The sequence below is a fragment of the Flavobacterium alvei genome, from assembly GCF_002920895.1.
GTDB classification, from domain to species: Bacteria; Bacteroidota; Bacteroidia; order Flavobacteriales; family Flavobacteriaceae; genus Flavobacterium; species Flavobacterium alvei.
Window position 1 is genome coordinate 1 of record NZ_PQVG01000004.1, and the last position, 57,671, is coordinate 57,671.

Below are 57,671 nucleotides of genomic sequence, written 5' to 3' on the forward strand. Positions count from 1 at the left end.
AACAAAATAAAATATTAATGAAAACCTATAAAACTAAAAACAGCACCAAAAACGTTTTTGATGCTGTTTAATTTATTTAAATTTGTCTAATAATCTGTATCGATTATTTAGGACTAGTCATACCTTTAATTTAGTGGTCAGTGTTCAGTTATTAGTATTCAGTTGCTCTAAATCTACAATCAAAAATCGTTAATCTACAATCATAAATCACCTTGTTTCAATTTAAGCAATTTTCAGTCAAACAAGACCGAACGGCAATGAAAATTGGAACCGATGGTGTTTTGCTTGGCGCTTGGACTCCGATTGAAAATAATCCTTTCAGTATTTTGGACATTGGAACAGGAACCGGAATTATTGCCTTGATGTTGGCGCAAAGAAGTGCTGCCGAACAAATCGATGCTTTGGAAATTGACGAAGACGCTTACGAACAAGCAACAGATAATTTTGAAAACTCCCCTTGGAACGACCGTTTGTTTTGTTTTCACGCTGGCTTGGACGAATTTGTCGAAGAACCCGAAGATGAGTACGATTTAATTGTTTCCAATCCACCTTTTTATAGCGAAGATTACAAATCTAGCAACGACCAACGCGATTTGGCACGTTTTCAAGATGCAATGCCTTTTGAAGATTTGATAGAAGCAGCCGCTTTATTACTTTCCGAAAACGGAATCTTCTCCGTTATTATTCCTTTCAAGGAAGAAGAAAAATTCTTGGCTCTTGCCAATGAATACGAATTATTCCCTCTAAAAATTACCCGCGTAAAAGGAACTCCAACCTCCGAAATTAAACGCAGTCTTTTGGCTTTTAGCCGAAATGAAATTACCAACTTCCCAATTGATGAATTAATCATCGAAACCGCACGACATATTTATACTCCAGAATACATTGCCTTGACGAAAGATTTTTATTTGAAGATGTAATGTTTCTTTTTTTTATAATTTGATTTTAATTAATAGATAATTTCTTAAATTTGGGTAGGAATCGAATTGTGGCAAGCAAAGAGTTTTGTGCCCTTACAGACGAGATCAACAAACAATGAGTGACCAAATTCAAATAATTGAAACTTTGACAAATTACTTCAACAAAAAAGACTTTGTTGGAATGATTAACTACAGTAATTTAAAAATTGAATTAGACGGGTTAAATTATATTCTTTTCGGTGCAAGAGGCAAAGCTTATATTGAATTAGAAGAATTTGATAAAGCAATTATTGATATTACACGAGCATTAGAATTAAATCCAAAATATGCTTTAGGATTTTATAATAGAGGTTTTTGTTATTATTCAAAAGATGAATATGATTTTGCAATTAGCGATTTTGTAAAAGCAAAATTGTTAAATAACGAATTAACTAGTATAGATTTTTATTTAGGAGGTTGCTATTTTTTTAACGGAAATTATGAAAAATCTATTGAATTATTTTCAAATCATTTGTTAGATTATGACGATGAAGTTGCTTTACAATGGAGAGCCGAAATATATAATTTGACAAAACAGTTTAAAAAAGCAAATATTGATATTGCCAAATTACTTTTAAATGAAGTTCAAAATATTGATCGCTTTAAAAAAATTAATGAAATTGAAAAAGTAAAACATACAATTCCAAAAGAAAATAATAAATTATTTTCAATTAGCGATTATGGATTTCATAATTTGAAAGATGAAAAATGCAGTGGTATTTATATACTTGAATTTAGTAATAATGAATATTATATAGGACAAGCAAAAAAAATTCAAGTTCGAATCAAACAGCATTTAAAAAAACATAATGACATTTTAAATATATATTTCAAACAAACAATTGAAGATTTATTACTTTTAGAAGAAAATACAACAATAGCAATTTTTGAAAGTAAAGGATTGAGAATTCGTAATCTTAAACAAATAGATTTTTTGAATGTTTTTAATAATGTCCATCAGGAAAAATGGGTAAGTGATTTAACTTACAATACATTAACAGGAAGCAAATTCAATAATGATGAAGTAAGAAATAAATTTAAAGACAGATATTTAAAACTTAAAGAAAAGTTATATTTTGAGGAGATAATAAATTTATTGAGAAAATATATTAAATCAGCAATCCCAAATTATTTGGCAAGCGAATTCAATTATTGGAATATAACCTGTTTACCTAAATACTTAAAAAAATCTAATTGCATTACAAGAATTAACATTAATTCGGTACCTGTTTTATCTGTGTTTGAAGAACCTGATAATTCTTTAACATTTATGTTGTATGTTTCAAAAGTACCTTATTTGAAGCACCTTAAACAGAATAATGATTCCTTTCAGTTGCTGTCAGAAAATATTCCATCTTTAAGACTTGATTTAAGGATTGAATTTCAAGAGAAAACAGAAGGAGATGAAATTATAGTTTTAACTAATCAAGAAGATTTCAAAAACGCTCTTGAAAATGAATTAATAACTTCCTCGATTCGACTTTTTAATTTACGAATGATGAATAAAACTGGAAAAGAAGAAAAGCATAGACGAGCAGTAAGTCATTGTTTAGACCTTTCAGATAAAATATTAGAAGAATAAACAATGCTCTATAAATAAGTATTCAAACAAACCCTAACCCATCATCAAGACTATGAAAACAAATTTCTCCCTCTTTTTGACCTTGTTTTTAACACTAGGATTGTTGGCTCAATCCCCAGTAATTTCAAATAAGAATTTCTCGTTTGGCACTTATGGCCGCGCTGGGATTGGTTATGGACTAGGAACGACAGCCGAATTTCCGCAATCGCTCAATTTGAACGGAATGGGTTCTATTGGAGGTCGATTCGAAGAAAATGACTACTTAGAATTGGCTACAGCAATGCATTTTAGCCCTACAAATGCTAATAAAGATATCACCAAAATAAATGTTCAGGCGCGATTTGCATTCTACACCACCCAAGGACAATTAATTGGCAATGTATCCAACAAATCTATTGGAGGAATCACGACCGCTATGCCCGAATTATTTGCAGAAGCCAAAAACATTATGGGCAGTGATTGGAGTGTCTGGATAGGAGCTAGACTATTCCGTGGCGACGATATTCATATTATTGACCATTATTATTTTGATGATCATTCTGGTCAAGGCGTGGGAATACAACACAAAAACACCAAGTTTTCGGTTATTTTTACGGGCTCTATCGACACTACTTCGACATTGCCACCTAATTTTTATTTGAACATCGTTAACGGGACGCCTACATTAGGATTGCGTAATAGGTATATTTCGATTTTAGAACACGAAATCCAAGTTAAAAAGGGTTATGTAAAATTAATGGGAGAATTTCAACGTCTTCCGGCAGGTGAAGCCAAAGATGCCAATACAAAATACAACTATCCTGCCGATTATGGATTTGTTCTTGGCGCGAAATACAACAAAAACATTTCGACCAAACTTCCAGGTTCATTCAATGCCGTAAGCGCCCGTTATGGAACAGGAATTGCCAATGGAGGAGATGGAGGAAGCAGCCGAACTTATATGACTTATGGCGCGCCAAACCTCGAAACCAATAGTTTCAAGAAAGCATATTCAATCGCCCTTACCGAAACTTTCTTATTGAATCTCAACGAAAAATATTCGCTCAACGGCTATGCTGTTTATACCAAAAGTAAAGGTGCCAGCGACAGCAAAGACAAAGCACCAGATTATCTAGGAAAACAAATGTTGTTCAACCGGAAACAAGATATTTCTTTTGGAGCAAGAGGAACGTATTATATTAATAATTGGTTGCATTTATTGCACGAACTCGATTTTGCTTGGCGAAAAGACGGCACCCAAGATTTTGCACAAATGACCAAATTTACTATTGCACCTACATTAGTTCCAACCGCCAAACGAGATGTTTGGGAACGACCTCATTTTAGATTTGTGTATAGCGTGGCTCATTACAACAAATTTGCCGCCGAAAACCTCTATTCACCTTATCTTGCCCAAAGCGGCACTAAAAGTTGGGGACAATATGTAGGTATTAAAATGGAATGGTGGATTTGGTAATTCATTATCTGTCTAAACGAAATAATCGAACAAGATTGATTTAAAAACTCATAAATATAACTTTTCATTATTGTTTTGTTATATTTCTTTGTGTAGATTTGTGAAATAAACTTCTCCAACTATGAAACCAGACTTATTTCAAGCTCCAGACTATTACAATCTTGACGAATTATTGACAGAAGAGCATAAATTAGTTCGTGATTCAGCACGCGAATGGGTCAAACGTGAGGTTTCGCCAATCATAGAAGATTTTGCACAAAAAGCAGAATTTCCAAAACAAATCATCAAAGGTTTAGCCGAAATCGGTGCTTTTGGTCCTTATATCCCTGAAAAATATGGCGGAGCTGGTTTAGATCATATTTCGTATGGCTTGATAATGCAAGAAATTGAGCGAGGCGATTCTGGTGTTCGTTCCACAGCTTCGGTTCAGTCTTCGTTAGTAATGTATCCCATTTGGAAATACGGAAATGAGGAACAACGAATGAAATATTTACCCAAACTGGCTTCGGGAGAATTGATGGGTTGCTTTGGCTTGACCGAGCCTAATTATGGTTCCGATCCTGGAAGTATGATTACCAATTTCAAGGATATGGGTGACCACTATCTTTTGAATGGTGCCAAAATGTGGATTTCCAATGCGCCTTTTGCAGATATTGCCATTGTTTGGGCAAAAAATGAAGAAGGAAGAATTCACGGTTTGATTGTAGAACGCGGAATGGAAGGATTTTCGACACCCGAAACTCATAATAAATGGTCGCTTCGAGCCTCAGCAACAGGAGAATTGATTTTTGATAATGTAAAAGTGCCAAAAGAAAATTTATTGCCCAATAAATCAGGATTGGGTGCGCCGTTGGGCTGTTTGGATTCTGCTCGTTTTGGAATTGCTTGGGGAGCGATTGGAGCAGCGATGGACTGTTACGATACGGCTTTGCGTTACGCCAAAGAAAGAATTCAATTTGATAAACCCATTGCTGGAACCCAACTACAACAGAAAAAATTAGCCGAAATGATCACTGAAATCACCAAAGCACAGTTATTGACTTGGCGATTGGGTGTTTTGAGAAACGAAGATAAAGCCACCACGGCACAAATCTCGATGGCGAAAAGAAACAATGTGGATATGGCGATTCATATTGCTCGTGAAGCCAGACAAATGCTAGGCGGAATGGGAATCACTGGCGAATATTCGATTATGCGTCATATGATGAATTTAGAATCGGTGATTACTTATGAAGGAACTCACGACATTCATTTATTGATTACAGGAATGGACATCACGGGAATTTCTGCCTTTAAATAAATTTCAAACTTACAATTACTATAAAAACTTTTCATTTCGAGAAGTTTTTTGCGTTTATATTGATGTCAAAAAACTGTTTTACCTTTACAAATTAGCCATTTACCTCATTCTTTTTTTTGTGATTTCAAAAATTATTTCCTTTGACTATTAAAAAGAAAAATTATGGAAAAACTTCAAAAAATCACATCCCTACTTCTGTTGCTGATAAGCTTAAATTCCTTTGCTCAAACAGGAGTAACGATTACTTATTATAGCGGAACTACTCAAGGCTTTAATATTGCAACCACTGGAAAACTCTATTTTGCTTCGGATAATTTATATGTAAAAATTGACGCAAGCACCACTCCAACAACCATTCCTGTGAGTATTATTAGAAAAATAACTTTCTCGAATTCACTTTCAACAACCACTTTTGGAGAAAATAAAAATAGTTTGGTACTGTATCCAAATCCAAGTTCGAATAGCATTAAAATTAAATCGGATGCTGTCGAAAATTTAGACACCAAAATCTATTCGTTAACGGGTCAATTAGTCTTGGAAGGAGTTTATCAAAACAATCAGGAAATTGATGTGTCTCGTTTATCTTCAGGATTCTACCTTGTTCAAGTAAATGGTTTAACGATTAAATTCAGCAAAAAATGAGAAAAATATATCTTCTTGGATTACTTTTATTATTGACAAACCTTTCTTTTGGACAACAAAAAATAAGAGTTCACAATTCTGGCAACACGATGTATGCCAAGGAATTAACGGCAGTAGATAGCATTAAGCTAGAAAGTACTTATACTAAATTCAAACTTTCTGATGCAACGAATACTTTGAACATTCAAAAAACAATGATTGACAGTTTGACTTTTACAACAAATACGGTCAATCTAGACAAAATTTACATCATCTATAATGGGACAGATGATGCCACGATTATCAATCCGTATGCGACATCTGGCGTAACGATTACGGCAACTGCAGGAACGGTCGTGGTCACAGCAGCTTCGGGAATTACAAATTTAGAATACAATATTTTAGGTTCATCGACCAATGGAAGTCTAACAATAACAACTGATTTGGCAGTCAATTTGGTTTTAAATAATTTGACCTTGACTAACCCTAACGGAGCAGCGTTAACTGTTTCGGGGGCAAAAACCACCAATATTTTGTTGAAATCAGGAACAACCAATACGCTTTCGGACGGTTCGACAAGCACAAAAAACGGTACGATTACAACAAATGGACCTATTGTTATTCAGGATTCGGGAACTTTGGTAATTAACGGAATCAAAAAACACGGTATCAATACCTCTTCGACTATCACGGTTTTGAACGGGACAACTACTATAAATTCAGCTGCTTCGGATGGATTGCATTCCGAAGGATTTGTGATGAGCAACGGAACGGTAAACGTGCTTTCTTCTTTGGGAGACGGGATTGATGCTGGCGATGCTGCCATTGCTATAAGTGGAGGAACAATTAATGTTACTTCAACTGCTGCTGATGTAAAAGCCATTAAAACAGGAACTGGCACTATTGCAATTACGGGTGGTACTATAAATTTGACGGTTTCTGGAGCACAATCTAAAGGGATTAGCGCCAAAGGAAATATTACCATTACTAGCGGAACTTTTGCAATCACAATTTCTGGAGCAACCGTTCTTACGGCATCAGGAAGCGGGTTTGATCCTTCGTATTGTTCGGCAATAAAATCGGATGGAATAATTGCGGTTAACGGTGGAACTTTTACTATAAATTCTTTGGCTGGAGCCAATGGTGGGAAAGTCTTTTCTGCCAATGGAGAAATCAATATTACAGCTGGAAATATTACTACCAATACCGCTGGAAATGGCGGAATTTATACCAATATATTAGGCATTGCCGATAGTTTTTCGACCGCAAGTTTCACATCAGATACTAATATCAACATTTCTGGTGGAATAGTAAATATAACCAATTCTGGAACTGACGGAAAAGGAATTTCTGCCGATTTGAATGTCGCCATTTCAGGAACTGCTCAAATCACAATAACCAATTCTGGCGCCTCTGGAAAAGCCATAAAAGCCGATGGAAACATCAGTGTTGATGGTGGAACAACGACCACAAATCTTTCAGGCGCAACTGTTCTTACGGCTTCGGGTAGCGGTTATGACACTTCTTATCCTTCGGGTTTAAAAGCAACAGGAACAATTACTATCAATTCGGGCTCTGTTACTGTAATTGGAACAACCGCTGCAACAGGAACAAAAGGAATTTCTGCCGATGGAAATATTACTATAAATGGAGGAACAATTAATGTAACTACAACAGGAAATGGTGCCGTTTACACCAATACAACAGGAACTGTCGATTCCTATTCTTCAGCAGCCATTACAACCGATGCCAATTTGGTTATCAATGCTGGAACCATAACCACATCAAGTTCAGGCACTGGTGGAAAAGGCTTGAAAGCCGATGGAACAATGACTATCGGAACAGTAAGTACAAGCCCAACCTTGAATATTACTACAACAGGAGCACGATTTTTAGTTTCGGGAACGGATTATGCACACCCAAAAACTATTGTGGCGACTAGTGCAATCAGTATTTTGAACGGAACAAACACTATAAATTCTACCGATGACGGAATTCATTCTGACGTTTCTGTAACCATTAGTGGTGGAAATACAATTGTCAATGCCATTTCTTCTGTAACCGCAATGGGCGAAGGAGTAGAAGCACCAATAATCAATTTTACAGGTGGAGTTACCAATATTACAGCTTCCAATGACGGAATTAATGCTACTTATGGAACCGTTGCGGGTGGAACTGAAAGTAATGATGGTAGCCAATTGAATATTTCTGGCGGAGTGGTAATTGTTGCTGGAAAAGACGCTATAGATAGTAACGGAAACATAACAATAACTGGTGGAACAACCATTGTTACCGGACCAACTGCATCGCCAGAAGAAGGAATCGATTTTAATGGTACTTTCAATATGAATGGTGGTGTACTTATTTCAGGCGGATCGAATGCTAGTATGACAAAATCAATGAGCACCACTTCTACACAACGTGGAATGTATTTAAAATCGAGTGCCTCATTAGCAGCAACTTCTTTGATTCATATTAGAACAGCATCCGGAACAGAGTTAGCTACTTTCAAACCTAAAAATGCAGTTTACTACTTCCATTTTTCAAGTCCAAGTGTAGCAGCAAGCACTAGTTATCAAATATATTTTGGAGGAACTTACACTGGTGGAAGCTTTGTCGGAAACTCAACTGCTTGGGGTTTATATACTGGTGGAACCTATTCGACTTCTGGTGCAACATTGAAATCTACTTTTACCTCATCGGCTTCTAGCACAGTAAACACCGTTAGCTTTTAATAAAAAATATCTATAAAAACAAAAAAGGATTTTCATCTCTGAAAATCCTTTTTTTATGCATTTTTACAACCTAAAATAATGGTGCTATTTCTATTTCCAATCCATCCAATTCTTTGGTAACTGGGATTTGACAACTCAAACGACTGTTAGATTTTGTATTTGGCAATCTCGAAAGGGTCGCCAATTCAGCTTCTCTTTTTTCAGGCAAAGCGACATCATTTGTTGTGTAACATTGACAGGTGTGACACATGGCCATTCCGCCACACAAACCAATTGTTCCAACAGGTTCAAGCTCATAGGCACGAACAACATGCATTAAGTTCAATGCCATATCTGTTGGGGCTTTAACTTCGTGTATTTGACCTTTTCGATCTTTAATCTTTATTGTTATATCCATAAATCAATTATCCAACATTAACAACCGTTTCGATTTGAGGCGCATATTTTTTGATAGTTGTCTCTACGCCTGCTCTAAGCGTCATGTGATTTACACTGCAATTAGTGCAAGCACCTTGAAGACGAACTTTCACATGTTTTCCATCTTCAACAGAAACAAGTTGTATATCTCCTCCATCAGAATTTAAAAAAGGACGAATTTCTTCGAGCGCTTTCAAAATGTTTGTTGTTAATTCTTCTGTAGTCATTTTATTTAAATTAATTTCCCTTCTAAACGAGTTTTGCTATTATTTTTTGGATGAACAACCTGACATTGTTGTTATTTTCACCACTTCGGTAGCAGGCAAGTTTTCGTTTCTGTTCACTACTTCTTGAACTACATTTCTAGTGATATTCTCAAAAACAGTTTCTATAACTGACCCTGTTTGCAAGGCTGCCGGACGACCAAAATCTCCTGCTTCACGAATAGATTGTACTATTGGAGCTTCTCCCAAAAATGGTATTGCTAAATCCTCAGCAAGATTTTTCGCTCCCTCTTTTCCAAAAATATAATATTTATTATTAGGCAATTCTTCTGGTGTAAAATAAGCCATATTTTCTATAATTCCCAAAACAGGAACATTTATAGCTTCTGACATAAACATGGCAACCCCTTTTTTTGCATCGGCAAGAGCCACGGCTTGTGGTGTACTCACGACAACTGCACCTGTAAGTGGTAAAGCTTGAACTATGGACAAATGAATATCTCCTGTTCCTGGTGGCAAATCAATCAATAAAAAGTCTAATTCGCCCCAATCAGCATCAAAAATCATTTGATTTAAAGCTTTTGCAGCCATTGGCCCACGCCACATTATCGCTTGATTTGCAGGAGTAAAAAATCCTATCGAAAGTATTTTGACATCATAATTTTCGATAGGTTTCATTTTTGATTTACCATCCACTTCGACCGAAAGTGGTTTTGCACTCTCTACATCAAACATTATTGGCATGGATGGGCCGTAAATATCGGCATCGAGAATCCCTACTGAGAATCCCATTTTTGCTAGCGTTACAGCCAAGTTTGCGGTAACAGTAGATTTTCCTACCCCACCTTTTCCTGAAGCAACAGCTACTATATTTTTGATTCCAGGTATTGATTTGTCTGGAGCGATACTTTTTTCTGGAGCCTCAACTTTGACATTAATAATTATTTTAGCCTCTGGTGAAATTTTCTCCAAAATAGTTTTTTTGATATCGTCTTCGGCACGTTTTCTAATATGTAACGCTGGAACGTGCAATACTAAATCAACAATTACTTCATCTCCAAAGGTCACTACGTTTGCAATGGCACCGCTTTCAACCATATTTTTTCCTTCGCCTGCAACCGTGATGGTTTCTAATGCTTTAAGGATTTCTTTTTTATCTAATTTCATATTCTAACTGTGTTTTCAACTGAAATTACTCAACTGAAATATTATATTTATTTAAACTGAATCTATTAAATTCTTGACTACAAATATAGTGAAGAAGTTGTATAGTGACAATGTTTAAGGAGTTCTAATTTTGGAAATAAAGAAACAATAATGAGTTTTAATTTTTAATTAAGCAGAAATTGCTTCGGCAGTAAATGAATGTTTTAATAATTTTTAAAAATAATTAATGCAAACTCATTTCTGGCGTCCAAAAATGTTTTTCTAAATCGACAATTTGATTATCTACAACAATAATTCCTTCACTTTCGAGCAATTGTTGCATTAGATTTGTTCCATCAAAATGGTGTTTTCCGGTCAGAAGTCCTTTTCTATTTACCACACGATGTGCTGGAACATCTTCAAGATTATGTGCAGCATTCATTGCCCAACCCACCATTCTGGCTGACCGAGCTGCGCCCAATGCTTTTGCGATGGCACCATAAGAAGTGACTTTTCCGTATGGGATTTGTCTTGCGACAGCATAGACTTTTTCGAAAAAATTATCGGCTGACTTACCCATTTTACCAATAATATTTTATGATATTAATCAAAGTAATTATTGAAACCAATCCTGTGATACAACCAATAATTGTATTCATATTTTTCATTATGAAATCTCTTTTATTTTCAATTTTGTTAAAAAAAGAAATATACAAATAAAAGACCAGAAAAGAGCCTATTAAAACGCCGTTTACAAATATTAAAATTGTCGTTTTTTCAAATGAAAACAGTTGATAGGATGCTAATGTAATACTCACAAAAACATAATAAGGAATTGGGAAAAAGTTGAGAGAGGAAAGCAACATTCCCTGAAAAAAACGATTGGCTTTACTGTTTTGAGTGTATTTTTTGGTTTTGTCTTTTGGTTTCTTGGCAAGCCATAAAAAATAGACCGTCAAAGTTGAAAATATTCCGAATCCAATTTCGCGCAATAAAGTCACCAAATCTGGTCGTCGATTAATAACTTTTGCAAATAAAATGGAGAAAAAAACTTGAACACAAATGATTAAAACTGCTCCAAACACAAACCATAACGCATTTCGTTTTCCTTCTTTATGGTTTACTTTTGCCGCTGTCATATTGATTAATCCGGGTGGAATAATTCCTATAAAAGCACTAATAAAACCAAAAAATAGGGGCGTTATATAATTCATTTAAGATTTGTCGGAGTTGAAAAGATTATTCTTTAATTTTAAATCGAATATAAGTAATGGCTTTGTTGATTTCTAAATATTGCTTTTCGTAAAAAGTCTGAAAAGCAGTCACTTCTTCGGGACTTCCTTCATTTACATACACATTATGATTGGCATACAACACCTCGTGACCTTCGCCGTGCAGCAACCCAAGAGTATATCCGTGCATAAATTCGCTATCGGTTTTCAGGTTGACAACTCCATCTTTTTTGAGGATTTTTTTATACAATTGCAGAAAATCTGAATTGGTCATTCTATGTTTGGTACGCTTGTATTTGATTTGAGGATCGGGAAAAGTAATCCAAATTTCATCGACTTCATTTTCGGCAAAAATATGGTTGATTAATTCGATTTGGGTACGAATGAAAGCTACATTATGCAAACCGGTTTCTACTGCAGTCTTGGCACCTCGCCAAAAACGCGCTCCTTTGATATCGATGCCAACAAAGTTTTTATTGGGATATTTTTCAGCAAGTCCAACAGAATATTCTCCTTTTCCGCAACCTAATTCAATAACTATTGGATTGTCGTTTTTGAAAAAATCGGCATTCCATTTGCCTCTAAGCGGAAACAAATTGCCTACTACTTCTTCTCTTGAAGGTTGAAAAACATTGTTGAATGTTTCGTTTTCCTTGAATCTTTTTAATTTATTTTTACTTCCCACTTTTTTATAAAATATTTTTACTTCTTACAATTCGACCTAAAGGTTTTGGCTGGCAAAATTAGGGAAATATAATAAGACGGAATCCAAATCCTATTTCTTTTTAGCCTTTTGGGTTTCTTTTGGAGTTTCTTCAGCTATTTTGCCTAATTTAATTTTAGTTTCACCATTTTTACCGTCAACTACGAGTACGCTTACAACAATTCCTTTGTATCGAGCCGTTTCTCTTGCTTTTGGGTCGGTAATTTTATAATCCTCTTTTGGATTTCTCAACGGAATTCTCACCCCTAGATTAGTCCCAGAATGCGACAAAGAATAATCGCCTTTTACATCTATATTCAAAACATTCGATGTGATTTTCAACTCATTAACCTTTATTTGTTCACCTTTTATGGTCGTGATTCCGTATAAATCGCTAAAAGCAATGTGGCTTACATCTCTATTAGAAAAAACAATTTTTCCTATTTTTTGAATGGGTTGAAAATTAATTAATGCCCCATCTTTAACTTGAAAATTGACGTTTCCTATAATAGATTTTTTGTTTAACTCATTATTTGCATTAAGGACTCCTAAAAGTGATGCAGAAAGTGAAAGTTTCCCTTTTATATTGTTTGGACCAAAAGATTTTATGCCAAAATTATTGAACGAGGCTAAAAAATTAGAAATATTACCCTCATTTAATTTTAGATTGGATTTGAAATGCATTAGTCCATTTTTTGGAATCAATTGGGCATCAAATCTTAACGAGCTTCCGTTTCTGCCTTGAATCAATCCGTTTTTGACATATAATCCGCCGTTAATCATTTTGATATTAATCTTAAAATTATTGGCCAACATTTTGTTGAACGCCATTTTATCGACCGCCAAATCAAGATTTACTTGCGATTTACTAAATACATTTTGAAATTGATCGGATGATTGAGAATGGGATTGGGTTTTCCTCTTTGTGGGAGTTGATTTATCGTGATAGGACAAAACATTCACTATTTGTTTAACATCTAAATAAGGACTGTAGATTTTCCAATTAACAATCATTTTTTCGGGCGCATCATAATATAAATTGAGAAAATTATCCACTCTTCCTTCTAAAAAAACAATATTCTGTTTTCTTTGGTATTTGATTTGTTTTATCAACAAAGCCTCTTGGGTAAATTGTAAGTCTATGTTTGTCTTTTGAAAAGTAACATTTTTGGGTCTATAATAAAAACTGGCGTCTTTAATAGCAATAGCTCCAGTAAAACGAGGCTTATTCAGCCTCAAATCGACAATATCAACTTTAAAATCGAGGTTTACTTTGGCTGTTCCTGCTGAAAATTTGATGAAATTTTCATTAATCAAATTTTTCAATTTAACTACGTCATATTCTGAATTAAATTTTCCAGTTGCCACAGGTTTTTCAAGATTATTGATAATAGCTGAAGGAATTTCTAATGGAATTTCTTTGTATTCGCCCTTGAAATCAGTGATAATTATAGCTGAATTAGCATCGTTACAACCCAAACCATTTTTGTAATTATTAGTGAATTTTCCATTAAAACTACAATTTTTTACCGCGCCATATGAGGTTTTAAGTTCATCGTCTTTTATAACAGCATTAACCACAATTTCGGGATCACCCACAACACTCATATCACCTTTTATGACACAAGATGCTGCAAGTGGAACTTTTAAAGCAAATTTGTTAAGCTTTGAACTAATATTATTGGCCAATAAATTAGAGGCATTATTCCATAAAATCTTAGTTCTAATATCAATATCAAATAAAGAATTGCCTTTCCCGATATTAAAATGAGCTTTGATAGTAAAAGGATCTCTTCCTATTTCAAAATCTTCAGTAACTACCGAAATGAGATTTTTTTCACTCGAAAAATCAACCGCCAGTTTGCCTTCTATTGACTTGTCTTTCACAAAACTCCCTCTCAAAACATTAAATGCAAGACTTTTGGCAAAGGTTTTCAGATTGACTTTGGTTTTCCAACCTTCGTCAGTGTACTCAATTTTACTTTTTAAAGATTCTATCTGAAAATGAAATAGTTTGTTCCCTTTTTGGTTTTCAGAAATAAAAGTAACATTTTTCAAAACCACCTCATCAATAGAAGTTGTGGTGCTGCTTTCCTTTTTGGGTTCTTTTTTTTTAGGCTTAAAAATAGTAGAATTGCTAACTCCGTTTTTGTCTTTAAACAAGTCAATAGTTGCGTTGTGAATGACAATTTTGTGAATGTTGACTTCTTTTTTCAATAAACTTAAAACATTCAAACGCACTTCAATTTCACCCGCTTTCAGAACAGGACGTTTGTGAATGGCAAACAAACTATCTTTCAACTCTACATCTTTCAAAACCACAGTGAAATTCGGGAATCCTACTAAGAATTTGTATCCAATGTCTCCAATTTTGGCTTCTCCCAGAATATTATCATTAATTTGAGTATTGATTTTTTTTACTATTTCGGTTTTATTTTTTTCGAAATAAATACGTAAGCCAATCGCACTTACCAGCATTAAAGCAAATAAACTCAGAAAGAATATACCAATTATTTTGAAGGTTTTTCTAATAACTTTGGCTTTATCGGCTAACTTTTTCATACTCCAATACCTTTAATTTAAATAAAGATAATATATGTTTTATTAAATAAAATATTTTTTGAATTTTTCACTAAGAATCAAACACTTAGTTCATTACTATCTAGAATAAAGCATACCAAAAAGAATTCAGAATTATCCATAAAAAAAGCAGTCTAAAAAACTTTTTTTTAGACTGCTTAAAAACGAATTTATTAAAATTCCTTTAAAAAAAACTTAGCGTACTGCTTGTTTGTCAAAAGTAGTATTTAAAACTTTCTTTATTTTTTCTGTTGCCTGAAAAAAGGCTTTTTCTATCGAATCGGCGTGAGCAGTTACAGCAATAGGTTGCATTTTGGCTGGGCGAGCTTCTATCATACAACGTTTATCGTTTACTCCGCCTTTGTCGCTATTTTCGTCTCCAAGATGCACCTCAATTCGAGTTACTTTATCGTCAAAACGAGCTAACTCTTTTTCTAATTCTGAACTGAAAAATTTTTCTAATCTTTCGTGACCTTCAATGTTCTTGTCTGTATTAAATTGAATTTTCATAAGTAAATTATTTATTGATTGTCTCAAAAATAGCGAGTTATTTTTATAAAAACAGTTCAATTAATAAAACTTTATGAAATAAATACAGGGCAAAATTTTTCTTTATTTAAGGCAATTAACAATAGAGAAAAGAGAAAAAGAGTTTGCCAGATTAAAAGGATAAAAATTAAAAAATAGTAAAACTTATTTGATTCATATGATACGTATAATTTCATCCAAAATTAAATTTCTAGGAGGTTGACATTTGCATCAATAAAATTACTGGCTATCAATACATTCCCTTTCATTTTTAGCTATATTTGAATTTACAAAAAAAATTAAACTCATGAAAAACAAATCCATTCTTCTCAAAACTTCATTTTTTTTAGTTTTAATTCTTCTTTTCGCCTATACCAAAAAAGAATCTCTAGTATCTGGAATAAACCTAAAAAACATGGACACTAAGGTAAACCCTGGAGATAATTTTTATGATTATGTCAATGGCACTTGGTTAAAAAACAACGAAATACCATCTGACAAGGCCTATTATGGATCTTCAACACTAATTAATGATAAAGCACAAGAGGATGTAAAAGCCATAATTGAAAATGCATCTAAAGGAAAATTTGCTTATGGTTCAGATGAACAAAAAATTGGTGATTTTTATGAAGCCTATATGGATACCATTAATAGAGAAAAAATTGGAATCGCACCATTACTGCCTGAATTCAAAAAGATAAATGCCATTTCAAACTATTCTGACTTAGCTGGCTATTTTGGTTATGCCAATAGTATTGGTATCAATATCCCTCTTGCAATTGGAATTACAGTAGATTTTAAAGATCCAAATCAATATATGCTTTATACTTGGCAAAGTGGTTTGGGACTTCCTGATAGAGAATATTATATTCTTGAAGACGACAAATCAAAAGAAATACGCAAAAAATATGTAACTCATATTGCAAAAATGCTCCAATTGGGTGGCGTAGAAAATTCGTCTGAACTTGCTCCTAAAATTATGGCATTAGAAACCACTTTGGCTGGTAAGCATATGAAAAAAGAGGAAACACGAGATATGGTTAAACTTTACAACAAGTATGAAATAAAGGATTTAAATACTCTTATGCCTGATTTTAACTGGAGTTTAATGTTTAAGAATGCAGGGATTATTAATCAAAAAAATATAACTGTCACACAAATAGAATACATTAAATCGCTAAGTTCTATCATAAAAACAACTTCATTAAACACTTGGAAAGCCTATCTAAAATGGAATACAATTGACAATTCAGCAAAGTATTTGAACGCTGCTTTAGATATTCAAAACTTTGAATTCAAAGGTAAAACCCTTTGGGGAATGAAAAAACAAGTACCACTGTGGCGTAGAGGAGTTCAAAGAGTAAATGATAATCTTGGTGAAATTGTTGGAAAAGTATATGTTAAAAAGCATTTTTCACCTGAAGCAAAAGAAAAAGTAACTGTTTTAGTAAAAAATCTTCTAAAAGCTTATGGCGAAAGCATTAAAAATTTGGATTGGATGAGTCTTGAAACTAAAAAGCAAGCCTTGGATAAATTATCTAAATTCACTCTAAAAATTGGATACCCTGACAAATGGAGAGATTATTCCTCCTTAAAAGTAGTCAAAGGTGACCTTTTTGGCAACTTACAAAGAGCCGCTGTCTTTGAAAACAATAGACAAATCGCCAAATTAGGCAAACCAGTTGATAGAACAGAGTGGGAAATGACACCCCAAACAGTAAATGCCTATTACAATTCAACATTAAACGAAATTGTTTTTCCAGCAGCCTATTTGCAACCACCCTACTTTGATTTATTGGCTGAAGATGCAGCAAATTACGGCGGAGTTGGCGCAACAATTGGACATGAAATTGGACATGGATTTGACGACCAAGGAAGTACTTTTGATGGTGACGGTGTGATGCGCAACTGGTGGACGCCAGAAGATTTAACTGCCTTTAAACAAAAAACAGCTGCTTTAGTGACCCAATACAATGGATTCAAAATATTTCCTGATCTCAATGTAAATGGTGAATTTACACTAGGAGAAAATATTGGAGACTTAGGAGGACTAACTATAGCATTGAAAGCCTACAAAGAAAGCCTTAATGGCAAGGAATCTCCCGTTATAGATGGTTTCACAGGGGATCAACGTGTGTTTATTGCCTTTGGCCAAAGTTTTTTAGGAAAAATTCGTGAAGAAGCCCTACGAAGTCTTATGGCAAGTGACCCGCATTCTCCCGACAAATACAGGGTTAATGGAGTGGTGAGAAACATTCCAGAATTTTACACTGCATTCAACATAAAACCTACTGATTCTTTATATTTAGCTCCCGATAAAAGGGTTAAAATCTGGTAAATTCAATATTTAAAACTTCATTAAAATAAAAACCATAATTACTCCAGAAAGTAATTATGGTTTTTTTGTGGAGAATACCGGAATCGAACCGGTTACCTCTTGCCTGCCAGGCAAGCGCTCTAGCCAAGTGAGCTAATCCCCCAATCGAGTGGCAAATATAACATATAAATATAGCACAAAGCAAATTTTGAAAAAAAATATCCTGCTTGTCTTAATATTTTTAACTTTACATCAAAATCAGTGCAATGCTTTCAGAAAATTTAAACGGTTCTATTATCACAACTATCGAAAACAAAATCGCAACCCTCGAATTTGGTCATCCTGCGAGCAATTCTTTTCCGAGTGATTTATTGAATCGATTGACCAATGAACTCCATAATTTAAGCACTAATTCAGCTGTTTCGGTTATTATTTTAAAAAGCAGTGGTTCAGGAGCCTTTTGTGCTGGAGCTTCTTTTGACGAATTGTTGGTTGTTTCCAATCTCGAAGAAGCCACAGAATTCTTTTCGGGTTTTGCCAATGTCTTGAATGCAATGCGAACTTGTTCAAAAATTATAATTGGAAGAATTCACGGAAAAGCCGTTGGTGGCGGAGTAGGAATTATATCAGCCTGTGATTATGCCTTGGCAACAACCGAAAGTTCGATAAAATTATCAGAATTAACCATAGGAATTGGGCCTTTCGTGATTGAACCTGCCGTGAGCAGAAAAATAGGAAAAAGTGCCACGGCCGAAATGGCTTTAGACACGGAATGGAAAACCGCCGCTTGGGCAGGCCAAAAAGGATTGTATGCCAAAGTATTGGAAACACAAGAAAAATTAGACCAAGAAATTACGACTTTGGCCAATAAACTAGCCAGTTACAACCCGGAAGCTTTATTCGAAATGAAAAAAGTGCTTTGGAAAGGAACCGAAATCTGGAATACTCTATTATATGAAAGAGCCGAAATTTCGGGAAAATTGGTGCTCTCGGATTTTTCAAGAAAAGCCTTGTCTCAACTTAAAAAATAAACAATGACACACCTCATCTTGCCTTTGCTACAAGTAAATGTCGAAGAAAAACTAAAAAACGCACCAGACAACGGTTATCAAATTGGTGTCGTAATAGGCTCTTATCTTCCTTTTGTTATATTGGTTGGCCTAGCCTATTGGATGTATTATCGGGCGAAAAAAGGAGACAAAAAGGAGTAGATTCACTAAATTTGCACTCAAATAAAAATAGAATGAGCAAAATAAGGATTACAAAACAGTTTGGTTTCGAAACCGGTCACGCCCTTTACGGTTATGATGGCAAATGCAAAAACGTGCACGGTCACAGTTATAAATTGTCGGTTACCGTAATTGGAACACCCATAACAGACCGCAACAATGCAAAATTTGGGATGGTTATTGATTTTACCGATTTGAAAAAAATCGTGAAAGAAGAAATCGTTGACCAATTTGACCACGCCTCTGTTTTCAACGGAACCACACCGCATATTGAATTGGCCAATGAACTAAAATCCCGAGGTCACCACGTAATTTTGGTCGATTACCAACCTACGAGCGAAAATATGGTAGTCGATTTTTCAAAAAGAATTATCGGTAGATTGCCCGAAAATATCAAACTTTTTTCCTTGAAATTGCAAGAAACCGAATCTTCGTTTGCCGAGTGGTTTGCGAGTGATAATTTGTAATTCAAAATCTCCATTTCAATTTTATGCAAATCATCACGCCCAACAAAAAAATATATTTCGCTTCCGACCAGCATTTTGGCGCACCAACTCCTGAATTGAGTTTTCCTAGAGAACAAAAATTTGTAGCTTGGCTCGACGAAGTCAAAAAAGATGCCGAAGTGATTTTTCTACTGGGTGATTTATTTGATTTTTGGTTCGAATACAAAACCGTTGTTCCCAAAGGATTTGTGCGCGTTTTGGGCAAATTGGCCGAAATTCGTGACAGCGGAATTCCCATTTATTTCTTTGTGGGCAACCACGATTTGTGGATGAACGATTATCTCGAAAAAGAGCTGAACATTCCCGTTTATCACGACAATCAAGAATATACTTTCAACGGAAAAACCTTCCTCATTGGTCACGGTGATGGAAAAGGTCCCGGCGACAAAGGCTACAAACGAATGAAAAAAGTCTTTACCAATCCGTTCTCGAAATGGCTCTTTCGTTGGCTTCATCCCGACATTGGCGTAAAACTGGGACATTATCTTTCGGTGAAAAACAAACTGATTTCCGGCGATGAAGACGTGAAATTCCTTGGCGAAGACAACGAATGGCTGATTTTGTATTCCAAAAGAAAACTGGAAACCAAGCATTACGATTACCTTGTTTTTGGCCATCGTCATTTGCCAATGATCGTTCCTGTTGGCGAAAATGCCAAATATGTCAATCTAGGCGACTGGATTAGTTATTTTACGTATGGCGTTTTTGATGGAGAGACTTTTGAAGTGAAGAAGTTTGAAACAAAATAATTTTACCACATAGGCATATATAAGTTTTAATTAAATTTTTCTCATTCAAAAGCAAAACTAAATTAACAGGCAATCTTTAGAACCCCAAGAAAATGAATGCAAATATTGAAATCAAGGAAATACCAACATTAGAATTGGCTTTCATTACACAAATTGGACACGAAGGTTTGGGAAATGCTTACGCCAAACTCATTCAATGGGCTGCTCCCAAAGGGCTTTTGAAGGAAGACTCTAAAATGGCTACCATTTATCACGACAGTTTTAAAATCACCGATCCCGATAAAGTCAGGATGAGCGCTTGCCTGATTTTAAACGAAAAAACCGAAGTTAGCGGTGAAATTGGCTTGACCACCATCGAAAAAGGGAAGTTTATTGTGGGTCATTTTGAAATTGGAATCCACGAATTTGAAAAATCCTGGACGGGTCTTTTCATTTGGATGAACGAAAATGGATATAAAAAAGCAGAACGAAATCCGTTTGAAATCTACCACAACAACTTCAATGAACATCCTGAAAAAATCGCCATTGTTGATTTTTACATTCCAATAGAATGATTAAACTTGGATAATTTTTTAGCAATCTAAATTCATAGCTTTTTTCTATATATTTGATACTCTTTTAAATCAATTTAAATATGAAAAAAAAGGCTCAACTCCTATTTATTGCACTCCTTCTTTCTTGCATAACGATTTCTGCTCAATCTTCCATAGATTATAAAAAAGTAAAAGAACTTTCGAATTCGGATACTAACAGACTCGAAAAAATCTTCAAAGACATTCATCAAAATCCTGAATTGGGCTTTATGGAAGTTAGAACTGCTGCCATTGTTGCCAAAGAACTAAAAAGTTTGGGTTATACTGTAATGACAGAAATTGGCAAAACAGGAGTCGTTGGAATTCTAAAAAACGGTGATGGTCCAATAATAATGTACCGAGCCGATATGGATTGCAATTCGGTAAAAGAAACTACGGGTTTGCCTTATGCTAGTACAAAAATGGTTAAAAGAGAAGATGGCGCAGAAGTTCCCGTGATGCACGCCTGCGGTCACGATTTGCATACTACTTGGATGCTTGCCATTGCCAAAATAATGGTAACGATGAAAAACGACTGGAAAGGAACTTTGATAATGATTGGTCAACCTGCCGAAGAACCTGGTGGTGGTGGTGATGCAATGGCTGCCGAAATGTATAAAAAAGGAGTACCTGTGCCTGATTATTTGTTAGGAATGCACACTGCTCCTGTTGCCGTGGGCTATTATATGAATGCTGCTGGTGAACGAATGGCTGGTGCTGACCAACTAGACGTTACTTTTTACGGAATTGGCGGTCACGGTTCGTCTCCACATCTAGCCAAAGACCCAATTGTTATGGCTGTCAATGCTATCTTTCAATATCAAACTCTAATAAGTAGAAATATGGATCCTCAAAAAGCGGCTGTCGTTACTGTGGGAGCCATAAATTCAGGAATCGACAACAATGTAATTCCGGCTTCGGCAACGCTGAAATTGAATTTGCGTTGGTTTAATGACGCCGATAGGGATTTAATGATTGACGGCATCAACAGAATCAATGAGGGGATTGCTTTTGCCAACAATCTTCCTAAAGATTTGTACCCAACGATGAATAAAAAACAGTATGTTATTCCGCTAAAAAACGACAAAGCAATGGTCGAAAAAATAAATCCAGCACTGGAAAAAATTGTCGGTCCAAACAAAAACATTCAAGGAATTCCTGCCACTATGGGTTCTGAGGATTTTCAACATTTGGTAAAAGACCAACCCAAAACAGTTTATGATTATATTTTGGTAGGAATTGCCAATCCCGAAGTTACTGCCCGAGCGAATAAGGAAGGGAAAATGTTTCCATTTTACAATCATAACGGCGATTTTCAGGTAGATTTGACAGCCATTCCTTTTGGAATATCCATTGGAACTACGGCATTATTAGAAATGTTTAGCAAATAAATTCACTGAAATAATCTACTTTATTTTAGAACCAAAATCGACAAAAAAAATGAAAAACCAAGATACATTCACAACTGTTATTTTAAAAATCAATAAAAATGTGATTCGTTTTTTGATTGGAATGATGACCTTTAGCTTAATTTTGGGTTCAGCTCATCTGATATATTTAGTTGTTCAGAAAGCGATTGATCCAACTCCTTTTTTTTTGTTGCTTGACGTATCTGATTTATTGAGTATATTTAATTTAGTTTTGATAATAGCCGTTGGATACGAACTTATAAAATCTTTAGTATTAATTATAACTTCCGAAGAGATACCCACCGTTCCAATTGTACAAATTGCTATTGTTGCTGTTGCTAACAAAATAATTACTCTTGACCTGAAACATTCAGATCCTAATATGATTATTGGATTAGCACTACTAATAAGTGCTCTTGGTCTAGCTCATTTTTTATTGAAATATAAAAAATGTGAAAAATAAAACTTTAAGAAATTATTTTCTCCTTCAAAAACAATAGCGAAACCCAATAAGCCATCACGGCAACAGGAACAGCCGTCAGCAACCAACCTCCCAAACCACAAAGCAATTCGAAAGAAAGATGGCTTAAGGCTTGGAAAAAACTATTTTGAAAAAAAATGATAATTTCATCAACTGTATGATGATTTCGAGGGACGGAAAAAATAAATTCGCCTATTCGGATGAAAGGAATAATCAACAGAATTTGTAACGGCCACATCAAATAACTGAGTGCAATCATTACTGGTAAATTCAATTTTCGTTTGAGGGAAACCGTGGTAATCATAAAAGTGCTCACGCCAAGAATGGGAATGGTCGAAATCAACCCAGACACAATAATGCTTTGACTTAATTCCTTTGGAGTCAAGCCTTGTTTCAAAAGAGCCGTAGTTTTGTCTTTTACCGTATTTAACTTCGCCCTCAAATTATTTATGGTTTTCGTGATCTTCCAAATCTTTTTGCAAATCTAATGTTCTAAATCCAGGCAATTTGATTCCCGTAAAAACCACGATTAAAAGCGTCATACTTCCACCAAAAACTACCGCAGTAACCGTTCCCATCAATTTGGCGGTCAAACCACTTTCGAAAGCACCCAACTCATTAGACGAACCTACAAATATGGAATTCACCGCTGCCACACGACCTCGCATAGAATCGGGAGTTTTGAGTTGCAAAATCGTCTGGCGAATCACCACCGAAATTCCATCGGTAACACCGCTCATAAACAAGGCAAAAACCGAGAGCCAAAACCAAGTGGAAAGTCCGAAAACAATAATACAAACACCGAATCCGAAAATAGCTGCCAACAATTTGATTCCCGCGTTTTTATAAAAAGGCAAATGCGCCGAAACAAACATCGTCAATAAAGCTCCAACGGCTGGCGCAGCTCTTAAAATACCAAAGCCTTCAGGGCCAACTTTCAAAATATCTTGGGCAAAAATGGGTAAAAGTGCCACGGCTCCACCAAAAAGAACCGCCACCATATCGAGCGTTAAAGCTCCCAAAACGGATTTGTTGGTGTAAACAAATTTGATGCCTTCTTTCAAACTTTCCATCACGGGTTCTCCGATTTTTGGATTCAAAATAGGCTTTTTAGAAATTTGTGTCAAAATCAATAATGAAAAAACAGAACAGGCAAAAATGGAACACATCGACCAATGCACGCCTATCCAAGTAATGGAAAATCCCGCCACGGCTGGCCCAACGACCGAACCAATTTGCCAAACCGAACTGCTCCAAGTGGCTGCATTGGGATAGACTTTTTTGGGAACTATCAAGGACAAAAGCGAAAAAATGGTCGGCCCCAAAAAAGAACGAACCAAGCCTCCTAAAAACACTAAAAAATAAATAGAATATAAAATCGTATCGGTTGACCAATGGGTTACTATTCTCGGCCAGGTCAATAAAAACAAGCCAAAACTAATGATGGAAAAACCAAAAATACATTTGACCAACATTCCTTTTTTCTCCTTTTGATCGACAATATGTCCCGCAAATAAAGCCATTGCAATGGCTGGAATCACTTCCATTAATCCAATCATTCCCAGTGAAAGGGCACTTTTGGTCAGACTATAGACTTCCCATTCAATGATGATAAACTGCATTGACCAAGCAAAAACCATTGCAAATCGCAACACCAAAAACAGATTAAATTCTTTGTAACGCAAGGCTGCGTAGGGATCTCTTATTTTCTCATTCATAAACTATTATTCAAATATTTTTTCGTTGCTCGATTTTCGTTGTTCGTTAATCGGTTGTCGAGCAACGGATAACGAATTTTGGTTTTCGTTGTCCGTTTTGGATTTCTGAAATCTGCCTTCTTATCTAATATCTTTCAATCGCAATTGGATGGATGTTTTGCCATTCCATTCATTTTCATCAATGCAATAGACCGCTTCAAACGGTTTTTTATTGGTTGTCAATTCCATTTTATTTCCTAATCCAAAACCAATGATCGCCATTCCTTCCGAATTATTTTGGCGTACAAAAAGTTTCAAATGTTCTTCGTCAGCTCCCAATTTTTGGGCATAACCCGTGTCTTTCACATTTTTGGTCAAGAAAACGGGCGTCATATTTTGGGGGCCAAAAGGTTCAAATTGTTTCAAAATTCGGGTTAGTTTTGGCGTGATGTCCGATAAATTAATTTCGGCGTCTATCGAAATTTCGGGCGTCAACATATCGGGATGAATGGTTGCTTCGACAACTTTTTCGAAAGCATTTTTAAAATTTTGATAATTTTCTTCTCGTAAAGTCATTCCAGCCGCATACATATGACCGCCAAATTGCTCCAAATGTTCCGAACAAGCTTCCAAGGCATTATAAACGTCAAAACCCTTTACCGAACGCGCCGAAGCGGCATATTTATCGCCACTTTTGGTAAAAACCAAGGTCGGACGGTAATAGGTTTCTATCAATCTAGAAGCCACGATTCCAATCACGCCCTTGTGCCAATCTTCCTGAAAAACCACCGAGGTGAATCGTTTTTCTTCGTTATTTTCTATAATTTGATTTAATGCTTCTTTGGTAATTTGCTTGTCCAAATCTTTCCTTTCGGAATTATAGGCTTCAATTTCTAAGGCAAATTGTTGAGCTTGTTCGAAATCAAATTCAGTCAACAATTCCACTGCGTGATTCCCGTGTTTGATGCGTCCTGCTGCATTAATTCGGGGTGCGATGATAAAAACGACATCGGTAATATCTAAAGTTTTCTTTTTGATTTGATGACCCGAAACCGAAGGTCGAACGGACGAAGTAATTAAAGCTTTAAATCCTGGTCTTGGATCTGCATTAATTACTTGCAATCCAAAATACGCTAAAACACGATTTTCTCCCGTCATAGGAACAATATCAGCAGCAATTGCGGTTGCCACCAAATCTAAATACGGAGTTAAATCTTCGATGGTTTGGTTTCGGTTTTCACCCAAAGCCTGAATCAATTTAAAACCAATTCCGCAACCACATAATTCATCGTAAGGATAATTGCAATCATCTCGTTTTGGATCTAAAACGGCAACCGCTTCGGGTAAAAATTCTCCCGGACGGTGATGGTCACAAATAATAAAATCGATATTTTTATCTTTGGCGTAAGCCACGTGATCGATAGATTTTATTCCGCAATCCAAAGCAATTATGAGCGAAAAACCATTGTCGTCGGCAAAGTCGATTCCTTTGAAAGAAACGCCATAACCTTCGTCATACCGATCTGGAATGTAAGTCGCCACATTGGGATAATAGGTTTTCAGATAAGACGAAACCAAGGAAACCGCAGTGGTTCCATCGACATCATAATCGCCAAAAACAAGAATATTTTCGCCGTTTTCAATCGCTTTTTCAATACGTTCGACCGCCTTGTCCATATCTTTCATCAAGTACGGATTATGCAAATCTGCTAAAGTGGGACGAAAAAATTGTCGGGCTTGTTCGAAAGTTTCAATACCTCGTTGCACCAAAAGCGTTGCCACAAATTCCTCCACATTCAAAGCTTCAGCAAGTAGTTTTACCTTTTCTCCCGAAGGCTTTGGTTTGATGTTCCAGCGCATATAAAATTTCGAATTGAGAATTAGGTTTTTTGTACTCTCACAAATTTAGTTTAAAATAGCTAAAGAATTTAAGTGCAAAAAAAAATAATAGCAAATTCGCAAATTTTATAAAATCATTGAAAAAATCTGCGAATCTGCGGTGAAATATTTTTTATTCTGGACTTTCAGTCCTTGATGATTTATTTTCTTTAGTGATTGTTTTTCCTGCAACCACCACCACAATTTCTCCTTTTGGCGGTTTATTTTCAAAATGAGTCAAAACTTCACGAGTCGTTCCACGAACATTTTCTTCGTGCAATTTGGATAATTCTCTGGAAACACAAATTTGGCGATCTTCGCCAAAATAGGTAATAAATTCCGCTAAAGTTTTGACTAATTTATGTGGTGAAACATACAAAATCATTGTGCGGGTTTCTTCGGCGAGCGCCAAATATCGGGTTTGTCTTCCTTTCTTTTCCGGCAGGAATCCTTCGAAAATGAATCTGTCATTTGGCAATCCGCTGTTGACTAAAGCAGGTACAAAAGCGGTTGCACCTGGCAAGCATTCCACATCAATTTTGTTTTCGACACAAGCACGAGTCAACAAAAATCCTGGATCTGAAATGGCTGGAGTTCCCGCATCTGAAATTAAGGCAATGGTTTCTCCTGCTTTCAAACGAGTAATTAAATTCTCTACTGTTTTGTGTTCGTTGTGCATGTGATGGCTGTGCATGTGCGTGCCAATCTCAAAATGTTTCAATAATTTTCCACTAGTTCGGGTGTCTTCTGCCAAAATCAAATCTACTTCTTTTAGAATTCTAATGGCTCGAAAAGTCATATCTTCAAGATTCCCAATTGGAGTTGGAACAATATATAGTTTCCCCATTTAAACGAATTTTTTCTCGATGATATCCATAAAACGTTTTTCATAATCTTCTTTGCCTTCCCAATTACTGTAATCTGGTTTTACCATTTCTTCGATAAAACTTTGGGCTTCCTCAAAATTATTGAAAGTAATTAATTGATTTATCACACGACTATAATCTTCATCGCTATTACCAAAAAGATTTTTCACAAAAGCAATCTTATCATTTAAGCCAATACTGATTCCAGTAGCAAGCTTGTCATTTATGGTTTCTGTTTTGGTTTCATTCTTTTCAGGAATAGAGATATCAACTTTTGAAACGATTTCTTTTGGAATCTCAAAATCCATCGGAGATGTCAATTCTTTTTTGGGTTCGGCTTTCACAAAAAGTGTTTCAGAATAATTGGCACCCAATAATTCTTCAAACGAAATCTGAATTGCTTCAACTTTTTTAGGAGTAGCAATTTCTGCCTCTTCTTCTGTGTCTAATTCAAAAGCAGGTGTAAATCCTAATTCAACTGGGTTTGTTGGTTCTTCTTCTAAAACTTCTTCACCTTCTTCGTCGGGTTCTGTCTCATTAAAGTCAGTTTCAGTTTCAGCCTCAATAGCATCCAAAACGATGTCATCATTGACAACTTCTTCCTCAAGATTTTCTATAATCTCTTCTTGAACTTCTTCCTCTTCGGCTGGTTCTATTTCATTGAATTCAGCATCTGAAGCTTCTAGAATTTCTTCCTCCGCAATGGTGTCATCCTCTTCATTAATTTCCTCTTCAGCAACAATTTCTATCTTTGAAGTATCGGGTTTAAATTCTGACAAATGATTTTCTTCGAAAAATTGTTTCATTTTTGCGACAACTTCGGCTTGACCAATAGTTGGTTTTGCTCCTCCAAAATGCTCTTCGACAAATCTTAAAACAGCCAGTTTTTCATATAATTTCTGCGTTTCAACACACAATTGATTGATGTCTGATTTGTTTTTCATTTGCAACACTCGGTGTGCAATGCTCATTAAGTCGGCTTCCAATTTTTTCTTCATAACTTTTGAAATTATAGTGAGTAAGGTATGTCTTTTTTAATAAATTTGTTTTCGTTACAAAGTAATAAAAATTATTCATTTCTAAAGTCCGAAAAATACAAAATGTTTCTCGAAAATACAGTAAATCATAAAGAACAATTTGGTTGGATCGAAGTTATTTGCGGTTCAATGTTCTCGGGCAAAACCGAGGAACTCATTCGCAGACTTAAGAGAGCGCAATTTGCCAAACAAAAAGTAGAAATTTTCAAACCCGAAATCGACACCCGTTATCATGACGAAATGGTAGTGTCTCACGATGCCAATGAAATTCGTTCGACGCCAGTTCCCGCTGCTGCCAATATTGCGATTTTAGCACAAGGTTGCGACGTAGTTGGCATTGACGAAGCCCAATTTTTTGATGATGAAATCGTAAAAATTTGCAACGATTTGGCCAACCAAGGCATTCGAGTGATTGTTGCTGGATTGGATATGGATTTCAAAGGCAATCCTTTTGGTCCAATGCCTGCCTTGATGGCCACTGCCGAATATGTGACCAAAGTGCACGCTGTTTGTACTCGAACAGGAAATTTGGCCAATTACAGCCATAGAAAAACGGATAGCGACAAACTTGTTTTACTCGGCGAAACCGAAGAATACGAACCTTTGAGTCGAGCTGCCTATTTTTATGCGATGAAAAAGGATGAGGAGAAATAATTTCCTGAGATACTCTAAAAAAAACATAGAATTCAGAAATTATTTTTTGTTAGAAAAAAGCCAATTTTATTTCTTGTAAGCTTTTATTATGTACTTTTATACATACAAATAAGTCATTATTGAGAATCGTTTTTTTTATTTAAAAACGCGTAATTCCAGTAATGACAAGCACTGAATATTTAATTACACTCCAAAAAAAGTTAGACTCTTGACTTTATCTATCCAAAACATCGAAAAAATGCTTCATGCCAAAAGGTTTGGAGATAACAACGGAATAATAGATACTATTTCTATCGATAGCCGTTCATTGCAAAACAATCAAAAAACGTTATTTTTTGCCTTAGTCGGGTCCAATAATGACGCTCATATTTATATTTCGGACTTAATAAAAAAAGGGGTTCAAAATTTTGTCGTTACACACATTCCTGAAGGATTAGCCAATAAAGCAGTTTTCTTAGTTGTCGAAAACACTTTGGATGCTTTGCAAAAATTTGCAGCGCATCATCGCAGTTTGTTTAAATTTCCTGTTTTCGGTTTGACGGGAAGCAACGGAAAAACCATCGTTAAAGAATGGCTGAATTTTCTTTTGAATCCTGATTTCAATATCATTCGAAGTCCTAAAAGCTATAATTCGCAAGTTGGTGTTCCGTTATCGGTAATTTCGATAAATGACAAGCACAATTTAGGCATTTTTGAAGCGGGAATTTCAAAAATGGATGAGATGGAAAAATTGGAAAACATCATCCGTCCAACCATCGGAATCATCACCAATATTGGGACTGCACACGATGAAGGTTTTGAAGATTTGGAGAAAAAAATCAAGGAAAAACTAAAACTTTTTAAGCATTCGAAACTCATCATTTATCAAAAAAATAAAATTATTGATGCCTTAATCAAATCTAAAATAAAATCATTTTCTTGGAGTTTCAACGATGAAACTGCTGATGTTTTTATTTCAAAAAAAGAAATTCAAGACAAAACGACGCTTCAAGTTCGTTATGGCAAAGAAAATTTCGATGTGCAAATTCCTTTTCAGGACGAGGCTTCGGTAGAAAATGCAGCTACTTGTTTGATGGTTTTATTGAGTTTTAAATACGATAAAAAAACCATTCAAAACCGTATGCAGTGGTTGTATCCAGTTGAAATGCGCTTAAAAGTCAAAAACGGAATTAACAAAACAACCCTCATTGATGATAGTTACAGCTGCGATTTTCAATCGTTGAAAATTGCTTTGGATTTTCTTGAAAGTCAAAAACAATACAAAAACAAAACACTCATTCTTTCGGATATTTTTCAAAGCGGTTTGTCTAATGAAGAATTATATACCAAAGTGGCTCAATTGTTAAAAAACAATAAAGTAAATCGTGTAATTGGTATTGGCGAAACCATCTCGGCATTCAAAAACAAATTTACTAACTGCACTACTTTTAAAACCACGGCCGATTTTTTTCTGAATTTCAATTATTTGAATTTTGTCAATGAAACCATTTTGATCAAAGGAGCCAGACATTTTCAATTTGAAGAAATTGTTTCGGCTTTAGAGGAGAAAACACACGAAACTATCCTGGAAATCAATCTGAATTCCATTAGTCATAACCTGAGTTTTTTTAAATCGAAATTAAAACCCACGACCAAAATGATGGTAATGGTAAAGGCTTTTGGTTATGGAAGCGGCGGATTTGAAATTTGCAAACTTCTCGAACATCACAAAGTAGATTATTTGGGAGTGGCTTTTGCCGACGAAGGAATTTCGTTAAAAAATGCAGGGATTGTTTTGCCTATTATGGTTTTAAACCCAGAAACCACAAGTTTTTCGTCAATCATTCAGTATAAATTAGAACCCGAAATTTACAGTTTGAAAGGCCTAAATGCTTTCCTTAAAATAGCCGAAAAACGAAAACTCAAACATTTCCCTATTCACATCAAACTCGACACGGGAATGCATCGTTTGGGTTTTGAAGAAGAAAATTTAGACGAGTTAATTGCCATTCTAAAAGACAATAAATTCGTAACCGTAAAAAGTGTTCTGTCGCATATGGCCACAAGTGATGATTTAGTACATCAAGAATTTGCCCATTCACAAATTACTTTATTCGAAAAATTGTCTTCCAAATTGATGTCTGAATTGCAAATAAAACCCATTCGTCACATCTTAAATACTTCTGGAATCAGTAATTTTCCACAAGCACAATACGATATGGTTCGCCTTGGCATTGGACTTTATGGTGTTTCTAATGACGCTGAAGAACAAAAATATTTAGAAAACGTTGGGACATTAAAATCTATTATTTCACAAATCAGATCCATTCAGGCTGGCGAAAGCGTGGGTTACGGAAGACGTTTTGTAGCCAATAAACCTTCGAAAATCGCTACAATTCCAATTGGTTATGCGGACGGAATTTCAAGACATTGGGGCAATGCCCTTGGGTTTGTGACTATCAATAATCAAAAAGCGACCATTATTGGCAGTGTTTGTATGGATATGTTGATGGTGGATATCACGGAAATTAATTGCAAAGAAGGCGACACGGTAATCATTTTTGGCGAAAGTCCATCAGTTACTTTTATGGCGCATCAATTGCAGACCATTCCTTATGAAATTCTGACTAGTATTTCACAAAGGGTAAAACGTGTTTTTTATCGAGAATAAGTTTTTTTAAAATAAAATAATTATATTCGTATTAATTTTAACTAAAAAACAGGGGAATTATGGGATTTTTCAAAGATTTTAAGGCTTCTTTAATGAAAGGAGACGTTTTAAGTTTAGCAACTGCGGTTGTAATAGGAGGGGCATTTGGAAAAATTGTTGGCTCGGCAGTCGATGATGTTATTATGCCAATTGTTGGTTTAATTACAGGTGGAATAGATTTTACACAAAAATTTATTACACTTGACGGAAACAGTTATGATAATTTAGCCGCTGCAAAAACAGCTGGAGCTGCTGTAATTACTTATGGTAACCTTGTGCAAGCCGTTATTAATTTTGTGATTATTTCATTCTTCATTTTTGTAGTATTGAGAGCTGCCGAAAAAGCGAAAAAGAAAGAAGAAGTTGCTCCTACTGCACCAGCTGGTCCAACTCAAGAAGAATTGTTAACACAAATTAGAGATTTGCTGAAAAAATAAATTTCCGCTACATTATATATTCTAACTAAACCACGCCTATAAGCGTGGTTCTTTTTTATATTGTTATAAATATAACAATTTGTTATTTTTTGTGAACACGCTTGTTTTCATTCCATTATTCCTTATTTTTGCATCTCAAAATTAGAACTAAAATTTAAAAAATACACATATGAAACTTGCAGTTGTAGGAGCCACAGGAATGGTTGGCGAAATAATGTTAAAAGTAATCGAAGAAACAAATTTTCCTTACACCGAATTAATTTTGGTTGCTTCTGAAAAATCAGTTGGAAAAGTAATCGAATTCAAAGGACAAAAACACACTGTAGTGGGATTGCAAACCGCTGTGGATATGAAAGCCGATATTGCTGTTTTTTCGGCTGGAGGTCAAACATCCTTAGATTGGGCACCAAAATTTGCTGCTGCAGGAACTACAGTAATCGACAATTCTTCGGCTTGGAGAATGGATCCAACCAAAAAATTAATTGTTCCTGAAATCAACGCAAACGAATTGACCAAAGATGATAAAATCATCGCTAATCCAAACTGTTCAACAATTCAAATGGTTTTAGCTTTAGCGCCTTTGCACAAAAAATACAATATCAAACGTGTGGTCGTTTCTACCTACCAATCTATCACTGGAACAGGTGTAAAAGCGGTACAACAATTCGAAAACGAATGTGCTGGAATTGAAGGCGATATGGTTTATAAATACAAAATCAACCGCAACTGTATTCCTCAATGCGATAGTTTTGAAGCCAATGGTTACACCAAAGAAGAAATGAAATTATCGAACGAAACTAAAAAAATATTAGGTGATAATTGTGTTGCGGTTACTGCAACTGCTGTTCGTGTGCCTGTTGTTGGTGGTCATAGCGAAGCCGTAAATGTGGAATTCAGCAATGATTTTGATGTAAACGAAGTTAGAACAATTCTTAGCCAAACCGAAGGTATTGTAGTTCAAGATAACCTAGATACTTTTACCTATCCAATGCCAAGATATTCTGAAGGTAAAAATGAAGTATTTGTTGGTAGAATTCGTCGTGACGAAAGCCAAGCCAATACTTTAAATATGTGGATTGTTGCGGATAACTTGAGAAAAGGAGCTGCAACAAATACTATTCAAATTGCACAATATTTGGTAGCACACAATTTGGTGTAAAACCTTTTTACAGTTTTATAAAAAATCTGATTAACTTTAAATTTTTAAAGATAATCGGATTTTTCTTTTTCAATACCTACCTTTGCCTCGGATGAAAAAGAAATTTGTCATACTAAATACTTTCCTTGCATTAGCTGTATTGTTCGCAATGGGGTTTCAATCCGTGCATAGTTTTGAGCATTTGGCACAACAACTTTCTGAAAAAAAATGCCATCACGAATCTACTTCCAAACAGCAAATCACACATCAGCATCACAATTTAGATCATTGTTTTGTTTGTAATTTTTCGTTAAGCAGTTTTATTGCTGCTGATATTTCGAGTTTCGAATTCCAAAAAACAAGCTTTCCTTCTGGATATACTTTTTTCAAATCCAGAGAAATCACCCAGTTTTTTAAAGGAAGCTTATTTGCGCTTCGAGCTCCTCCTGTTTTTATTGTTTAAATTATTCTAACGCAAAAACATTAAGTTTTTGTGCAATTCTCGTATTTAACAATAAAATCATTTCAAATGAAAAAAATCATAACAACCCTATTTATATGGATTTCGGCTATTCTTCATGCACAAGAAACCGTAGAAAAAAAACAAGACACTATTCATAAAAACAAACCTTTTGCACTAGACGAAGTGATTGTTTCAACAGCTTTCAATAAAATTCAATCACAAAATGTGATGAAAGTGGAACATTCGACCATCAAGAAATTACAACAAAAAGGAACTGCAACTCTAATCGAAGGTTTAGCAACTATTCCGGGAGTTTCACAAGTTTCAACAGGAACTTCTATAGGAAAACCTGTTATTCGCGGTTTGAATGGCAATCGAGTTTTAGTCTATTCGCAAGGCGTTCGAATCGAAAATCAGCAATTTGGTGATGAACATGGTTTAGGATTAAATGATGCTGGAATCGAAAGTGTGGAAGTCATAAAAGGACCAGCTTCCTTACTTTATGGTTCGGATGCTTTAGGAGGTGTATTGTATTTTAATCCTGAAAAATTTGCCAATTCAGGTACTTTTAAAGCCAATTTCAGTCAGAATTTTTTCTCTAATACACTGGGAAGTAATTCGTCATTAGGACTGAAAACCTCAACCGAAAATTGGAAATTCTTAGCACGTGGAACTTATAACACGCATTCGGATTATAAAATTGCTAATGGCGATCGAGTTACAAACACTCGTTATCAAGAAACCGATTTCAAAACTGGAATTGGCTACAGCAATTCGAAATTCTCGACTGTTTTTCGCTACAATTATAATGATTTAGATTTAGGAATTCCTGAAGAAGGCATTGCAGAACAAACCACCAATAAGAAAACAGCTTATCCAAAACAAGGCGTTTTCAATCATTTATTGAGCTTAAATAATACTTTGTTTTTCGAAAAATCAAAACTGGATGTCGATTTGGGTTACATTTCCAATGACAGAAGTGAATTTGAGGATAGTCAAGTTGCCGTATTGCACATGAAATTGAACACTTTCAATTATGATGCAAAATACCATTTGCCAAAATTTGGAAAATTAGAATCCATAGTTGGAGTTCAAGGAATGCATCAAACCAACACCAATTCTGGGGAGGAATATTTGATTCCCGATGCTACTACCAATGATTTTGGCGTTTTTGGAACAGGACATTATCAATGGGAATCGAATGTTTTTCAGGCAGGATTGCGTTTTGATAATAGAAAAATAACCACAACCGCACACGGAGTTTCAGGCGAAGAAGGTTCATTCGAAGCCATCGACAAATCGTTTGATAGTTTTAATGCTTCTTTGGGATATAAAACCAATTTAGCCAAAGATTTATCATTACGATTGAATGTAGCTTCTGGATTTAGAGCGCCCAATTTGGCCGAACTAACCTCAAACGGAGTTCACGAAGGAACCAACCGATATGAAGTGGGAAATCCTGATTTAAAAACGGAACAAAATGTTCAAACCGACCTAAATTTGGAATATAATAATAGCCACTTCGAATTTTTCGTAAACGGATTTTACAACCACATCAACGATTTTATTTATACTTCGCCAACTGGAATTGTACTAGACAATAATGATGTTTTCGAGTATATTCAAAATGATGCTAAATTGTTTGGTGGAGAAATTGGATTGCATTTTCACCCTCATCCATTAGATTGGTTGCATTATGAAACCAGTTTTGAAACCGTTACTGGAAAGAAACAAGACGGCGATTATTTGCCTTTAATTCCTGCCAATAATTGGAACAACACTATTAGAGCCGAATTTAAAATTAAAAATTGGCTGGAAGATGGTTTTGCTAGTTTAAATGTTTCAACCACTTTCAATCAAAATAACGTAAATGATTTCGAAACTAAATCAAATGGTTATACCTTGTTGAATCTAGGTTTTGGAGGGAAAGTAAGTATAGGAAAAACAACTTTTAAAGTAAATTTGAATGGAAATAATTTGCTAAACAAGCAATATATCTCTCATCTTTCTCGTTTAAAAACCGACGGTATTCCTAATATTGGAAGAAATATTGTTCTGGGTTTGAATTTTAATATCTAAGATTTTACCTTGTTTTTGTCAAGAAATAGGACTATATTTGTAAACAACCTTTAAACAAAAATTATATGAAAAAAGTGTCTTTATTATTTATTTTTGCAATGTTCTTAACTTTTGCAAATAGTTTTGGACAAGCCCGCAAAGAATTAAACTTTGGTCTTGTAGGCATTAATTATGAAATTCCTGTTCATAAGGATATTACTATTGCCCCAGGTGTAGGGACTAATTTTGACTTAGATTGGATCAATCTTGGTGTGAAGGGTAATTACTACTTTGATAATGCATTTGGAATTTCAGATTCTGCTTGGGATGTGTACGGTGGTTTAAATGTTGGATATTCTATTTACAATGGAGATAATGATCTTGATAATAGTAGCGACCTTAACCTTGGTCTTCAAGTTGGAGGACGCTGGTTTTGGAACGACAAATGGGGTCTTTATTTAGAAATAGCAGGTGGAAATGTTTCTGGAATGTCTCCTGCAATTGGATTAACTGTGAAATTGTAAAATATCACAACTTATTTTATATCAAATGCCTGAGAATTTTCTCGGGCATTTTTTTTGTTTTTGAAAATCCACCAACCATTTTTGACCACATTACCAATATAAAAAAACCTGACAATTTTCATCATCAGGTTTTCTCTATATTCTTTACTCTTTTTTCTATTCTCTAGAAAAATTAATCATTCAACTTCAAAACAGCCATAAATGCTTCTTGCGGAATTTCAACATTTCCAACGAGTCTCATACGTTTTTTTCCTTTTTTCTGTTTTTCCAACAATTTACGTTTACGGGAAATATCTCCACCATAACATTTGGCGGTAACGTCTTTACGCAAGGCTTTTATCGTTTCACGAGCAATGATTTTGGCTCCAATTGCTGCCTGAATAGGGATATCAAATTGCTGTCTCGGAATCAGTTCACGCAATTTCTCACACATTTTTTTACCAATGTTGTACGCATTGCTTTCGTGAATTAAAGCTGAAAGCGCATCGACAGATTGCGCATTCAATAAAACGTCCAATTTCACTAATTTAGAAGTTCGCATTCCAATTGGCGAATAATCAAAAGAAGCATACCCTTTGGAAACGGTTTTCAATCTATCATAAAAATCGAATACAATTTCGGCCAATGGCATATCGAAATTCAATTCAACTCTCTCGGTTGTCAAATAGGTTTGATTGGTGATAATGCCACGTTTTTCGATACACAAACTCATTACGTTCCCCACAAAATCAGCTTTTGTAATGATAGTAGCTTTTATGTAAGGTTCTTCAACTCGATCTAGACGAGAAGGTTCTGGCAAATCCGATGGATTGTTAACTACAAAACCAACTTCGGGTTCTTTTTTGGTGTAAGCTAAATAGGAAACGTTGGGAACTGTAGTAATTACCGTCATATCGAACTCGCGTTCCAATCTTTCCTGGATGATTTCCATATGCAACATTCCCAAGAATCCACAACGGAAACCAAAACCTAAAGCCGCCGAACTTTCAGCAGCAAATACAAGCGAAGCATCGTTCAGTTGTAGTTTTTCCATCGAAGCTCTTAATTCTTCAAAATCTTCGGTATCTACTGGATAAATCCCAGCAAAAACCATTGGTTTTACATCTTCGAAACCCGTAATCATATTGGTGGTTGGCGTTTTTGCATCGGTCAAAGTATCACCCACTTTTACTTCTTTAGCCTCTTTAATTCCAGAAATTAAATAACCAACATCGCCTGTCGAAATAACATTTTTTGGAACTTGGTTTAGTTTTAAAGTTCCCACTTCGTCGGCAAAATATTCATTGCCTGTAGCCATAAATTTAATCTTCTGACCTTTCTTGATTTCTCCGTTTTTCACACGGAAAATAACCTCGATTCCACGAAACGGATTGTAATGTGAATCGAAAATCAAAGCTTGTAGAGGTTCGTCTTTATTTCCTTTGGGTGCTGGAATTTTTTCGATAATGGCGGCCAAAATATTTTCGACACCAAAACCAGTTTTTCCAGAAGCGTGAATAATATCTTCTAATTTACAGCCTAATAAATCAATAATATCGTCGCTCACTTCCTCTGGATTGGCACTTGGTAAATCTACTTTATTCAGAACAGGAATAATTTCCAAGTCATTTTCCAATGCCAAGTACAAATTCGAAATCGTTTGTGCCTGAATACTTTGCGCAGCATCTACAATCAAAAGTGCTCCCTCACAAGCCGCAATCGAACGGGAAACCTCATACGAAAAATCCACGTGTCCGGGAGTGTCAATCAAGTTCAGGATGTATTCTTCGCCTTTGTATTTGTATTCCATTTGGATGGCGTGACTTTTTATGGTAATCCCGCGTTCGCGTTCCAAGTCCATATTGTCCAGCAATTGTGCTTTTTCTTCACGAGCCGTAACGGTTTGGGTTGCCCCAAGAAGTCTGTCGGCAAGTGTACTTTTTCCGTGGTCAATGTGTGCAATAATGCAAAAATTTCGTATATGTTTCATTCTCTTTTTATGTCAATTTTTTGGGCGTGACCACAAGGGTCGGGCTTTCCGCTGTATCTTTTGTTCCGTCCCGATTACTGTCGGGACTCCACAAAAGGATGCCGCTTCTATCCCTCACGCAGGCAATTAATCTGCAAATATAGTTTAAATTCAACAGTTTCAAAGCCTAGCAACCACAAACTCAAGGGAAACGTTTTTATTGAGTACACTATTTGTCAAGTGGCTATAAAACAAGTCGTTGTTTTGTTTCACAAAGATTCGCAGAGTTTTTTTAATCTTGGTGTACCTCCGTGACTTCTTTGGGAATCTTTGCGAAATAAAATCCGCGTAATCTGTAACCCACTTGAATCTTATTTACATCTCTTAAACTCCTTAAAAATAACCCTTTGCAATTCTCTTTTTCTTCTTTCATTAAAAAAACCGTAATTTTGCAAAAATTTTCAGAAGATGATTAAGATTGGCAACATAGAACTTCCTGATTTCCCGTTACTTCTCGCACCTATGGAAGATGTGAGCGATCCGCCATTTCGCAGATTGTGCAAAGAACACGGAGCCGATTTGATGTATTCTGAATTTATTTCTTCTGAAGGATTAATTCGTGACGCCATCAAAAGCCGAATGAAATTAGATATTTTCGATTACGAAAGACCGGTTGGAATCCAGATTTTTGGAGGAGACGAAGAAGCAATGGCATTGTCATCTAAAATTGTTTCTACTGTAAATCCGGATTTGATTGATATTAATTTTGGTTGTCCAGTAAAGAAAGTAGTTTGCAAAGGCGCGGGCGCAGGAGTTTTGAAAGATGTTGATTTGATGATTCGCTTAACGCAAGCCGTTATCGATAGTACACATTTACCGGTTACGGTAAAAACACGTTTGGGTTGGGATGACGATTCCATCAATATAGATGAGGTTGCCGAACGTTTGCAGGATATTGGTGTTGCAGCTTTGAGCATTCACGCCCGAACTCGTGCCCAAATGTATAAAGGCCATTCCGATTGGTCGCACATTGCAAGAGTGAAAAACAACCCCAGAATCACGATGCCTATTTTCGGAAATGGAGACATTGATTCGCCCGAAAAAGCTTTGCATTACAAGAACGAATACGGTATCGATGGGATTATGATAGGTCGGGCCGCCATTGGTTATCCTTGGATTTTCAACGAAATAAAACATTACTTCAAAACTGGCGAACATTTGGCCAAACCTACCGTTGTTGACAGAGTCGAAGCTGTTCGCAATCACCTCACTTGGGCAATGGAATGGAAAGGCGAACGTCTCGGTATTGTGGAAACTCGTCCGCATTATACCAATTATTTCAAAGGTATCCATTCGTTTAAAACATTCAGACAAAAACTGGTAACTCTTGACAAACCCGAGGAATTATTCGCTCATTTGAATGAAATTGAAGAGGCTTATTCTGGTTATCAGATTGTTTAATAGAGCAGGTTATTGCTGACAATTGATTTATTTTCTTATTTTTTTGGCTATTTATTTTTGCAAAAATTAAAAATTTAATATACATTTATACATATTTAGCATAAAATACATATGTTTTTTACTTCTGACTGTAAAATTAGTAAATAAATTTATTTTGATTTATGAGTCTATCAAAAGGTGATATTACAAAATACATAGCTGTTTTTACAGCCGCAATAGGTTTTGTGGGGATATTGGGGTGGATTTTTGATATTGACGGATTTAAAACAATTTTTCCCAGTATGATTCCCATGAAGTTCAATACTGTGCTTAGCTTTTTTCTGTTGGGAATTTCTTTGTTTTTTCATACTAATGATAAGTTTAATATAATTATTAAGATTGTTTTTGCATTTGTTTCTTTAATTGGATTTTTAACTCTTGTTGAGTATATTTATGCAGTAGATTTAGGAATTGATGAATTTTTCTGTAAGGACATAAAGAACCCCATAGCAACATCCAATCCTGGAAGAATGAGTCCAGCGACAGCATTTAGTCTTTTGATGATTGGAACGGTATTGTTGTTTATCAGGAATAAAAAAATGCATCTGTATGTCCAAATTATATTGTTTTTGGCTTTTTTGATGGCTTTTCACGGCTTGTCTAATTTTATATTTGGATATGGCTTTTACAGATCAACAGATGCGTTTTCAAAAATTGCTTTAATTACAGCTATTACATTAATTACACTTTCAATAGGTATTTTTTATTCACCTTATCTCGAATATATTAAATATTCTTTTGAACAAAAATTAGTTTTTGGATTCAGTGTTGTTCTTTCTTCTGTTTTCATCCTGTTTTATGTTTATAGTAAAAGCAATACGGATTTTGTTAATTCACGGAAGTTGATTATTCATACACAGGAGGTTATTGGTCAATCCTATGAAATTTTATCAAAAATTGAAGATGTTGAGTTAGGAAAAAGAGGTTATGTTATTACGGGTGATACCTTGTTTTTGGAGCCATTTGTAAAATCAAAAAAACAAATTTTGAATCATTTGACTAATCTTAAATTACTCACTAAAGACAATCCCTTGCAACAGATGAGATTTAATACTCTTGAGAAATTGGTCAATCAAGAATTATTATTTTTAAAAAAAGTTATTGAGTTAAGGTCAAATCAGGGTTTTGAAGAAGCAAAAAAGGCAGTTGCCACCGCTAGGGGAAAAATTCTAATGGACTCCATAAAAAGTACAATTGTCGATATACGAAATGAAGAGCAAGTTTTGTTGAATAAAAGAAGGCAAAAGAATCAAGATAGTATTGATAGTGCCAATAGTATTATTTATTTTTTTCAGATAATGATTGTTCTTTTTTTAGTTGCCCTTTTTTTTGTTGCCCTGACAACTTTTAAAACAAGGCAAAAATCACAAGACATTTTAGATAAATCTAACCAAAGGTTTACTAAAATATTTAATTACAGTCCCGTTGCGATGGTTATTACAAGTATTGAAGAAGGACAATTTATGTATGTAAATGATTTATATTGCGAAACAACTGGATATAGTCGAGAAGAGCTAATAAACAAAAAGGTTGTTGATATTAATATGATAAGTGTGGATGAACGTCGAAAGATTCACGAAAAACTGAAAGAGAAAGGTGGTAAAGAGAAAGGTGGTAAAGAGAAAGACATCGAATTAAAAATTAGAAGAGCAGATGGAAAAATTATAGAAGTGTTTTTTTCTATGCAAATTTTAGAAATAGATGGAAAAATGTGCTATGTCTATGGTTTAGTAGATATTACAGAGCGTAAAAAGATTGAAGAGAAACTGAAGGAAGTCAATAAAGAATTAGATTCATTTACCTATTCTGTATCGCATGATTTAAGAGCACCTCTTAGAGCAATCTCAGGGTATGCAAAAATTCTGAATGAGGATTATAGTAGTGTTATTGATGCTGAAGGAAGACGTGTTGTGAATGTTATTTCAAATAATGCTAAAAAGATGGGGCAATTAATAGACGATTTGCTCGCTTTTTCAAGACTTGGTAGGCAAAGTATTGTTAGTGTCCGTATTGATATGACTAGTATAATACAATCGATAAAGGAAGATTTATTACTTTTTTCAAATCACAACAATATTCATATTACTATTCAGGAATTAATAAATCCAACTGGAGATAGCAATATGATTAAGGTGGTGATGACTAACTTATTGTCAAATGCTATAAAATATTCATCTAAAAAAGATGAAATCCTTATAGAAATTGGATCGTACAGAAAGGAAAAAAATATTGTTTATTATATCAAAGACAATGGAGCAGGATTTGATATGCAATATTATGATAAATTATTTGGTGTTTTCCAGCGATTGCATAGTACAACAGAGTTTGAAGGAACGGGCGTCGGATTAGCAATTGTACAAAGAATAATTAAAAAACATGGAGGTAAAGTTTGGGCTGAATCAAAACCAGATGTTGGTTCTACTTTTTATTTTTCATTGCCAAAATTATAATGTTTTAAAATACTATAAATATGGAATTACAGGTAAATAATATTGAAATCGTTTTGGTTGAAGACAGTCCAGATGATGCTGGTTTGGTGATACGCGCACTAAAGAAAAGTAATTTAGTGAATCATTTGATTCATCTTTCTGATGGAGCACAGGCGCTTGATTTTATTTTTTGTAGAAACGAATATAGTCATAGAAAAATTGATGATAAACCTAAATTGATTCTTTTAGATTTAAAGATGCCAAAAGTAGATGGCCTTCAAGTGCTAAAAGCTATAAGAGAAGATGAGAGGACTGAAAACATTCCAATAGTGATAATGACTTCTTCAAATGAAGAGCGAGACATTGTAGATAGTTATAGATTAGGTGCGAACAGTTATATTGTAAAACCAGTTGATTTTGATAATTTTTCAAAAGCAGTAGCTGAATTAGGGTTTTATTGGTTATTACTAAATAAAGTGCCGAGATAGTAATACTTTTAAATTATGGAAGAGTTAAAAATATTGATACTAGAAGATTCGCCTTATGATGTGGATTTGATTCAATATGAATTGAAGAAAGGTGGTATCGATTTTATTAGTAAAGTAGTCGAAACAAAAAAAAACTTTATAGATGGACTTAATGAGTTCAAGCCTGACGTTATTATTTCGGATCATACTTTGCCACAATTTAGTTCTATTGAAGCATTAGAAATTTATGGAATGTTAGAGGTTAAAGCGCCTTTTATTCTAGTTACCGGAACCGTTTCGGAAGAATTTGCAGCAAGAAGTATTCTTAACGGCGCAAGTGATTATATTTTGAAATCAAATCTAACCCGTCTTCCAACAGCAGTACGCAATTTAGTAAAATCTTTTCGATTAGAAGAAGAGAAAGGAAAGGCTCAAAAAGAAGTTGAACGTATGAACGTTTTTCTGAATCAAGTAATGGATTCACAACCAATATTATTTTATGTTGCAAAATTTGAAGATAATTTCCCGATTATTTTTATAAGTGAGAATGTTAAGGGTATTACTGGATATAATTCCAATGATTTTATTGCAAACCCATTTTTATGGTTTAATAATATAGCTCCAGATGACAAGGATGCTTTTAATAGACTGTTAGGTCAGCTGTCAACTATAGGTAGTTGCAATGGATTTTGTGAATATAAGTGGGAGTGTGCTGACGGAACTTTTAGGTGGTTTGTTGATTATTTTAAAGTAATTAAGAGTGAGGACAACGAACTTTTTATTCATGGATCCAGAATAGATATAACTAAATTGAAAGACGCCGATTTAAGAAAAATAGTGTTTACAAAAGGGATGGATAAAATGTTGTTTATGATTTCTCATAAAGTGCGTCATTCAATATCACAGATTCTTAGTTTGGTATCTTTGATAGAAGAAAAAAGTACAACTGAAGAAGAAATTAGAACTTTTATTGGATACTTAAAAGAACCAGCACAATCTTTGGACTTGTTTACTAAAGAATTAACGGATTTGATGGGGGATTTGAAAAAAAGTAATAATCGCCTTCAGTAAGTTGAATTTTTAAACAATAGTTTTTTTATCTAATAGCATATTAATCAATCGACTACTGATAATCAGAGAAGCGATAAAGCCGAGCATTATAATGGTTGCCAAAACAATCAATACATTATCGATTGTAAAACTACTGGATAGGCGAGTGTTGGAGTAATCATTACTAAATTCATACTTTGTTGTAAAAAACTATTTCTACCCTAGAATCAAGCCAATTAGCCCGCCAAAAATACTTAGTAAAGTGCCTGTAGTTGGAATGTTTACGCAAATCCGTAATGTCAATACTTAGATCTAATTAGGTTTTTAGATTTTCTTTTTTGTCAAAAAATCATCACAATCAATTCGCTAATCAAGTTGAACTCCTTCTTCAAATGACCTTATACGTTTAAGCAACTTCCAGATCAACAAACGAAAAACTATTTCCGCTGAACAACCCTTTGTCGGATAATTTCAGGTCGGGAATTACGAGCAAAGCCATAAACGAAAGCGTCATAAACGGTGCTTTCAGATGGCTTCCTAATTCTTTAGCCATTGCGTCAATTTCTTGGTATAATTTACCAGTTTCCCAGCCGTTTTTGTCACTCATAATTCCAGCAACGGGCAACGGTAACATCTTGTTTTCGGAACCATTCACGGCACAAACTCCGCCTGTGTTTTTAATAATCAGGTTCACCGCATTGCAGATTTCCTCGTCGGAAGTTCCCACTACTACAATATTATGACAATCATGCGCCACGGAACTGGCAATCGCACCTTTTTTTAATCCAAAATTCTTGATGAAAGCAATAGCAGGTTTTGTGTTTTCATAGCGATTGACAACAGCCATTTTAAGAATATCATTTTCGGTATCTGAAACGATTTTTCCGTCAACAATTAAAGGCCGATGATGTATTTCATTGGTAATCAATTGTCCTTCTAAAGCTTCAATTACCCTGATTTTTGAAGCTGAACCTGAAATAGTAAAATCACTAATTTCTTTGGAAGTAATATTGAAATTATTAGGAGTTTTATATGGAATGTGCTTTACAAAAGACTCTCCATTCTTAGCAACTAATTCCCCATTGATATAGGTTTGTTTTACTTTGAAGTTAGTCAAATCTTCGACCACAATAAAATCAGCAGCATCGTTTTCTTTCAATAAACCCACATTCATTTTGTAATGATTCACAGGATTCACGCAAGCCACTTGCAAGATTTTGAAAACGTCAATCCCTTTGGCAACAGCACGAGCACACAAGGAGTCAATATGACTTAAAATCAAATCGTCAGGATGTTTGTCATCTGAACAAAACATCATATTCTCGTAATTTTCAGGAAGCAAATCGATGAGTGCTTCGAAGTTTTTGGCGGCACTTCCTTCACGGATAATTATCTTCATTCCAAGAGACAATTTTTCTTCGGCTTCTTCAAAACTGAAGCATTCGTGGTCGGTTGTAATTCCTGCCGAAATGTATTTTTTCGCTGCTTCACCTCTCAATCCTGGAGCGTGACCATCAACTGGTTTGTTAAAATATTTTGCCCATTGAATTTTTTTCAAAACTTCAGCATCATCAAATAAAACTCCGGGATAATTCATCATTTCGGCCAAATAATAAATGTCGGGAGAAGCCATTAATTCCTTGATTCCATCTGAATCGATTGTCGCTCCGGCAGTTTCGAAAGTGGTTGCAGGAACACAAGACGGTGCGCCAAAATGGAATTTCAACGGCGCTTTTTTACTGTTCTCAATCATATAATAAACGCCTGCCGAACCCAGAACATTAGCAATTTCGTGTGGATCAGAAATCGTGGCAACAGTTCCGTGAAGCACGGCAATTTTTGCAAACTCTGAAGGAACAAGCATCGAACTTTCGATATGAATGTGGGCATCGATAAATCCGGGCATAATGTAATTTTGCACCTCGTGTTTTTTCTCGATTATGGAAGTTATTTTTCCGCTTTCGACAGTGATTTCGCCAGCATAAATACGTCGGTTTTCGATATCGACAATTTGTCCTTGAATTTGCATTTTGGATTGATTTTGAATAATAATCAAAAGTACAATCTTTTGATTTAGCTTATTAAGTTTTACCAGAGATTCGCAGATTTTTTTCAAATTTTAGTCTTTAAATTTTGATACTAAATTAAAAATTTGCGAATTTGCGGTGAGAAATAATTCAAATAATAAATTATATAATGACCATTACCACTTTTTTAGAAAAACTAAAACAAACACCAAACTCCATTACTTTTCCAGAAACTATTGCAATAATTGAGGAAAATTACGATTTTACGCCAACCACTTTCGATAATGGAGCGCAGCATAATGAAGCAGGGCAAAACTCGGGTTCTTGTAAATTATTTGCTTTTGCGAAATTGCAAAACTTATCTCAAGCAGAAACTTTAGCTTGTTTCGGAGCCTATTATTTTGAAGAAGTATTGGACGATCCAGAAGGAACAAACCACCAAAATATTCGTAATTTTATGAAATTAGGATGGGACGGAATTCAATTTGAAGGAGAAGCTTTGAGGCTGAAGGTCTAAATTCATTGTAGAACGAAGCAATTGCAATTTCACTCAGTTATGAGATTGCTTCGTTGCTCGTAATTTCAAATTGGAAAAAATAAATCTACAAATGGTGATCTTAAATTTGCTTTCACTCGAGTTTAGAATTCGTTTTTTGATGAATATTAATCCAACAACTTTTTACTCACTCTACTACTAGCAATCAACGATGCTATAAAACCAAGTGTGATAATTGTTGCAAGTACAATCAATACGTTTTCGATGTTAAAAACCACAGGATAAGCTAATGTTGGTGTAATCATTACTAATTCAAACTCTTGTTGTAGCAATACCAATCCAACACCTAAAAGAAGTCCAATAATCCCCCCAAAAACACTCAATAAAGTGCCTTGCAATAGGAATATTTTACGCAAATCTTTGATGTCAGTTCCTAGATTTAATAACGTTTTTAGGTTTCCTTTTTTGTCTAAAATCATCATAATTAATGCACCAATAAGATTGAAAAGAGCAATAATAATGACCAATGTAAATATTAAATACACGGCTATATTTTCAGTATTCAACATTTTATACAAAGATTCGTTGAGTTGGGCTCTATTCTTTATAGTAATTTTATTGTTGAAAATGTTTTGAAGTTTACCAATGATCGTATTTTCATCGGCATCTTTTTTAATCTTCAACTCTATCCCCGAAATTTGATTGGTTTTGTATTCTAATAATTCTTGAGCCAAACCTAAATCAGCAAACACATATTTTGAATCCAAGTCTTCGCTAATGGCATAAATCCCAACAGGAATTAATGTCATTTTATTGAAAGCCTCATCTGGATTTTCAATATTACCTTTTCCTGGTCTTGGTGCCAAAACTTCCAAATAATGATTGTAATCCAACAATCCCATCGAGAATTCATTTGAAATACCATAACCAACAACCACTTGATAGGTGTCTTTTTTGAGCCAATCTCCGTTAAAAATGGTTTTTTTTATGGCATTTACTTGGTTGAAATTCTCATCTACCCCTTTCAAATAGGTAACTTGTTGTTTTCCATCAAAAGTGAACAAAACCCTTTCTTCGATGATTTTTGAATACGAAACAACTCCTTCAATTTGTTCGATTTCAGTTTCTTGTGAAGCCGAAATTAAAAAAGATTTTCCTAGTGTACTTCTAATTTTTAAATCTGGATCAATATCATTGGAAAACGAAAGACTAAAAATTTTCAATCCACTAAAAACCGATAAAACCACAAACAAAGCCATTGCGCCAACAATGATTCCCACACTGGCAATTCGATTGATGATATTGATAGCATTGTTTTTACTACTGCTAAAAATATAACGCTTGGCTATGTAAAGAGGGAAATTCAACTTTTATTGAAATCTACGTTTTTCTAAAAGATCACGGTTTTCAATAGGATTGTCTTTGTTTGACAAAGCATTGTCAATTTTTTCGATATAATCTAATGAATCGTCTATAAAGAATACTAAATTAGGCACTTTTCGCAATTGCAAGCGCACTCTTTGAGACAAATCGTGTTTAATTAATTTAGAATTTGTTTTTATTGCCACTAAAGTTTCTTGAGCTTTTTCTTGAGGAAATATGCTTAAATACACTGTAGCTACCGACAAATCGGTAGTCACACTAACCTTCGACACTGAAATTATCAAATTGGTAACTCCATTTTTTCTTACCTCACCTTGTAGAATATCAACCAAATCTTTTTGGATAACTCCACCTATTTTTTTCTGTCTATTTGTTTGTTCCATTGTGCAAAAATACTAATTTTTTGAGAGACAATCTTATAAAGTAGCTAAGACCTATATTTTTTAACTTTATTTAGTTCTTGATCATTTTAAAAACGTAAATTTAATTATTTTTAAAAATTCAAATTCAAGAGAAATATGAATAAAATAGAACATATAGGAATTGCTGTGACTAGCTTAGAAACTTCGACAATTATATATGAAAAACTATTTGGGTCAGCAGCTTACAAACAAGAAGAGGTTGTTTCCGAAGGTGTCAAAACAGCTTTTTTTAAGAACGGCCCCAATAAAATTGAACTATTAGAAGCAACAAATTCAGAAAGTCCAATTGCCAAATTTATAGCCAAAAAAGGAGAAGGAATTCATCACATCGCTTTTGAAGTAGATGATATAGTAGCCGAAATGGCTCGTTTAGAAAAAGAAGGATTTGTCCTTTTAAATGAAATTCCAAAAAAAGGAGCCGATAATAAATTAGTCGCTTTTTTACATCCAAAAAGCACAAATGGCGTTTTAATAGAATTGTGTCAAGAATTGAAATAGTTTTTCAATCCTTTTTGATATTAAAGTGCTCTAATAATCAATTAGTTCTGTTTTAAAAGAGGGATTTATAGTAAGGTTATAAAAAAACTAACTCAAAAATAGTTGTATAAATATAAAATAGTAGTAATTTTGCAATCGCTAAAAAGGTCCTATAGCTCATTCGGTTAGAGCAACTGACTCATAATCAGTAGGTGCTTGGTTCGATTCCAAGTGGGACCACAAACACCCCTCACAATCAATGATTATGAGGGGTTTTTTTTGTTAAAATATTAAAATATGGTATTTAATCGTTAAAATATGTATTTTAATCGACAAAAGTATTGGTTTATTAGTAAATAAAAATAACTTTGCGCATACTATTTTATAGAATATGTAGTTATTAGATTGGGATTTGATAGGTTCTTTATCTTTAAAAAACGATTTTTTAGTAAATATGAAAATTAATGCAAACAAGTTTTTTATTACAATAATATACCTATTGAGTGTGTCAATTGTGTTTGCAGGTCCAAATCCACCACCGCCAAACCCAAATAAAAAACCGCCACCACCACCTGGATTGCCTATTGACGAAAATCTATTCGCCCTTTTTATAATTGCAATTCTTATAGGAGCTTATATCATTTACAGACATAACTTAAAAACAAAAACTCCAATTTAAAATTGGAGTTTTTGTTTTTATAATAAATGCGCTTTATTTGCTCGTATATAATTTTGAAATATATTTCCCAATTAGGTCAAATTCAAGATTTACTTTAGTGCCAATGACAAAGGAATTAAAATTTGTATGTTCATATGTATAAGGAATAATAGCAACGCTAAATTCATTTTTTTTAGAATTTACAACAGTTAAACTAACACCATTTACAGTAATCGAGCCTTTTTCTATAGTAATATTTCCAATAGAATCATCATATTCAAAAGTATAATACCAACTTCCATTTGTTTCATTTGCAACCTTGCACGTTCCTACTTGATCCACATGACCTTGAACAATATGACCGTCGAGTCGATCACCCAATTTCATAGCTCTTTCAAGATTGACGCTATCCCCTACTTTTAGATGGGATAAATTTGTTTTTTTTATTGTTTCAGCAATAGCAGTTACGGTATAAGAGCTATTATCAATCGAAACCACCGTCATACATATTCCGTTGTGAGCAACACTTTGGTCAATTTTTAGTTCATTTGTAATTGAGGAGTCAATTGTAATATGCACATTGTCCTTATCATTTTTGATTTCTTGTATTACTCCAAGGGATTCTATTATTCCTGTAAACATTTCTTATTTTATTTTACTAAATTTGCACTTCAAAATTAGCAATAAATAAGTGATGTCATGATAAAAAAAGCAGAAAATATAATCGTTGGAATTTCGATTGGAGATTTAAACGGTATTGGAAGCGAAGTGATTCTTAAAACCTTCGAAGATTCTCGAATGTTAGAATTGTGTACTCCTGTAATTTTTGCCAATGTAAAAGTGGTGTCGTTTATTAAAAAAACCTTAGAGTCAACTTCGATGCTTCAAGGAATCGACAGATTGGATCAAATAGTTTTGGGAAAAATTAATGTTTTAAATGTTTGGCAAGAAGCAGTAGAAATTAATTTTGGTGTAAATGATGAAAAAATTGGAAAATACGCCATAAAATCATTTGTTGCGGCCACTAAAGCTTTAAAAGAAGGTCTTGTTGATGTATTGGTAACTGCTCCAATAAATAAATACAACATCCAATCAGAAGATTTTAAATTTCCAGGACATACCGATTATTTAGACCAAGAACTAGAAGGCAATGCCTTGATGTTGATGGTACAAGACAACTTGAGAGTAGGTTTGTTAACAGACCACATTCCTTTAAATGAGGTTGCATCCCATCTTACAGAAGAATTAATTGTAAAGAAAATCGAAACTATAAAGCAGACGATTATACAAGATTTCAGCATCAACAAGCCAAAAATAGCCGTTTTAGGATTGAATCCACATTGTGGTGATGGAGGCGTAATTGGCAAAGAAGATGATGCTGTTTTAAAACCAGCATTGAAAAAAATATTCGATAAAGGAACTTTGGTTTTTGGTCCTTTTGCTGCCGATGGTTTTTTTGGTAGCAATCAATATGACAAATACGATGCTATTATCGCCACATATCATGATCAGGGGTTAATTCCGTTCAAAACATTATCTTTTGGGAATGGTGTAAATTACACAGCAGGTTTAAATAAAATTAGAACATCGCCAGATCATGGAACGGCATATGACATTGCTGGTAAAGGAATTGCCGATTATAATTCATTCAAAGAAGCCGTTTATTTAGCAATAGATGTGTATAATTCCAGAAATCAGTATGCTGAAATCAGCCAAAAACCATTGAAAACAAAAGAAAAATAGATATAAACAAAAAAAGATTAATAAGATTATTAGATTTCCAATAATTTTATATCTTTGCACTCCCGAAGTTTAGGGCAAATTGTTGTTGAAATGGACAAGAAGAAAGAATTTTTAATTCCTTTTATAGGATTAAAGCTAGGGAAACATCATTTTGAATATCAAATAAATAAGGCGTTCTTTGAAATCTTTGATTATCACGAATTTAATGATTCAGATATCAAAGTAAACGTAGTTTTAGAGAAAAAAAGCACAATGTTAGAGTTGGCTTTCAAGCATAAAGGAACGGTAAACGTGCCTTGCGATATGACAAACGAAGAATTTGATTTGCCCATAAAAGGTAAAATGAAATTAATCGTCCGTTTTGGAGATGCTTTCAACAATGATAATGAAGAGTTGTTGATAGTGCCACACGGAGAGTTTCAAATAGATATTTCGCAATATATTTATGAAATGATTGTTCTTTCTGTTCCTCTAAGACGAATTCATCCAGGTGTTAAAGACGGAAGTTTAAATACAGAAGCCTTAGCAAAACTGAAAGAATTAACCATAAAAGAACTGAAAAAAGAGCATACAAAAGAACAAAAACAAGAAGATACCGACCCACGTTGGGACAAATTAAAGCAACTATTAACGGATAAATAATATAGTAAAATGGCACATCCTAAGAGAAAAACCTCGAAAACAAGAAGAGATAAAAGAAGAACTCATTACACAGCTACTGTAGCTCAAATAGCAACTTGCCCTATCACAGGTGAGGCTCATTTGTATCACAGAGCTTACTGGCATGAAGGAAAAATGTATTACAGAGGGCAAGTTGTTATAGATAAATCTGTAGCTGTTGCTTAATATAATACTGTAAACGATACTTGAACTCTCACTTTGTGAGAGTTTTTTGTTGTTTATAATTTATGTTAAATAAGGACTATCAAAAAGAGAATGATTTGATTTTTTTTTGTATTTTTCGAGTCCTTTAGAAAAATTTTAAATAATAGCATTTGGCTAGAAAAATTTGAATAAAATGAATAAAATCACAGCCGCAATCACAGCTGTTGGAGCCTATGTTCCTGACTATGTACTTACAAATAGTATTCTAGAAACATTAGTCGATACTAATGATGAGTGGATTACTACACGTACTGGGATAAAAGAAAGAAGAATTCTGAAGGATGATGCCAAAGGAACCTCTTATTTAGCAATAAAAGCCGCTCAAGACTTAATTAATAAATCAAATATTGATCCCTTAGAAATTGATTTAGTCTTAGTCGCAACAGCAACAGCAGATATGCTTGTAGCATCGACAGGAGCTTATGTAGCTACCGAAATCGGAGCAACCAATGCCTTTTCTTATGACCTACAATCTGCTTGTTCAAGTTTTTTGTTTGGTATGTCAACAGCCGCAGCTTACATAGAATCAGGAAGATATAAAAAAGTACTATTGATTGGCGCCGACAAAATGTCCTCAATTGTAGATTATACAGATAGAGCAACTTGCATCATTTTTGGTGACGGAGCTGGTGCCGTGTTATTCGAGCCTAACAATGAAGGCCTAGGCTTACAAGACGAATATTTAAGAACAGATGGCGAAGGCAGAGAATTCTTGAAAATGACTGCAGGTGGTTCTCTTTTTCCAGCTTCTTTCGAAACCGTTAGAGACAATCAGCATAATATTATGCAAGACGGAAAAACTGTTTTTAAATATGCTGTTACCAATATGGCCGATGCTTGTGAAACTATTTTGAAAAACAACAATTTGACCAATAATGATGTCCAATGGTTGGTTCCACACCAAGCCAACAAAAGAATTATTGATGCCATTGCAAATCGAATGAATTTAGAAGATTCAAAAGTATTAATGAACATCGAAAGATACGGAAACACTACTTCTGCCACTCTTCCACTAGTTCTAAGTGATTTTGAACATTTATTTAAAAAAGGAGATACAATAATATTTGCTGCTTTTGGTGGAGGATTCTCTTGGGGATCTATTTACCTAAAATGGGCTTACGACAAAAAATAAAATAAAACTTAAAACAAATAATCATGGATTTAAAAGAAATTCAAAATCTAATCAAATTTGTAGCAAATTCTGGAGTTGCAGAAGTTAAATTAGAAATGGATGATGTAAAAATCACCATCAGAACTACACTAGAAGGCAATGTTACCGAAGCTACTTACCTACAAATGCCAACAGCTCAACCAGCACTTCAGCCAGCAGTAGTACCTCAACAAATTGCGCCAGTTGCAACACCTGCAGCACCAGCACCACCAGCAGAAAATTCAAATTACATCACTATAAAATCTCCAATTATTGGAACTTTCTACAGAAAACCATCTCCAGACAAACCTATGTTTGTTGAAGTTGGAAGCACTATCGCAAAAGGAAATGTTCTTTGTGTGATTGAAGCGATGAAATTATTTAACGAAATCGAATCGGAAGTGTCTGGAAAAATCGTTAAAATTTTAGTTGATGACATGTCTCCTGTTGAATACGATCAACCTTTGTTTTTAGTAGATCCGTCTTAATTAATTTATAAATTATGAATTATAAATTATGAATTGGTTTTTATCAATCATAATTTCAAAAACTCATAACTCATAACTCATAACTCAAAATAGATGTTTAAAAAAATACTAATAGCCAACAGAGGAGAAATTGCGCTTCGCATCATTAGAACCTGCAAAGAAATGGGTATCAAGACAGTAGCCGTTTATTCAACTGCTGATGCTGAAAGTTTGCATGTGAAGTTTGCCGATGAAGCCGTTTGTATCGGCCCTCCTCCTAGCAGTTTGTCCTATCTTAAAATGTCAAACATTATTGCTGCTGCCGAAATCACAAACGCAGATGCAATACATCCAGGATATGGTTTTCTTTCTGAAAATTCAAAATTTTCCAAAATTTGTCAAGAACACAATGTGAAATTTATTGGTGCTGCACCAGAAATGATTGACAGAATGGGCGATAAAGCTTCGGCCAAAGCTACTATGAAAGCTGCGGGAGTACCTTGTGTTCCAGGTTCGGACGGTTTGTTAGAATCTTTTGAACAAGCACAAAAACTTTCAAAAGAAATGGGCTATCCAGTGATGTTAAAAGCAACAGCTGGTGGTGGTGGAAAAGGAATGCGAGCTGTTTGGAAAGAAGAAGATTTGCTAAAAGCATGGGAAAGTGCTCGTCAAGAATCGGCAGCTGCATTTGGAAATGATGGGATGTACATGGAAAAACTCATTGAAGAACCAAGACACATCGAAATTCAAATTGTAGGTGATGCTTATGGCAAAGCTTGTCATCTTTCAGAAAGAGATTGTTCGGTACAACGTCGTCATCAAAAATTAACAGAAGAAACTCCTTCGCCATTTATGACCGATGAATTGCGTCAGAAAATGGGAGAAGCGGCCGTAAAAGCAGCAGAATTTATTCAATATGAAGGTGCAGGAACTGTAGAATTTTTGGTTGACAAACACCGTAATTTCTACTTTATGGAAATGAATACTCGTATTCAAGTAGAACACCCAATTACAGAACAAGTTATTGATTATGACTTAATTCGCGAGCAAATTATGGTAGCCGCTGGAATTCCAATTTCGGGTAAAAATTACTTACCAGAATTGCACGCCATCGAATGCCGCATCAATGCCGAAGATCCTTATAATGACTTTAGACCTTCACCAGGAAAAATCACTACGCTACACATGCCAGGTGGTCACGGAGTTCGTTTGGACACTCACGTTTATTCGGGTTATACTATTCCGCCAAATTACGATTCGATGATTGCCAAATTGATTACCACAGCTCAAACGCGTGAAGAAGCAATTAGCAAAATGAGAAGAGCTTTGGATGAATTTGTGATTGAAGGAATCAAAACAACCATTCCGTTTCACAGACAGTTGATGGACGATCCAAAATACATTGAAGGAGATTACACCACTGCTTTTATGGATACTTTTAAAATGAACGATCCAGAATAAGAAAAGGTATTATATATATAAAAACTCGCTGATTTAGCGAGTTTTTTTTATGTTTATTCGATTCAAAATTAGTGTTTGTAGAATGAAACTCTAATAATTTCTAGAAAAATGACAGCCATTTTTATTTTAAAAATGCCACCAATTTTTCAAAACTGTTTAAATCTTTTTCGATTGCACAACTCGAAATTATGGTAGTTTCTAAATGTTTGGTTGGCTTTGAAACCAATAAATATTGAGTTCCATCATCAAAATTTTTCAAATAATCTTTTGGGTTGTATTTAATTGCAGCACCAACTTCAACTTTTGAAGCAGCTACATCTTCAGGGTGCATACCCCAAACTGCGATGTAATTAGAACCTTTATCTGATTTGAAATCTTTGAAATAATTCACACCCGTTACAAACTGAACTTTCGTTTTGCTCAAACAAATAGCTTCAACTTTTGCCTCTCTTTTTCCAGAGAAAACGGTCACTCGAACTAGAATATCTACTTTTTGACCTTTGTATGAAACTCCTTTAGAAATCATTTCCATCCAAGAAGTGGTGTCTGTTTTTCTAACTCGTGCTAAACGATTGCTAACTGGATTTAACGGAACTACTTTTTCGCCATCCCAAAGTTTAACACCTCCAAGTCCAACGGTTGCATTCACTTTATAATAATCAGCTCCCCATCCTTCTTTTTGTTGTTCTGGAGTTGGATACCAATTTGCTTTTCTCAATTCTAGCCCCAAATTGGGTTTGGAATACACATCAATAGCTACTTTTTCATTGAAATAAATTCGGAGTGCCATCCATTCGTTTTCAATTGCTGGCCCGTGGTGTCCAATTGTTTTGTATAAATCGCCAGATTCAGAACCTATATCAGTAAGATAGGTGACCTTATCTGACTTCATATAAAGGCTTGTATCCGTATTGTTTTGACCAAAACAAATTCCACAAAACAGTAAAAAAGCAATAAATGATGTTTTCATAATTATCTATGTTATCGATTACAATTAATTTTAGTAAAAGTAATTAAACCATATAAAATTACCTAAAAATTTCTCTTTATTGATAGAAAAAGAGAAAGTGTATCCTGAAAATTTACAAAGTTTCTTTCAACCATTTATAAAATTCTCTCTGCCAAACCAAAGCATTTTGAGGTTTCAAAACCCAATGATTTTCTTCTGGAAAATAAAGGAATCTACTTTGTATTCCAAGCATTTGTGCCGCCTGAAAAGCTTCTTGACCTTGTCCAATAGGAACTCTAAAATCATTTCCACCTTGAATAATTAAAATAGGCATATTCCATTTTTGAACATTGTTAATAGGATTAAATACAGTGTAGGCTTTTTGCGCTACTGCATTGTCTTTTTCCCAATAAGCGCCACCAAAATCCCAATAATTAAAGAACACTTCTTCGGTAGTACCAAACATACTTTGCGTATTGAAAACTCCGTCGTGAGCAATGAAAGTTTTGAATCGATTGTTGTGAATTCCAGCCAAATAAAACGCTGAATAACCTCCATAACTAGCACCAACACAACCCAAACGGTTTTTGTCAACATAGTTTTCTTTGGCAACATCGTCAATGGCTGAAAGGTAATCCTGCATTACTTGTCCGCCCCAATCTTTGCTAATTTGTTCGTTCCATTCCACACCGTGCCCCTGCATTCCACGACGATTCGGGGCTACAACAATATAACCTTGAGCCGCCATTAATTGGAAATTCCAGCGGAAAGAATAAAATTGTGTCAATGCCGATTGTGGTCCACCTTGACAATACAATAAAGTTGGGTATTTTTTGGAAGCGTCAAAATGGGGAGGAAGAATAACCCAAACTAACATTTTTTTACCATCCGTTGTAGTGACATATCTTCTTTCGGTTTTGCTTAACGCCAATGAATTATAAATTTCTGTGTTGACATTCGTCAATTGATGCCAAGTTTTTTGCTGCAAATTATAGGAATAAATTTCGGCAGCGTGATTCATATCCGTTCGAGTTACGAAAATACTATCACCCGATAAAGCAATCAAACCAGTAACATCAAAATCGCCATTGGTCAATTGGATGACTTGTGGTAATTTCTTGGTCACCCCAGGAAAATCGACTTCAAACAGTTGAATTGTTCCGTCTATTGGGGCTTGAAAATATACTTTTTTGCCGTCAGGACTCCAAAGAAAACTTTCTACTGTTCCATCCCAATGGGCTGTTAAATTGATATTGATTCCTTTGAATTGAACAATAATGTCGTTTTTATCGGCTTCATAACCATCGCGTTTCATTTGCAACCAAGTTAAATTTCCTGTTGGAGAAAATGCTGGATGAGTGTCATACCCTAAATTGCCTTCAGTTTTATTAGTTGTTTTTCCGGTTTCTAAATTATATTCATATAAATCGGTATTTGTGCTAATGGCATAAGCGGTTCCGGCTTTTTTCTTGCAAACATAAATAATGCTTTTGCTATCTGGCGACCAAATATAATCTTCGTCTCCTCCAAAAGGTTTTTGCGGACTATCGAAATTTTCACCTTTCAAAATATCTATTCCATCCGCACCTTCTTTATTTCCTTTATAAAAAACATGATTGAATTTGCCTTCGTTCCATTTGTCCCAATGACGATAATCCAAACCATTGTAGATTTGAACATTCGATTTGTCTAATTCAGGATAAAAATCTTTGCCGTGAACTTTGTCGATTTTCACTTCTTGGTCATAAACAATAAATTTTCCGTCTGGAGAAATATTTTTGTCATTCAACACTTCTTTGGTAGAAGTAATTTCGATTGGATTTCCACCATTTATAGGCAAAGAATAGAATTTTGAATTGGATTTATTCTCTTCGGCTGAAGGAGTGTCCACCTTGTAAATTATATTTTTTCCATCTTTAGAAAGTCCAAGAGCCGAAACTCTTCCTAATTTTAAAAGTAATTCTGGAGACAT

The 57,671-nt window shown here is 34.7% G+C and carries 54 protein-coding genes and 2 tRNA genes (1 of these 56 running past the window's edge); 35 read left to right on the forward strand and 21 right to left on the reverse strand.

What is annotated here, in order from left to right; all coding sequences use genetic code 11:
• The first annotated feature begins 257 nt into the window (after positions 1-257).
• The 6 genes from C3L50_RS07530 (at position 258) to C3L50_RS07555 (ending at position 8,653) form a co-directional block, all read left to right on the forward strand.
• Complete coding sequence (locus tag C3L50_RS07530; protein WP_165783985.1) at positions 258-920, forward strand: tRNA1(Val) (adenine(37)-N6)-methyltransferase; 663 nt, start codon at positions 258-260, stop codon at positions 918-920.
• A gap of 115 nt (positions 921-1,035) precedes the next feature.
• Positions 1,036-2,541: a GIY-YIG nuclease family protein gene (locus C3L50_RS07535; RefSeq protein WP_103805568.1), complete on the forward strand. Its 1,506-nt coding sequence runs from the start codon at positions 1,036-1,038 to the stop codon at positions 2,539-2,541.
• A gap of 52 nt (positions 2,542-2,593) precedes the next feature.
• Positions 2,594-3,997: a carbohydrate porin gene (locus C3L50_RS07540; RefSeq protein WP_103805569.1), complete on the forward strand. Its 1,404-nt coding sequence runs from the start codon at positions 2,594-2,596 to the stop codon at positions 3,995-3,997.
• A 121-nt stretch (positions 3,998-4,118) separates the two neighbouring features.
• Positions 4,119-5,297 carry an acyl-CoA dehydrogenase family protein gene (locus C3L50_RS07545; RefSeq protein ID WP_103805570.1) on the forward strand — a complete coding sequence of 393 codons (1,179 nt, stop codon included), beginning with the start codon at positions 4,119-4,121 and terminating at the stop codon, positions 5,295-5,297.
• 162 nt (positions 5,298-5,459) lie between these two features.
• Positions 5,460-5,939, forward strand: a complete 480-nt coding sequence (locus C3L50_RS07550; protein WP_103805571.1) for a T9SS type A sorting domain-containing protein — start codon at positions 5,460-5,462, stop codon at positions 5,937-5,939.
• A complete protein-coding gene (locus C3L50_RS07555; protein ID WP_103805572.1) occupies positions 5,936-8,653 on the forward strand; it encodes a beta strand repeat-containing protein in 2,718 nt (905 codons plus the stop codon). The genes C3L50_RS07550 and C3L50_RS07555 overlap by 4 nt, the downstream gene beginning before the upstream one ends.
• Before the next feature lie 70 nt (positions 8,654-8,723).
• Here C3L50_RS07555 and C3L50_RS07560 read toward each other — a convergent pair whose 3' ends face one another.
• From C3L50_RS07560 to C3L50_RS07595, 8 genes are all read right to left on the reverse strand, one after another.
• The gene (locus C3L50_RS07560) at positions 8,724-9,050 is read right to left on the reverse strand and encodes a 2Fe-2S iron-sulfur cluster-binding family protein (RefSeq protein ID WP_103805573.1); all 327 of its coding nucleotides are present in this window, start codon (positions 9,048-9,050) and stop codon (positions 8,724-8,726) included.
• Positions 9,051-9,057: 7 nt separating this feature from the next.
• A complete protein-coding gene (locus C3L50_RS07565) occupies positions 9,058-9,297 on the reverse strand; it encodes a NifU family protein (RefSeq protein ID WP_103805574.1) in 240 nt (79 codons plus the stop codon).
• Between the two features lie 39 nt (positions 9,298-9,336).
• Entirely contained in the window at positions 9,337-10,461 is a 1,125-nt protein-coding gene (locus C3L50_RS07570; protein WP_103805575.1) for an Mrp/NBP35 family ATP-binding protein, read from the reverse strand.
• A 223-nt stretch (positions 10,462-10,684) separates the two neighbouring features.
• Positions 10,685-11,020, reverse strand: coding sequence for an MGMT family protein (locus C3L50_RS07575; protein ID WP_103805576.1), 336 nt, complete (start codon positions 11,018-11,020; stop codon positions 10,685-10,687).
• Position 11,021: 1 nt separating this feature from the next.
• A complete protein-coding gene (locus tag C3L50_RS07580) occupies positions 11,022-11,654 on the reverse strand; it encodes a LysE family transporter (protein ID WP_103805577.1) in 633 nt (210 codons plus the stop codon).
• Positions 11,655-11,679: 25 nt separating this feature from the next.
• A complete protein-coding gene (trmB, locus tag C3L50_RS07585; protein WP_103805578.1) occupies positions 11,680-12,357 on the reverse strand; it encodes a tRNA (guanosine(46)-N7)-methyltransferase TrmB in 678 nt (225 codons plus the stop codon).
• Between the two features lie 90 nt (positions 12,358-12,447).
• Positions 12,448-14,937 carry an AsmA family protein gene (locus C3L50_RS07590; RefSeq protein WP_103805579.1) on the reverse strand — a complete coding sequence of 830 codons (2,490 nt, stop codon included), beginning with the start codon at positions 14,935-14,937 and terminating at the stop codon, positions 12,448-12,450.
• A 213-nt stretch (positions 14,938-15,150) separates the two neighbouring features.
• Positions 15,151-15,465: an HPF/RaiA family ribosome-associated protein gene (locus C3L50_RS07595; protein WP_103805580.1), complete on the reverse strand. Its 315-nt coding sequence runs from the start codon at positions 15,463-15,465 to the stop codon at positions 15,151-15,153.
• Positions 15,466-15,790: 325 nt separating this feature from the next.
• Between C3L50_RS07595 and C3L50_RS07600 the strand changes: the two genes are divergently transcribed.
• Positions 15,791-17,821, forward strand: coding sequence for a M13 family metallopeptidase (locus C3L50_RS07600; protein WP_103805581.1), 2,031 nt, complete (start codon positions 15,791-15,793; stop codon positions 17,819-17,821).
• A 68-nt stretch (positions 17,822-17,889) separates the two neighbouring features.
• Here the strand turns inward: C3L50_RS07600 and C3L50_RS07605 are convergent.
• Positions 17,890-17,963, reverse strand: a tRNA-Ala gene (locus C3L50_RS07605).
• A gap of 103 nt (positions 17,964-18,066) precedes the next feature.
• Here C3L50_RS07605 and C3L50_RS07610 point away from each other — a divergent pair.
• The 7 genes from C3L50_RS07610 (at position 18,067) to C3L50_RS07635 (ending at position 22,728) form a co-directional block, all read left to right on the forward strand.
• Entirely contained in the window at positions 18,067-18,831 is a 765-nt protein-coding gene (locus tag C3L50_RS07610) for an enoyl-CoA hydratase/isomerase family protein (RefSeq protein WP_103805582.1), read from the forward strand.
• Positions 18,832-18,834: 3 nt separating this feature from the next.
• Positions 18,835-19,011, forward strand: coding sequence for a hypothetical protein (locus C3L50_RS16310; protein WP_165783986.1), 177 nt, complete (start codon positions 18,835-18,837; stop codon positions 19,009-19,011).
• Between the two features lie 32 nt (positions 19,012-19,043).
• Positions 19,044-19,496 carry a 6-pyruvoyl trahydropterin synthase family protein gene (locus C3L50_RS07615; protein WP_103805583.1) on the forward strand — a complete coding sequence of 151 codons (453 nt, stop codon included), beginning with the start codon at positions 19,044-19,046 and terminating at the stop codon, positions 19,494-19,496.
• A 23-nt stretch (positions 19,497-19,519) separates the two neighbouring features.
• Positions 19,520-20,284, forward strand: a complete 765-nt coding sequence (locus C3L50_RS07620) for a UDP-2,3-diacylglucosamine diphosphatase (RefSeq protein ID WP_103805584.1) — start codon at positions 19,520-19,522, stop codon at positions 20,282-20,284.
• A 92-nt stretch (positions 20,285-20,376) separates the two neighbouring features.
• Positions 20,377-20,838, forward strand: a complete 462-nt coding sequence (locus C3L50_RS07625) for an AraC family transcriptional regulator (RefSeq protein ID WP_103805585.1) — start codon at positions 20,377-20,379, stop codon at positions 20,836-20,838.
• An 80-nt stretch (positions 20,839-20,918) separates the two neighbouring features.
• Positions 20,919-22,247, forward strand: coding sequence for an amidohydrolase (locus C3L50_RS07630; protein ID WP_103805586.1), 1,329 nt, complete (start codon positions 20,919-20,921; stop codon positions 22,245-22,247).
• A 49-nt stretch (positions 22,248-22,296) separates the two neighbouring features.
• Positions 22,297-22,728, forward strand: coding sequence for a phosphate-starvation-inducible PsiE family protein (locus tag C3L50_RS07635; RefSeq protein ID WP_103805587.1), 432 nt, complete (start codon positions 22,297-22,299; stop codon positions 22,726-22,728).
• A gap of 4 nt (positions 22,729-22,732) precedes the next feature.
• On the opposite strand, the gene C3L50_RS07640 is transcribed toward C3L50_RS07635, so the two are convergent.
• The 5 genes from C3L50_RS07640 to C3L50_RS07660 form a co-directional block, all read right to left on the reverse strand.
• Positions 22,733-23,188, reverse strand: coding sequence for a DUF2062 domain-containing protein (locus C3L50_RS07640; RefSeq protein WP_165783987.1), 456 nt, complete (start codon positions 23,186-23,188; stop codon positions 22,733-22,735).
• A 1-nt stretch (position 23,189) separates the two neighbouring features.
• Complete coding sequence (locus tag C3L50_RS07645) at positions 23,190-24,464, reverse strand: MFS transporter (RefSeq protein WP_103805589.1); 1,275 nt, start codon at positions 24,462-24,464, stop codon at positions 23,190-23,192.
• Positions 24,465-24,584: 120 nt separating this feature from the next.
• Positions 24,585-26,303, reverse strand: a complete 1,719-nt coding sequence (recJ, locus tag C3L50_RS07650) for a single-stranded-DNA-specific exonuclease RecJ (protein ID WP_103805590.1) — start codon at positions 26,301-26,303, stop codon at positions 24,585-24,587.
• 151 nt (positions 26,304-26,454) lie between these two features.
• A complete protein-coding gene (gene rsmI, locus C3L50_RS07655; RefSeq protein ID WP_103805591.1) occupies positions 26,455-27,168 on the reverse strand; it encodes a 16S rRNA (cytidine(1402)-2'-O)-methyltransferase in 714 nt (237 codons plus the stop codon).
• Positions 27,169-28,185 (reverse strand): hypothetical protein, encoded by a 1,017-nt coding sequence (locus tag C3L50_RS07660; RefSeq protein WP_103805592.1) that lies wholly within the window; start codon positions 28,183-28,185, stop codon positions 27,169-27,171.
• A gap of 102 nt (positions 28,186-28,287) precedes the next feature.
• Between C3L50_RS07660 and C3L50_RS07665 the strand changes: the two genes are divergently transcribed.
• The 7 genes from C3L50_RS07665 (at position 28,288) to C3L50_RS07695 (ending at position 36,187) form a co-directional block, all read left to right on the forward strand.
• On the forward strand, positions 28,288-28,878 hold the full coding sequence (locus tag C3L50_RS07665) for a thymidine kinase (RefSeq protein WP_103805937.1): 591 nt from the start codon (positions 28,288-28,290) through the stop codon (positions 28,876-28,878).
• A 238-nt stretch (positions 28,879-29,116) separates the two neighbouring features.
• Positions 29,117-31,528, forward strand: a complete 2,412-nt coding sequence (locus C3L50_RS07670; RefSeq protein WP_394338024.1) for a bifunctional UDP-N-acetylmuramoyl-tripeptide:D-alanyl-D-alanine ligase/alanine racemase — start codon at positions 29,117-29,119, stop codon at positions 31,526-31,528.
• A 59-nt stretch (positions 31,529-31,587) separates the two neighbouring features.
• The gene (gene mscL, locus C3L50_RS07675) at positions 31,588-32,004 is read left to right on the forward strand and encodes a large conductance mechanosensitive channel protein MscL (protein ID WP_103805594.1); all 417 of its coding nucleotides are present in this window, start codon (positions 31,588-31,590) and stop codon (positions 32,002-32,004) included.
• A gap of 169 nt (positions 32,005-32,173) precedes the next feature.
• Positions 32,174-33,163 (forward strand): aspartate-semialdehyde dehydrogenase, encoded by a 990-nt coding sequence (locus C3L50_RS07680; protein WP_103805595.1) that lies wholly within the window; start codon positions 32,174-32,176, stop codon positions 33,161-33,163.
• A gap of 91 nt (positions 33,164-33,254) precedes the next feature.
• Positions 33,255-33,605 carry a hypothetical protein gene (locus tag C3L50_RS07685; RefSeq protein WP_103805596.1) on the forward strand — a complete coding sequence of 117 codons (351 nt, stop codon included), beginning with the start codon at positions 33,255-33,257 and terminating at the stop codon, positions 33,603-33,605.
• Positions 33,606-33,671: 66 nt separating this feature from the next.
• On the forward strand, positions 33,672-35,684 hold the full coding sequence (locus C3L50_RS07690; RefSeq protein WP_243400351.1) for a TonB-dependent receptor plug domain-containing protein: 2,013 nt from the start codon (positions 33,672-33,674) through the stop codon (positions 35,682-35,684).
• Between the two features lie 65 nt (positions 35,685-35,749).
• A complete protein-coding gene (locus C3L50_RS07695) occupies positions 35,750-36,187 on the forward strand; it encodes a hypothetical protein (RefSeq protein ID WP_103805597.1) in 438 nt (145 codons plus the stop codon).
• A gap of 172 nt (positions 36,188-36,359) precedes the next feature.
• On the opposite strand, the gene lepA is transcribed toward C3L50_RS07695, so the two are convergent.
• Entirely contained in the window at positions 36,360-38,156 is a 1,797-nt protein-coding gene (lepA, locus tag C3L50_RS07700; RefSeq protein WP_103805598.1) for a translation elongation factor 4, read from the reverse strand.
• A gap of 447 nt (positions 38,157-38,603) precedes the next feature.
• Between lepA and dusB the strand changes: the two genes are divergently transcribed.
• The 4 genes from dusB to C3L50_RS07720 all read left to right on the forward strand — a co-directional run bounded on the left by dusB (position 38,604) and on the right by C3L50_RS07720 (position 43,602).
• Positions 38,604-39,596, forward strand: a complete 993-nt coding sequence (dusB, locus tag C3L50_RS07705) for a tRNA dihydrouridine synthase DusB (RefSeq protein WP_103805599.1) — start codon at positions 38,604-38,606, stop codon at positions 39,594-39,596.
• Positions 39,597-39,757: 161 nt separating this feature from the next.
• Complete coding sequence (locus C3L50_RS07710; RefSeq protein WP_103805600.1) at positions 39,758-42,085, forward strand: CHASE3 domain-containing protein; 2,328 nt, start codon at positions 39,758-39,760, stop codon at positions 42,083-42,085.
• Between the two features lie 20 nt (positions 42,086-42,105).
• Entirely contained in the window at positions 42,106-42,552 is a 447-nt protein-coding gene (locus C3L50_RS07715; RefSeq protein ID WP_103805601.1) for a response regulator, read from the forward strand.
• 15 nt (positions 42,553-42,567) lie between these two features.
• Entirely contained in the window at positions 42,568-43,602 is a 1,035-nt protein-coding gene (locus C3L50_RS07720) for a PAS domain-containing protein (protein ID WP_103805602.1), read from the forward strand.
• Between the two features lie 385 nt (positions 43,603-43,987).
• On the opposite strand, the gene ade is transcribed toward C3L50_RS07720, so the two are convergent.
• The gene (ade, locus tag C3L50_RS07725; protein ID WP_103805938.1) at positions 43,988-45,610 is read right to left on the reverse strand and encodes an adenine deaminase; all 1,623 of its coding nucleotides are present in this window, start codon (positions 45,608-45,610) and stop codon (positions 43,988-43,990) included.
• A gap of 167 nt (positions 45,611-45,777) precedes the next feature.
• Here ade and C3L50_RS07730 point away from each other — a divergent pair, with 167 nt between their 5' ends.
• Positions 45,778-46,125, forward strand: coding sequence for a HopJ type III effector protein (locus tag C3L50_RS07730; RefSeq protein ID WP_103805603.1), 348 nt, complete (start codon positions 45,778-45,780; stop codon positions 46,123-46,125).
• A 146-nt stretch (positions 46,126-46,271) separates the two neighbouring features.
• On the opposite strand, the gene C3L50_RS07735 is transcribed toward C3L50_RS07730, so the two are convergent.
• Both C3L50_RS07735 and rbfA read right to left on the reverse strand, forming a co-directional pair.
• Positions 46,272-47,471, reverse strand: a complete 1,200-nt coding sequence (locus C3L50_RS07735) for an ABC transporter permease (protein WP_103805604.1) — start codon at positions 47,469-47,471, stop codon at positions 46,272-46,274.
• Between the two features lie 3 nt (positions 47,472-47,474).
• Entirely contained in the window at positions 47,475-47,870 is a 396-nt protein-coding gene (rbfA, locus tag C3L50_RS07740) for a 30S ribosome-binding factor RbfA (protein WP_103805605.1), read from the reverse strand.
• A gap of 135 nt (positions 47,871-48,005) precedes the next feature.
• On the opposite strand from rbfA, the gene mce reads away from it, so the two are divergent.
• The 3 genes from mce to C3L50_RS07755 all read left to right on the forward strand — a co-directional run bounded on the left by mce (position 48,006) and on the right by C3L50_RS07755 (position 49,065).
• Positions 48,006-48,407, forward strand: coding sequence for a methylmalonyl-CoA epimerase (mce, locus tag C3L50_RS07745; RefSeq protein WP_103805606.1), 402 nt, complete (start codon positions 48,006-48,008; stop codon positions 48,405-48,407).
• Between the two features lie 145 nt (positions 48,408-48,552).
• Positions 48,553-48,626 (forward strand) — tRNA-Ile (locus C3L50_RS07750).
• A 214-nt stretch (positions 48,627-48,840) separates the two neighbouring features.
• Positions 48,841-49,065: a hypothetical protein gene (locus tag C3L50_RS07755; protein WP_133158860.1), complete on the forward strand. Its 225-nt coding sequence runs from the start codon at positions 48,841-48,843 to the stop codon at positions 49,063-49,065.
• 33 nt (positions 49,066-49,098) lie between these two features.
• Here the strand turns inward: C3L50_RS07755 and C3L50_RS07760 are convergent, their stop codons facing one another.
• A complete protein-coding gene (locus tag C3L50_RS07760; RefSeq protein ID WP_103805608.1) occupies positions 49,099-49,686 on the reverse strand; it encodes a riboflavin synthase in 588 nt (195 codons plus the stop codon).
• 57 nt (positions 49,687-49,743) lie between these two features.
• Between C3L50_RS07760 and pdxA the strand changes: the two genes are divergently transcribed.
• From pdxA to accC, 6 genes are all read left to right on the forward strand, one after another.
• On the forward strand, positions 49,744-50,787 hold the full coding sequence (gene pdxA, locus C3L50_RS07765; RefSeq protein ID WP_103805609.1) for a 4-hydroxythreonine-4-phosphate dehydrogenase PdxA: 1,044 nt from the start codon (positions 49,744-49,746) through the stop codon (positions 50,785-50,787).
• A gap of 90 nt (positions 50,788-50,877) precedes the next feature.
• On the forward strand, positions 50,878-51,429 hold the full coding sequence (locus tag C3L50_RS07770; RefSeq protein ID WP_103805610.1) for a YceD family protein: 552 nt from the start codon (positions 50,878-50,880) through the stop codon (positions 51,427-51,429).
• A gap of 9 nt (positions 51,430-51,438) precedes the next feature.
• The gene (gene rpmF, locus C3L50_RS07775; protein WP_103805611.1) at positions 51,439-51,633 is read left to right on the forward strand and encodes a 50S ribosomal protein L32; all 195 of its coding nucleotides are present in this window, start codon (positions 51,439-51,441) and stop codon (positions 51,631-51,633) included.
• A 172-nt stretch (positions 51,634-51,805) separates the two neighbouring features.
• Positions 51,806-52,804 carry a beta-ketoacyl-ACP synthase III gene (locus tag C3L50_RS07780; RefSeq protein WP_103805612.1) on the forward strand — a complete coding sequence of 333 codons (999 nt, stop codon included), beginning with the start codon at positions 51,806-51,808 and terminating at the stop codon, positions 52,802-52,804.
• Positions 52,805-52,827: 23 nt separating this feature from the next.
• On the forward strand, positions 52,828-53,310 hold the full coding sequence (gene accB, locus C3L50_RS07785) for an acetyl-CoA carboxylase biotin carboxyl carrier protein (RefSeq protein ID WP_103805613.1): 483 nt from the start codon (positions 52,828-52,830) through the stop codon (positions 53,308-53,310).
• Between the two features lie 93 nt (positions 53,311-53,403).
• Positions 53,404-54,750, forward strand: coding sequence for an acetyl-CoA carboxylase biotin carboxylase subunit (gene accC / locus C3L50_RS07790; protein WP_103805614.1), 1,347 nt, complete (start codon positions 53,404-53,406; stop codon positions 54,748-54,750).
• 121 nt (positions 54,751-54,871) lie between these two features.
• Here the strand turns inward: accC and C3L50_RS07795 are convergent, their stop codons facing one another.
• Both C3L50_RS07795 and C3L50_RS07800 read right to left on the reverse strand, forming a co-directional pair.
• On the reverse strand, positions 54,872-55,720 hold the full coding sequence (locus C3L50_RS07795; RefSeq protein ID WP_103805615.1) for a DUF4861 family protein: 849 nt from the start codon (positions 55,718-55,720) through the stop codon (positions 54,872-54,874).
• Between the two features lie 112 nt (positions 55,721-55,832).
• On the reverse strand, positions 55,833-57,671 hold the 3' portion of the coding sequence (locus tag C3L50_RS07800) for a S9 family peptidase (protein ID WP_103805616.1). 63 nt of this gene lie beyond the right edge of the window; the window shows 1,839 of its 1,902 coding nt (coding positions 64-1,902); its start codon lies off the right edge, out of view — the gene reads right to left on this strand; it ends in the stop codon at positions 55,833-55,835.

Bases quoted from the DNA above. Each gene is read 5' to 3' on its own strand.
- C3L50_RS07530 (WP_165783985.1), top strand. From the start codon at position 258: ATGAAAATTGGAACCGATGGTGTTTTGCTTGGCGCTTGGACTCCGATT.
- C3L50_RS07535 (WP_103805568.1), top strand. From the start codon at position 1,036: ATGAGTGACCAAATTCAAATAATTGAAACTTTGACAAATTACTTCAAC.
- C3L50_RS07540 (WP_103805569.1), top strand. From the start codon at position 2,594: ATGAAAACAAATTTCTCCCTCTTTTTGACCTTGTTTTTAACACTAGGA.
- C3L50_RS07545 (WP_103805570.1), top strand. From the start codon at position 4,119: ATGAAACCAGACTTATTTCAAGCTCCAGACTATTACAATCTTGACGAA.
- C3L50_RS07550 (WP_103805571.1), top strand. From the start codon at position 5,460: ATGGAAAAACTTCAAAAAATCACATCCCTACTTCTGTTGCTGATAAGC.
- C3L50_RS07555 (WP_103805572.1), top strand. From the start codon at position 5,936: ATGAGAAAAATATATCTTCTTGGATTACTTTTATTATTGACAAACCTT.
- C3L50_RS07560 (WP_103805573.1), bottom strand. From the start codon at position 9,050: ATGGATATAACAATAAAGATTAAAGATCGAAAAGGTCAAATACACGAA.
- C3L50_RS07565 (WP_103805574.1), bottom strand. From the start codon at position 9,297: ATGACTACAGAAGAATTAACAACAAACATTTTGAAAGCGCTCGAAGAA.
- C3L50_RS07570 (WP_103805575.1), bottom strand. From the start codon at position 10,461: ATGAAATTAGATAAAAAAGAAATCCTTAAAGCATTAGAAACCATCACG.
- C3L50_RS07575 (WP_103805576.1), bottom strand. From the start codon at position 11,020: ATGGGTAAGTCAGCCGATAATTTTTTCGAAAAAGTCTATGCTGTCGCA.
- C3L50_RS07580 (WP_103805577.1), bottom strand. From the start codon at position 11,654: ATGAATTATATAACGCCCCTATTTTTTGGTTTTATTAGTGCTTTTATA.
- C3L50_RS07590 (WP_103805579.1), bottom strand. From the start codon at position 14,937: ATGAAAAAGTTAGCCGATAAAGCCAAAGTTATTAGAAAAACCTTCAAA.
- C3L50_RS07595 (WP_103805580.1), bottom strand. From the start codon at position 15,465: ATGAAAATTCAATTTAATACAGACAAGAACATTGAAGGTCACGAAAGA.
- C3L50_RS07600 (WP_103805581.1), top strand. From the start codon at position 15,791: ATGAAAAACAAATCCATTCTTCTCAAAACTTCATTTTTTTTAGTTTTA.
- C3L50_RS07610 (WP_103805582.1), top strand. From the start codon at position 18,067: ATGCTTTCAGAAAATTTAAACGGTTCTATTATCACAACTATCGAAAAC.
- C3L50_RS16310 (WP_165783986.1), top strand. From the start codon at position 18,835: ATGACACACCTCATCTTGCCTTTGCTACAAGTAAATGTCGAAGAAAAA.
- C3L50_RS07615 (WP_103805583.1), top strand. From the start codon at position 19,044: ATGAGCAAAATAAGGATTACAAAACAGTTTGGTTTCGAAACCGGTCAC.
- C3L50_RS07620 (WP_103805584.1), top strand. From the start codon at position 19,520: ATGCAAATCATCACGCCCAACAAAAAAATATATTTCGCTTCCGACCAG.
- C3L50_RS07625 (WP_103805585.1), top strand. From the start codon at position 20,377: ATGAATGCAAATATTGAAATCAAGGAAATACCAACATTAGAATTGGCT.
- C3L50_RS07630 (WP_103805586.1), top strand. From the start codon at position 20,919: ATGAAAAAAAAGGCTCAACTCCTATTTATTGCACTCCTTCTTTCTTGC.
- C3L50_RS07635 (WP_103805587.1), top strand. From the start codon at position 22,297: ATGAAAAACCAAGATACATTCACAACTGTTATTTTAAAAATCAATAAA.
- C3L50_RS07645 (WP_103805589.1), bottom strand. From the start codon at position 24,464: ATGAATGAGAAAATAAGAGATCCCTACGCAGCCTTGCGTTACAAAGAA.
- recJ (WP_103805590.1), bottom strand. From the start codon at position 26,303: ATGCGCTGGAACATCAAACCAAAGCCTTCGGGAGAAAAGGTAAAACTA.
- rsmI (WP_103805591.1), bottom strand. From the start codon at position 27,168: ATGGGGAAACTATATATTGTTCCAACTCCAATTGGGAATCTTGAAGAT.
- C3L50_RS07660 (WP_103805592.1), bottom strand. From the start codon at position 28,185: ATGAAGAAAAAATTGGAAGCCGACTTAATGAGCATTGCACACCGAGTG.
- C3L50_RS07665 (WP_103805937.1), top strand. From the start codon at position 28,288: ATGTTTCTCGAAAATACAGTAAATCATAAAGAACAATTTGGTTGGATC.
- C3L50_RS07670 (WP_394338024.1), top strand. From the start codon at position 29,117: ATGCTTCATGCCAAAAGGTTTGGAGATAACAACGGAATAATAGATACT.
- mscL (WP_103805594.1), top strand. From the start codon at position 31,588: ATGGGATTTTTCAAAGATTTTAAGGCTTCTTTAATGAAAGGAGACGTT.
- C3L50_RS07680 (WP_103805595.1), top strand. From the start codon at position 32,174: ATGAAACTTGCAGTTGTAGGAGCCACAGGAATGGTTGGCGAAATAATG.
- C3L50_RS07685 (WP_103805596.1), top strand. From the start codon at position 33,255: ATGAAAAAGAAATTTGTCATACTAAATACTTTCCTTGCATTAGCTGTA.
- C3L50_RS07690 (WP_243400351.1), top strand. From the start codon at position 33,672: ATGAAAAAAATCATAACAACCCTATTTATATGGATTTCGGCTATTCTT.
- C3L50_RS07695 (WP_103805597.1), top strand. From the start codon at position 35,750: ATGAAAAAAGTGTCTTTATTATTTATTTTTGCAATGTTCTTAACTTTT.
- lepA (WP_103805598.1), bottom strand. From the start codon at position 38,156: ATGAAACATATACGAAATTTTTGCATTATTGCACACATTGACCACGGA.
- dusB (WP_103805599.1), top strand. From the start codon at position 38,604: ATGATTAAGATTGGCAACATAGAACTTCCTGATTTCCCGTTACTTCTC.
- C3L50_RS07710 (WP_103805600.1), top strand. From the start codon at position 39,758: ATGAGTCTATCAAAAGGTGATATTACAAAATACATAGCTGTTTTTACA.
- C3L50_RS07715 (WP_103805601.1), top strand. From the start codon at position 42,106: ATGGAATTACAGGTAAATAATATTGAAATCGTTTTGGTTGAAGACAGT.
- C3L50_RS07720 (WP_103805602.1), top strand. From the start codon at position 42,568: ATGGAAGAGTTAAAAATATTGATACTAGAAGATTCGCCTTATGATGTG.
- ade (WP_103805938.1), bottom strand. From the start codon at position 45,610: ATGCAAATTCAAGGACAAATTGTCGATATCGAAAACCGACGTATTTAT.
- C3L50_RS07730 (WP_103805603.1), top strand. From the start codon at position 45,778: ATGACCATTACCACTTTTTTAGAAAAACTAAAACAAACACCAAACTCC.
- rbfA (WP_103805605.1), bottom strand. From the start codon at position 47,870: ATGGAACAAACAAATAGACAGAAAAAAATAGGTGGAGTTATCCAAAAA.
- mce (WP_103805606.1), top strand. From the start codon at position 48,006: ATGAATAAAATAGAACATATAGGAATTGCTGTGACTAGCTTAGAAACT.
- C3L50_RS07755 (WP_133158860.1), top strand. From the start codon at position 48,841: ATGAAAATTAATGCAAACAAGTTTTTTATTACAATAATATACCTATTG.
- C3L50_RS07760 (WP_103805608.1), bottom strand. From the start codon at position 49,686: ATGTTTACAGGAATAATAGAATCCCTTGGAGTAATACAAGAAATCAAA.
- pdxA (WP_103805609.1), top strand. From the start codon at position 49,744: ATGATAAAAAAAGCAGAAAATATAATCGTTGGAATTTCGATTGGAGAT.
- C3L50_RS07770 (WP_103805610.1), top strand. From the start codon at position 50,878: ATGGACAAGAAGAAAGAATTTTTAATTCCTTTTATAGGATTAAAGCTA.
- rpmF (WP_103805611.1), top strand. From the start codon at position 51,439: ATGGCACATCCTAAGAGAAAAACCTCGAAAACAAGAAGAGATAAAAGA.
- C3L50_RS07780 (WP_103805612.1), top strand. From the start codon at position 51,806: ATGAATAAAATCACAGCCGCAATCACAGCTGTTGGAGCCTATGTTCCT.
- accB (WP_103805613.1), top strand. From the start codon at position 52,828: ATGGATTTAAAAGAAATTCAAAATCTAATCAAATTTGTAGCAAATTCT.
- accC (WP_103805614.1), top strand. From the start codon at position 53,404: ATGTTTAAAAAAATACTAATAGCCAACAGAGGAGAAATTGCGCTTCGC.
- C3L50_RS07795 (WP_103805615.1), bottom strand. From the start codon at position 55,720: ATGAAAACATCATTTATTGCTTTTTTACTGTTTTGTGGAATTTGTTTT.